This is a genomic window from Arthrobacter sp. 05T45, from assembly GCF_056395875.1.
The window spans coordinates 1-55,902 of the sequence record NZ_JBFTKI010000025.1 but is presented as its reverse complement, the minus strand read 5'-3'; the positions used below and the strand labels follow the sequence as shown (position 1 = coordinate 55,902).

General features: G+C 68.2%; 49 protein-coding genes, 2 tRNA genes and 1 riboswitch. Of the genes, 30 read left to right on the top strand and 21 right to left on the bottom strand.

The window, feature by feature from the left end; genetic code table 11:
* Positions 1 to 116: 116 nt before the first annotated feature.
* Together AC1DGD_RS18540 and AC1DGD_RS18535 are read right to left on the bottom strand one after the other, a co-directional pair.
* Complete coding sequence (locus tag AC1DGD_RS18540) at positions 117 to 704, bottom strand: SRPBCC family protein (protein ID WP_476857787.1); 588 nt, start codon at positions 702 to 704, stop codon at positions 117 to 119.
* A 12-nt stretch (positions 705 to 716) separates the two neighbouring features.
* Entirely contained in the window at positions 717 to 1,727 is a 1,011-nt protein-coding gene (locus AC1DGD_RS18535; protein WP_476850649.1) for a LacI family DNA-binding transcriptional regulator, read from the bottom strand.
* A gap of 246 nt (positions 1,728 to 1,973) precedes the next feature.
* On the opposite strand from AC1DGD_RS18535, the gene AC1DGD_RS18530 reads away from it, so the two are divergent.
* The 13 genes from AC1DGD_RS18530 (at position 1,974) to AC1DGD_RS18470 (ending at position 17,000) form a co-directional block, all read left to right on the top strand.
* Entirely contained in the window at positions 1,974 to 3,518 is a 1,545-nt protein-coding gene (locus AC1DGD_RS18530; protein ID WP_476850648.1) for a sugar ABC transporter ATP-binding protein, read from the top strand.
* Positions 3,515 to 4,561 (top strand): ABC transporter permease, encoded by a 1,047-nt coding sequence (locus AC1DGD_RS18525; RefSeq protein WP_476857786.1) that lies wholly within the window; start codon positions 3,515 to 3,517, stop codon positions 4,559 to 4,561. Before AC1DGD_RS18530 ends, AC1DGD_RS18525 begins: the two co-directional genes overlap by 4 nt.
* Positions 4,554 to 5,636 (top strand): ABC transporter permease, encoded by a 1,083-nt coding sequence (locus tag AC1DGD_RS18520; protein ID WP_476857785.1) that lies wholly within the window; start codon positions 4,554 to 4,556, stop codon positions 5,634 to 5,636. The genes AC1DGD_RS18525 and AC1DGD_RS18520 overlap by 8 nt, the downstream gene beginning before the upstream one ends.
* Positions 5,637 to 5,710: 74 nt before the next feature.
* Positions 5,711 to 6,778 (top strand): rhamnose ABC transporter substrate-binding protein, encoded by a 1,068-nt coding sequence (gene rhaS / locus AC1DGD_RS18515; RefSeq protein WP_084476154.1) that lies wholly within the window; start codon positions 5,711 to 5,713, stop codon positions 6,776 to 6,778.
* 185 nt (positions 6,779 to 6,963) lie between these two features.
* Positions 6,964 to 8,412 carry an arabinose isomerase gene (locus AC1DGD_RS18510; protein WP_476850646.1) on the top strand — a complete coding sequence of 483 codons (1,449 nt, stop codon included), beginning with the start codon at positions 6,964 to 6,966 and terminating at the stop codon, positions 8,410 to 8,412.
* Complete coding sequence (locus AC1DGD_RS18505; RefSeq protein WP_476857784.1) at positions 8,409 to 8,792, top strand: L-rhamnose mutarotase; 384 nt, start codon at positions 8,409 to 8,411, stop codon at positions 8,790 to 8,792. The genes AC1DGD_RS18510 and AC1DGD_RS18505 overlap by 4 nt, the downstream gene beginning before the upstream one ends.
* The gene (rhaI, locus tag AC1DGD_RS18500) at positions 8,789 to 9,967 is read left to right on the top strand and encodes an L-rhamnose isomerase (protein WP_476857783.1); all 1,179 of its coding nucleotides are present in this window, start codon (positions 8,789 to 8,791) and stop codon (positions 9,965 to 9,967) included. The genes AC1DGD_RS18505 and rhaI overlap by 4 nt, the downstream gene beginning before the upstream one ends.
* 3 nt (positions 9,968 to 9,970) lie before the next feature.
* On the top strand, positions 9,971 to 12,007 hold the full coding sequence (locus AC1DGD_RS18495; RefSeq protein ID WP_476857782.1) for a bifunctional aldolase/short-chain dehydrogenase: 2,037 nt from the start codon (positions 9,971 to 9,973) through the stop codon (positions 12,005 to 12,007).
* A gap of 11 nt (positions 12,008 to 12,018) precedes the next feature.
* Positions 12,019 to 13,554, top strand: a complete 1,536-nt coding sequence (locus AC1DGD_RS18490; protein ID WP_476857781.1) for a rhamnulokinase — start codon at positions 12,019 to 12,021, stop codon at positions 13,552 to 13,554.
* Positions 13,551 to 14,354: a (Fe-S)-binding protein gene (locus AC1DGD_RS18485; RefSeq protein ID WP_476857780.1), complete on the top strand. Its 804-nt coding sequence runs from the start codon at positions 13,551 to 13,553 to the stop codon at positions 14,352 to 14,354. The genes AC1DGD_RS18490 and AC1DGD_RS18485 overlap by 4 nt, the downstream gene beginning before the upstream one ends.
* On the top strand, positions 14,351 to 15,943 hold the full coding sequence (locus AC1DGD_RS18480; protein ID WP_476857779.1) for a LutB/LldF family L-lactate oxidation iron-sulfur protein: 1,593 nt from the start codon (positions 14,351 to 14,353) through the stop codon (positions 15,941 to 15,943). Before AC1DGD_RS18485 ends, AC1DGD_RS18480 begins: the two co-directional genes overlap by 4 nt.
* Positions 15,940 to 16,581: a LutC/YkgG family protein gene (locus AC1DGD_RS18475; RefSeq protein ID WP_476857778.1), complete on the top strand. Its 642-nt coding sequence runs from the start codon at positions 15,940 to 15,942 to the stop codon at positions 16,579 to 16,581. Before AC1DGD_RS18480 ends, AC1DGD_RS18475 begins: the two co-directional genes overlap by 4 nt.
* Before the next feature lie 179 nt (positions 16,582 to 16,760).
* The gene (locus AC1DGD_RS18470) at positions 16,761 to 17,000 is read left to right on the top strand and encodes a hypothetical protein (protein ID WP_476857777.1); all 240 of its coding nucleotides are present in this window, start codon (positions 16,761 to 16,763) and stop codon (positions 16,998 to 17,000) included.
* A 148-nt stretch (positions 17,001 to 17,148) separates the two neighbouring features.
* Here AC1DGD_RS18470 and AC1DGD_RS18465 read toward each other — a convergent pair whose 3' ends face one another.
* Positions 17,149 to 17,310 carry a hypothetical protein gene (locus AC1DGD_RS18465; protein ID WP_476857776.1) on the bottom strand — a complete coding sequence of 54 codons (162 nt, stop codon included), beginning with the start codon at positions 17,308 to 17,310 and terminating at the stop codon, positions 17,149 to 17,151.
* A gap of 239 nt (positions 17,311 to 17,549) precedes the next feature.
* On the opposite strand from AC1DGD_RS18465, the gene AC1DGD_RS18460 reads away from it, so the two are divergent.
* Positions 17,550 to 18,326: a type 1 glutamine amidotransferase domain-containing protein gene (locus AC1DGD_RS18460; protein ID WP_476850637.1), complete on the top strand. Its 777-nt coding sequence runs from the start codon at positions 17,550 to 17,552 to the stop codon at positions 18,324 to 18,326.
* A gap of 86 nt (positions 18,327 to 18,412) precedes the next feature.
* Here AC1DGD_RS18460 and AC1DGD_RS18455 read toward each other — a convergent pair whose 3' ends face one another.
* From AC1DGD_RS18455 to AC1DGD_RS18445, 3 genes are all read right to left on the bottom strand, one after another.
* Positions 18,413 to 18,850 (bottom strand): hypothetical protein, encoded by a 438-nt coding sequence (locus tag AC1DGD_RS18455; protein ID WP_476857775.1) that lies wholly within the window; start codon positions 18,848 to 18,850, stop codon positions 18,413 to 18,415.
* Between the two features lie 462 nt (positions 18,851 to 19,312).
* Positions 19,313 to 19,564, bottom strand: a complete 252-nt coding sequence (locus AC1DGD_RS18450; RefSeq protein WP_476857774.1) for a hypothetical protein — start codon at positions 19,562 to 19,564, stop codon at positions 19,313 to 19,315.
* A gap of 1,126 nt (positions 19,565 to 20,690) precedes the next feature.
* A tRNA-Ser gene (locus tag AC1DGD_RS18445) sits at positions 20,691 to 20,777 on the bottom strand.
* 127 nt (positions 20,778 to 20,904) lie between these two features.
* Between AC1DGD_RS18445 and AC1DGD_RS18440 the strand changes: the two genes are divergently transcribed.
* The 4 genes from AC1DGD_RS18440 to AC1DGD_RS18425 are packed head-to-tail and all read left to right on the top strand — an operon-like array spanning position 20,905 to position 24,995.
* Positions 20,905 to 21,966 carry a zinc-dependent alcohol dehydrogenase gene (locus AC1DGD_RS18440; protein WP_476857773.1) on the top strand — a complete coding sequence of 354 codons (1,062 nt, stop codon included), beginning with the start codon at positions 20,905 to 20,907 and terminating at the stop codon, positions 21,964 to 21,966.
* A 3-nt stretch (positions 21,967 to 21,969) separates the two neighbouring features.
* Positions 21,970 to 22,368, top strand: coding sequence for a 6-pyruvoyl trahydropterin synthase family protein (locus AC1DGD_RS18435; RefSeq protein WP_476857772.1), 399 nt, complete (start codon positions 21,970 to 21,972; stop codon positions 22,366 to 22,368).
* Positions 22,369 to 22,377: 9 nt separating this feature from the next.
* Positions 22,378 to 23,628: a glycosyltransferase gene (locus AC1DGD_RS18430; RefSeq protein ID WP_476857771.1), complete on the top strand. Its 1,251-nt coding sequence runs from the start codon at positions 22,378 to 22,380 to the stop codon at positions 23,626 to 23,628.
* Positions 23,629 to 23,663: 35 nt separating this feature from the next.
* Complete coding sequence (locus AC1DGD_RS18425; RefSeq protein ID WP_476857770.1) at positions 23,664 to 24,995, top strand: DNA glycosylase AlkZ-like family protein; 1,332 nt, start codon at positions 23,664 to 23,666, stop codon at positions 24,993 to 24,995.
* A gap of 10 nt (positions 24,996 to 25,005) precedes the next feature.
* Here AC1DGD_RS18425 and AC1DGD_RS18420 read toward each other — a convergent pair whose 3' ends face one another.
* On the bottom strand, positions 25,006 to 25,506 hold the full coding sequence (locus AC1DGD_RS18420; protein WP_230008679.1) for a nucleoside deaminase: 501 nt from the start codon (positions 25,504 to 25,506) through the stop codon (positions 25,006 to 25,008).
* 89 nt (positions 25,507 to 25,595) lie between these two features.
* Here AC1DGD_RS18420 and AC1DGD_RS18415 point away from each other — a divergent pair, with 89 nt between their 5' ends.
* The 4 genes from AC1DGD_RS18415 to AC1DGD_RS18400 all read left to right on the top strand — a co-directional run bounded on the left by AC1DGD_RS18415 (position 25,596) and on the right by AC1DGD_RS18400 (position 28,282).
* Complete coding sequence (locus tag AC1DGD_RS18415; protein ID WP_230008678.1) at positions 25,596 to 26,450, top strand: phosphatase PAP2 family protein; 855 nt, start codon at positions 25,596 to 25,598, stop codon at positions 26,448 to 26,450.
* Between the two features lie 12 nt (positions 26,451 to 26,462).
* Positions 26,463 to 27,098: a uracil phosphoribosyltransferase gene (gene upp / locus AC1DGD_RS18410; protein ID WP_018774274.1), complete on the top strand. Its 636-nt coding sequence runs from the start codon at positions 26,463 to 26,465 to the stop codon at positions 27,096 to 27,098.
* A gap of 71 nt (positions 27,099 to 27,169) precedes the next feature.
* Entirely contained in the window at positions 27,170 to 27,547 is a 378-nt protein-coding gene (locus tag AC1DGD_RS18405; protein ID WP_026266579.1) for a glyoxalase superfamily protein, read from the top strand.
* Positions 27,548 to 27,601: 54 nt separating this feature from the next.
* Complete coding sequence (locus AC1DGD_RS18400) at positions 27,602 to 28,282, top strand: HAD-IA family hydrolase (protein WP_476857769.1); 681 nt, start codon at positions 27,602 to 27,604, stop codon at positions 28,280 to 28,282.
* Between the two features lie 54 nt (positions 28,283 to 28,336).
* Here the strand turns inward: AC1DGD_RS18400 and AC1DGD_RS18395 are convergent, their stop codons facing one another.
* From AC1DGD_RS18395 to AC1DGD_RS18370, 6 genes are all read right to left on the bottom strand, one after another.
* Positions 28,337 to 30,418, bottom strand: coding sequence for an ArnT family glycosyltransferase (locus tag AC1DGD_RS18395; protein WP_476857768.1), 2,082 nt, complete (start codon positions 30,416 to 30,418; stop codon positions 28,337 to 28,339).
* A gap of 6 nt (positions 30,419 to 30,424) precedes the next feature.
* Entirely contained in the window at positions 30,425 to 32,512 is a 2,088-nt protein-coding gene (locus AC1DGD_RS18390) for a glycosyltransferase family 39 protein (protein ID WP_476857767.1), read from the bottom strand.
* On the bottom strand, positions 32,513 to 33,946 hold the full coding sequence (locus AC1DGD_RS18385) for a bifunctional glycosyltransferase family 2/GtrA family protein (protein ID WP_476857766.1): 1,434 nt from the start codon (positions 33,944 to 33,946) through the stop codon (positions 32,513 to 32,515). It abuts the gene before it with no gap.
* Between the two features lie 161 nt (positions 33,947 to 34,107).
* Entirely contained in the window at positions 34,108 to 34,947 is an 840-nt protein-coding gene (locus AC1DGD_RS18380; protein ID WP_476857765.1) for an aggregation-promoting factor C-terminal-like domain-containing protein, read from the bottom strand.
* A riboswitch (cyclic di-AMP (ydaO/yuaA leader) is annotated at positions 34,947 to 35,106 on the bottom strand. Its footprint overlaps the gene before it by 1 nt.
* Positions 35,107 to 35,289: 183 nt before the next feature.
* Positions 35,290 to 36,900 (bottom strand): sensor histidine kinase, encoded by a 1,611-nt coding sequence (locus AC1DGD_RS18375; protein WP_476857764.1) that lies wholly within the window; start codon positions 36,898 to 36,900, stop codon positions 35,290 to 35,292.
* Positions 36,901 to 36,921: 21 nt separating this feature from the next.
* A complete protein-coding gene (locus tag AC1DGD_RS18370; RefSeq protein ID WP_079551963.1) occupies positions 36,922 to 37,662 on the bottom strand; it encodes a response regulator transcription factor in 741 nt (246 codons plus the stop codon).
* Between the two features lie 242 nt (positions 37,663 to 37,904).
* Between AC1DGD_RS18370 and AC1DGD_RS18365 the strand changes: the two genes are divergently transcribed.
* The 5 genes from AC1DGD_RS18365 (at position 37,905) to AC1DGD_RS18345 (ending at position 42,278) form a co-directional block, all read left to right on the top strand.
* Positions 37,905 to 38,948, top strand: coding sequence for a hypothetical protein (locus tag AC1DGD_RS18365; RefSeq protein ID WP_476857763.1), 1,044 nt, complete (start codon positions 37,905 to 37,907; stop codon positions 38,946 to 38,948).
* Between the two features lie 569 nt (positions 38,949 to 39,517).
* A complete protein-coding gene (locus tag AC1DGD_RS18360; RefSeq protein ID WP_476857762.1) occupies positions 39,518 to 40,381 on the top strand; it encodes a winged helix-turn-helix domain-containing protein in 864 nt (287 codons plus the stop codon).
* A 388-nt stretch (positions 40,382 to 40,769) separates the two neighbouring features.
* Positions 40,770 to 40,973: a dodecin family protein gene (locus tag AC1DGD_RS18355; protein ID WP_230012628.1), complete on the top strand. Its 204-nt coding sequence runs from the start codon at positions 40,770 to 40,772 to the stop codon at positions 40,971 to 40,973.
* Between the two features lie 55 nt (positions 40,974 to 41,028).
* Entirely contained in the window at positions 41,029 to 41,556 is a 528-nt protein-coding gene (locus tag AC1DGD_RS18350; protein ID WP_018774262.1) for a SixA phosphatase family protein, read from the top strand.
* Positions 41,557 to 41,693: 137 nt separating this feature from the next.
* Positions 41,694 to 42,278, top strand: coding sequence for a hypothetical protein (locus AC1DGD_RS18345; protein WP_476857761.1), 585 nt, complete (start codon positions 41,694 to 41,696; stop codon positions 42,276 to 42,278).
* Positions 42,279 to 42,350: 72 nt separating this feature from the next.
* On the opposite strand, the gene AC1DGD_RS18340 is transcribed toward AC1DGD_RS18345, so the two are convergent.
* From AC1DGD_RS18340 to AC1DGD_RS18320, 5 genes are all read right to left on the bottom strand, one after another.
* Complete coding sequence (locus AC1DGD_RS18340) at positions 42,351 to 43,016, bottom strand: hypothetical protein (protein ID WP_476857760.1); 666 nt, start codon at positions 43,014 to 43,016, stop codon at positions 42,351 to 42,353.
* Between the two features lie 8 nt (positions 43,017 to 43,024).
* On the bottom strand, positions 43,025 to 43,660 hold the full coding sequence (locus AC1DGD_RS18335) for a TetR/AcrR family transcriptional regulator (RefSeq protein ID WP_230008014.1): 636 nt from the start codon (positions 43,658 to 43,660) through the stop codon (positions 43,025 to 43,027).
* Positions 43,657 to 45,693, bottom strand: a complete 2,037-nt coding sequence (locus AC1DGD_RS18330; protein WP_476857759.1) for a YhgE/Pip family protein — start codon at positions 45,691 to 45,693, stop codon at positions 43,657 to 43,659. Before AC1DGD_RS18330 ends, AC1DGD_RS18335 begins: the two co-directional genes overlap by 4 nt.
* Positions 45,690 to 46,448, bottom strand: coding sequence for an ABC transporter ATP-binding protein (locus AC1DGD_RS18325; protein WP_476857758.1), 759 nt, complete (start codon positions 46,446 to 46,448; stop codon positions 45,690 to 45,692). Before AC1DGD_RS18325 ends, AC1DGD_RS18330 begins: the two co-directional genes overlap by 4 nt.
* Positions 46,449 to 46,536: 88 nt before the next feature.
* On the bottom strand, positions 46,537 to 48,072 hold the full coding sequence (locus AC1DGD_RS18320; RefSeq protein WP_476857757.1) for a dihydrolipoyl dehydrogenase family protein: 1,536 nt from the start codon (positions 48,070 to 48,072) through the stop codon (positions 46,537 to 46,539).
* Between the two features lie 165 nt (positions 48,073 to 48,237).
* Here AC1DGD_RS18320 and AC1DGD_RS18315 point away from each other — a divergent pair, with 165 nt between their 5' ends.
* Entirely contained in the window at positions 48,238 to 48,966 is a 729-nt protein-coding gene (locus AC1DGD_RS18315; protein ID WP_476850662.1) for a FadR/GntR family transcriptional regulator, read from the top strand.
* 169 nt (positions 48,967 to 49,135) lie between these two features.
* Here the strand turns inward: AC1DGD_RS18315 and AC1DGD_RS18310 are convergent.
* Positions 49,136 to 49,209, bottom strand: a tRNA-Arg gene (locus tag AC1DGD_RS18310).
* A gap of 277 nt (positions 49,210 to 49,486) precedes the next feature.
* Here AC1DGD_RS18310 and AC1DGD_RS18305 point away from each other — a divergent pair.
* Together AC1DGD_RS18305 and AC1DGD_RS18300 are read left to right on the top strand one after the other, a co-directional pair.
* Positions 49,487 to 51,322, top strand: a complete 1,836-nt coding sequence (locus AC1DGD_RS18305) for a phosphoenolpyruvate carboxykinase (GTP) (protein WP_223914403.1) — start codon at positions 49,487 to 49,489, stop codon at positions 51,320 to 51,322.
* 319 nt (positions 51,323 to 51,641) lie between these two features.
* On the top strand, positions 51,642 to 53,054 hold the full coding sequence (locus tag AC1DGD_RS18300; RefSeq protein ID WP_476857756.1) for an FAD-binding oxidoreductase: 1,413 nt from the start codon (positions 51,642 to 51,644) through the stop codon (positions 53,052 to 53,054).
* Between the two features lie 85 nt (positions 53,055 to 53,139).
* On the opposite strand, the gene AC1DGD_RS18295 is transcribed toward AC1DGD_RS18300, so the two are convergent.
* Together AC1DGD_RS18295 and AC1DGD_RS18290 are read right to left on the bottom strand one after the other, a co-directional pair.
* A complete protein-coding gene (locus tag AC1DGD_RS18295) occupies positions 53,140 to 54,300 on the bottom strand; it encodes a globin domain-containing protein (RefSeq protein WP_476857755.1) in 1,161 nt (386 codons plus the stop codon).
* Between the two features lie 156 nt (positions 54,301 to 54,456).
* A partial coding sequence (locus AC1DGD_RS18290; RefSeq protein WP_476857754.1) for a metallophosphoesterase family protein occupies positions 54,457 to 55,902 on the bottom strand: 1,446 nt, incomplete at its 5' end.

Sequence of the window (55,902 nt, the reverse complement as noted above, 5' to 3'; positions counted from 1 at the left end):
GCTAACCGCGGAATGGCCCCCCGCCTCAATGGTCAAGTGAATGAGACACTGACCTACTGTTGTGCACAAGTCCAGGGCCGGAGCCCCGGGCAGAACTCCGGACGCGAGGCGGCCGTCTACGTGTCCGTGCGGGCGGCTCGGCGGGTCAGCCAGGCAAAGGTGGGCGGAGGGGGCGGCGGGACAGCCGCTGGCCCGGCCGCCGTGCGCCCCGAGGTGCCCCCCGCTGCCGCGCGGCGCCGGCGCAGTTCCAGGGCGAGGCTCTCCTGGCCGCGGGCCATCGCCCAGCGGTGGTTGGCGGCGAAGGCCGGCTTCAGCAGCCAGCTCAGCCGCCGCAGCAGGGGCTTGGCGGCGCTGACGCGCCAGTCGTAGGTGATGACCGTTTCCGGCCCGTCAGGCTCGAAGGTCCAGCGGCCGGTGCCGTTCAGATCGCCTGCCGCGGTGAGGGCGAAGCCGCAGGCCGTGACGGGCTCCGTAACCGTGAGGATCCAGCGGAGCGTATAGGGCAGCCAGCCCTTCGTGTAGAGGCGTACAGGTCTGTGCATTCCGGGCCCGGGCTCCGGGCCGCCGGCCACGGGCTCGACGCTGAGATAGACGGAAGGCCACCAGCGCGGCATGGCCGTGGCGTCGCCCAGGACGGCCGCGACCTCCTCCGGCGTGCCCGCCACGCGCCAGACGGTCCGGAACTCATAATCTGTGCTGCCCATCGGGGCCTCCTTTCAGCCCTGCGTGGATGCCCTCACTATCAATTCGGGCGGAAAGACCACCTGGGTGGGTGCGAAGCCGTCCTCCGATGCCGCCTCCCGGAGCAGCAGTTCCAGTGCGGTGGAGCCGATGAGGGCGCTGGGCTGCCGGATGGAGGACAGCGGGACGACGGCGGCGGCGGCGAACTCTATGTCGTCGTAGCCGATCAGGGCTATCTCCTGCGGCACCTTAACGCCGCCCATGAGCATCAGGCCCTGCAGGGCACCCACGGCAAGCAGGTCGTTGGCTGCAAAGATCGCATCCGGGCGTTCGGCTTCGGGCCGGGCCTGGATGGACTCGCCGGCCGCCCTGCCCGAAAGCACGGTCAGGGATTCCGTGGCGATGACCTCCAGCGTTGCACCCGCAACGGCGTCGATGGCCTTCCGCGCCCCTGCCAAACGGTCCGCTACCTGCCGGATGCTTGCCGGTCCGCCGATAAACGCGATCCGCCGCCTGCCCAGCGACAACAGGTGGGCCGCAGCCATCTCCCCGCCCGCCAGGTCGTCCACGGCCACGGAGGAGAAGCTCGTGTTCTCTGTCTGCCGGTCCACGAGCACTGTAGGGATGCCCCGGCGCCGGAGCTGCTCCAGCCGGGGAATCACATTTCCTACCGGGGACAGCAGCACGCCCCGCACGCGCTGCTGCTCAAAGAGGTCCAGATACGCGGATTCCCGGCCCTCGTCCTCGTTGCTGTTGCCGACGAGGACGGTGAAGTTCTCCGCGGCGGCGCGGTCCTCCGCGCCCCGGGCCAGATCCGAGAAGAAGGGGTTGGCAGCGTCCAGGACCACCAGGCCGATGCTGTGGCTCATGCCCGCGCGCAACTGGCGCGCGGCGTCGTTCCGGACGAAGCCGAGCTTGTCGATGGCGGACTGGACCCTCAGGGTAACTTCCGCGGAAACCTTCTGCGGCCGGTTCAGCACATTGGAGACCGTCCCCACCGAGACGCCGGCCAGTGCCGCGACGTCCTTGACGCTCGCTGAAACCATTTCCTGTGCTCCTGAAGGTGGACGCCGCAGCCCCTGGGGCCAGGCGGCGCGTACGCAAAATAGTCACTTCAGGATACCCGTCCGGGGTCCACTTTGAACCCTTTCATTGAAACGAATCAAAAGCAGCGTCACGAATGCCTGACGTCAGTTGACGTGTTGATTTGAAGACCTTATGATTCAAATCACAACTCGTTATGAAACGATTCATTGCAGTGTTCACTAAGCCCCAAAGGTGCGGTCAATTTTATGCAGCAGACACACAGTTCCCGGTCCGGCCCCGCTGAGGGGGAGCAGGTTCCGGTCCTCTCGCTCTCCCACGCAGCCAAGACCTTCGGCCCGGTGGTCGCCCTGGCCGACGGCACCATCCACATCGAGGCTGGCGAAATCCACGCACTCGTCGGCGAGAACGGCGCCGGCAAGTCCACGCTGGTGAAAATCCTCGCTGGCCTGCACCACCCCGATTCCGGCGACTTCCAGGTGGCCGGCCAGAGCGTCCAGTTCCGCAATGTTGCCGAGAGCAAGGACGCCGGAATCTCGGTCATCTACCAGGAACCCACGCTCTTCCCCGACCTGAGCGTCGCGGAGAACATTTTCATCGGCCGCCAGCCCAAGGGCCGCTTCGGGCTCATCAGCAAAGCGACCATGGTCAGGGAGGCGCGCAAGCTGTTCGAGCGGCTCGGCGTTCCGATCGACCCGACCCGCATCGCCGAAGGCCTGTCCATCGCGGACCAGCAGATCATTGAAATCGCCAAGGCCATTTCGCTGGACGCCAAAGTCCTGGTGATGGACGAGCCCACGGCAGCCCTCAGCGGCGTCGAGGTGGAACGGCTGTTCGCCGTGGCCCGGAGCCTCCGGGACCGCGGGACCGGCATCCTCTTCATTTCGCACCGTTTCGACGAAGTCTTTGACCTGTGCGACCGCATCACCGTGATGCGGGACGGCCGGTACATCTCCACCCACCGCACGGCCGACGTCACCGTCGAGCAGGTCGTTCGCGAGATGGTGGGCCGCGACATTGGCGCCCTGTTCCCCAAGACCCCCGCCGAGATCGGCGACGTGGTCCTGAAAGTGGACGGCCTCAGCCGCGCCGGGGTGTTCCGCGATATCAGCTTCGAGGTCCGCGCCGGGGAAATCGTTGCCTTGGCCGGCCTCGTCGGCGCCGGCCGCACCGAGGTGGCCCGTGCCGTATTCGGCATCGACCCCTACGACGCCGGCGATATCACCTTCGACGGACGCAAGCTCAGGCCGAGGAATCCCCAGGTGGCCATCACCGCCGGCATGGGCTTCGTGCCGGAGGACCGCCGCAAGCAGGGCCTCGTGATGGACCTGTCCGTGGCCCGGAACGTCACGCTCACGCTGCGCAACAAGTACACGACGGCGGGCCTGATCAACGGGGGCGCGGAGCGGCGCGCGGCCCAGGAATGGAGCAAGCGGCTCCAGGTCAAGACCGGCTCGCAGGAGTACGCCGTCTCCACGCTCTCCGGCGGCAACCAGCAAAAGGTGGTGCTCGCCAAGTGGCTGGCCACGGACCCGCGGCTGCTGATCATCGACGAGCCCACCCGCGGCATCGACGTCGGCACCAAGAGCGAGGTCCACCGGCTCATATCGGACCTCGCCGGGCGCGGGATCGCGATCCTGATGATCTCCTCGGAACTGCCCGAGGTCCTCGGCATGGCGGACCGCGTCCTGGTCATGCGCGAAGGCCGGATCACCGCCGAACTCGACCGTGCCGATGCGAACCCCGAATCGGTCATGCACGCCGCCACGTCTTCCGCTGGAGGAACCCTGTGAGCTCAGCTCTGGACCACAAGAACGCAACGACGCCGGCACCCGACGCCGGAGCCCGGGGCGCCGTCGCCTCGCTGCTGCGGATGCGCGAACTCCCCGTGCTGGTCGCGCTGGCACTGCTGGTACTGGTCACCTACCTGATCAACCCGCTGTTCCTCACCGCCCAAGGCGTGAAGGACCTGCTGCTCAACGCCACGATCATCATGATTCTGGCGGTGGGGCAGACCCTGCTGATCATCACCAGGAACATCGACCTTTCCGTCGGCTCCATGCTGGGGCTGGTCGCCTTCGGCACCGGCTCCCTTTTCTCGGCCATGCCCGACGTGCCGATCATCGCAGTGTTTGTGATCGGCATGGCCTTCGGGGCGCTGCTGGGCGCCGTCAACGGCGCCCTGGTCACCCTCGCCAAAGTACCCGCCCTGGTCATCACCCTCGGGACGCTCTACGTGTACCGCGGCCTGAACAACGCCTGGGCCGGCGGCAAGCAGTACTTCGCCGGCGACCGTCCGGAGGAGTTCGGCGCCCTCTCGGTGAACACCTTTCTGGGGTTCCCCGTCATCACGCTGCTGGCCATCGTCGTCGTGATCGCCGTCGCCATCTACATGTCCGGCACCCGCCCGGGCCGTGACCTGTACGCCATCGGCTCGGACCCGGACGCGGCCACCGCCTTCGGCATCAAGGTCTCCAAGCGCGTGTTCCTCGCGTTCCTGGCCAACGGCGCGCTCGCCGGCCTGGCCGGTGTGCTTTACGCCAGCCGCTTCAACTCCGTCGGCGCCACCACCGGCACCGGGATGGAACTGACCGTGGTGGCGGCCGCCGTCGTCGGTGGTGTGGCCATCTTCGGCGGCAGCGGATCGGTGACCGGGGCCGCGCTCGGCGCCGTGCTCCTGACCACCATCACCAGCTCCCTGACCGCCCTGCGGGTGGACAAGTTCTGGCAGCAGGCGATCGTCGGCGTGCTGATCCTCACCGCCATCATCATCGACCGCGTGGCCAGCCTGCGCACAGCCAAGAAACTGCGGATTAGCGAGGCTCGCAATGTCTGAAACCACGTCCACCACCAGCACGGCGCCGGCTCCCGTGGCTGACAACACCAAGCCGCTGGCCAGCGAACCGAAGGGCCGGACCGGCGCCGCGCGGATCCTAATGGGCCGTGACGCGGTCACCATCTACGCCCTGATTGCTTTCCTGATCTACGCCGCCATCGCCATCCCGCGCTTCGCCTCGCCGGTCACCACCGGCTTCCTGCTCCTGGACGTCATCCCGGTCCTGCTGATTGCCATGCCGATGACGCTGATCATCATCACGGGCGAAATCGACTTGTCCGTGGCCAGCACCGCCGGCCTGACCAGCGCCCTGATGGGCGTCCTCTGGGCCGGCGGGACGGACATCTGGCTGGCCCTGGCAATCAGCCTGCTGGCAGGAATTGCCGCCGGCATGTTCAACGGCTTCCTGATCGCGGTCCTCGGACTGCCCTCCCTGGCGGTCACCATCGGCACCCTGGCGTTGTTCCGAGGCCTGGCCCTGGTCATCATCGGCGACAACGCCGTGGCCAACTTCCCCAAGGCGCTGACCGCCTTCTTCACCTCCAAAATCGGCGGCACCGGCATCCCCACGGTGATGATCGGCGTCGTGGTGGTGATGGTCTTCTTCGGCGTGCTGCTGCACTTCACACCGTTCGGACGCGGCCTCTATGCGATGGGCTACAGCAAGGAAGCCGCCAGCTTCGTCGGGATCAACGTCGCCCGCAGCAAGTTCTGGCTGTACGTCGGGTCCGGCGCCGTTTCGGCTCTCGCCGGCATCTACTGGACGCTGCGCTACACAAGCGCCCGCAGCGACAACGCTTCCGGCCTGGAACTGGCCGTCATCGCCGCCGTCCTGCTCGGCGGCGTGTCGATCTTCGGCGGCAAGGGCTCCATCCCCGGCGTCATCGCCGGCGTCCTGCTGATCGGCACGCTCAACTACGCCCTCCGCCTGGCCCGGGTGTCCGACGTCGTCCTCATCACGGTGACCGGACTGCTGCTGATCCTCTCAGTGGTGGCGCCGAGCATCGGCTCCGCCATCAGGCAATGGCGGCACACCCGCCGCGTCCGCCGAAGTTTCACCCGCAAGTCCACCTGAAATCTGCACACCACAACAAACCGCGCCCGCCTGGGACCGGCTGTACCGACCGCACGAAGGAAAAGGGAAGAACAATGATGTTGAACCGCAAGAACAAGGGCCGGACCGGCCGACTGGGAAGCATGGTGGCCATCACCGCCGTGGCCGCACTGGCGCTGACAGCCTGCAACAGCGGCTCTGCATCCTCGACCGATACCAGCAGCCCCTCGGCAGGCGGCGGGGACCAGAAGATCACCTTCATCCCCAAGCAGCTGAACAACCCGTACACGGACGTCGTTCTGGGCGGCGGCAAGAAGGGCGCCACCGAGGCAGGATTCGCCTCCTCGCAGGTCGTCGGACCGCTGGAAGCCTCCGCCTCCAGCCAGGTTTCGTTCATCAACGCCGAGACTCAGGCCGGCACGAACGTCATCGCGATTGCCGCCAATGACCCCGACGCCGTCTGCACCGCCCTCGGCGAAGCCCGTTCCGCCGGCGCCAAGATCGTCGCGTTCGACTCGGATACCAATCCCGACTGCCGCGACATCTTCATCAGCCAGGTCGTCGCCAAGGACGTTGCCTTGATCCAGACCAAGCTGATTTCCGAGCAGATCGGCGGCAGCGGCGAGATCGCCATCCTGTCCGCCACCGCCAACGCCACCAACCAGAACGAGTGGATCAAGTACATGGAGGAGGAGCTCGCCTCCAACCCCGCGTACAAGGACATCAAGCTTGTGGCCAAGGTCTACGGCGATGACAACGACACCAAGTCCTTCCAGGAAGCCCAGGGCCTCATGCAGGCCCACCCGAACCTGAAGGGCATCATCTCGCCCACCACCGTGGGCATCGCCGCCACCGCCCGGTACCTCTCAACGTCCGCCTACAAGGGCAAGGTTGCCCTGACCGGGCTCGGACTGCCGAATGAAATGCGGCCCTTCGTGAAGGACGGAACCGTCAAGGAGTTCGCCCTCTGGGATCCGGCACAGCTCGGCTACGTGGCGGCGTTCGCCGGCAAGGCTCTCAAGGACGGCAAGATCACCGGCGCCGAAGGGGACACCTTCACCGCCGGCGAACTGGGCGAACGCAAGGTCGAAAAGGGCGGCCTGGTGATCGTCGGCCCGCCGACGGTCTTCAACGCCGAGAACATCGACAAGTACAACTTCTGATCCGTTCCTGACCCATCCCGAGGTGCCGGGCGGGCCGCCGACAGCCCGCCCGGCACCTCACCACTTCACTCCGTTCCACTTCACCGGTGCCGCAGCACCGGGCCCACGGCGCCTCCTCCACAGCCGTGCCCGGAAACCACGTTCCGGAGCCCCAGATCCCCCTTTTCATGCCGGAAGGCCCCCACATGAACCAGAAACAACCGGCAGACCGGCTGCTGCAACCGCACCGGCGCCGCCCCACCCGCATCGGGCTGGTCTCCGGCGGTCTCGGCGCCTACTGGCCCCAGTTCCCGGAGCTGCTGCCGCAGCTGCGGGAGTCCGTCCGGTACGTCACCGGCCGCTTCCAGGAGCTCGACGCCGACGTCGTCGACACCGGCTTCATCTCCGACGCGCAGGAGGCCGCCGCGGCCGGCGAAAAGCTCCGCGTCGCCGACTGCGACCTCATCGTCATCTTCCTCACCACGTACCTGACGTCTTCCATGGTCCTGCCCATCGCCCAGCGCGCGAAGACCCCCGTCCTGGTGATCGACCTGCAGCCAACCGAAGCGATGGACCACGCCAACTTTGACACCGGCAAATGGCTGGCCTACTGCGGCCAGTGCCCGGTGCCGGAGGTCGCCAACGTCTTCCGCCGGGCCGGGATCGACTTCCGCTCAGTCTCGGGGCACCTCAAGCAGGAGTCCGCCTGGGAGCGGATCACCGCGTGGGTCCACGCCGCCGGCGTCCGCGCCCGGCTCCGCAATGCCCGGCACGGGCTCATGGGCCACCTCTATCCGGGCATGCTGGATGTCGCCACCGACCTCACCACCGTGTCCACCACCTTCGGCTCCCACGTGGAGGTGCTGGAATTCGATGACCTCCGCGAACGGGTCAACGCCGTCACGGAGGCGGAGGTGACCGAACGGCTCGGGCTCGCCCGCGAACTTTTCGTTGTGGATGACTCCGTGAACGACGACGACTTCGCGTGGGGTGCGAAGGTGTCCGTCGGCCTGGACCGCCTTGTGGAGGACTTCGACCTGGACTCCGTGGCCTACTATCACCGCGGACTGGCCGGCGAACAGCACGAACGGCTCGGCGCCGGGATGATCCTGGGCTCCTCCATCCTGACGGCCCGGGGCATCCCGATGGCCGGCGAGTTCGAGCTGCGGACCTCCATCGCCATGCTGGCGGCCCAGGCGATCGGCGCCGGGGGATCATTTACCGAGATCCAGGCCCTGAACTTCCTCGACAACGTGGTCGAAATGGGACACGACGGCCCGGCCCACCTGGCCGTGTCCGCCCAGGACCCGCTCCTGCGCGGACTCGGCATCTACCACGGCAAACGCGGCTGGGGCGTCTCGGTCGAATTCGATGTTCGCCACGGCCCCGTCACCACCTTCGGCCTCGGCCAGGACCCGGACGGAAGCTACGTGTTCGTCACCTCCGAGGGCGAGGTGGTTCCCGGCCCGCTCCTGCAGATCGGCAACACGACCTCCCGGGTGGACTTCGGCGGGGACCCCGGGCTCTGGGTGGACGTCTGGAGCCAGACCGGAATCGGCCACCACTGGGCCCTATGCGTCGGCCACCGCGCCGCCGACATCAAGGCTGCCGCATCCCTGCTGGGCATCGAACACCGCCACGTGGTGCTCTCATGAGCACGCAACGCGTCTGCTTCCAGCTCCAGGTCAAGCCCGCGCTGATCGGGGAATACACCCGCCGGCACGCGGCCGTCTGGCCGGAGATGCTCCGGGCCCTGAAGGCCTCGGGCTGGAACAACTACTCACTCTTCCTCCGGCCCGACGGGCTCCTGGTCGGCTATTTCGAAACGGACAGCCTGACCGAAGCCCAGGCCCGGATGGCAGCCACTGACGTCAACGCCCGCTGGCAGGCCGAGATGGCCGGCTTCTTCGACGACCTTGCCGGAGCGCCGGACCAAGGCTTCCTCCAGCTCACCGAAATCTTCAATCTCGAGGACCAGTTGTCCGCGGCCAACGCCGCCGGGGACAACCACCAACCGCAGAAGGAACAACCATGAACACCACAGAAACGGCCCTGGGCCGCCTCGGGGAACTCGCCATCGAGGTCCCGTCCTGGGCCTACGGCAACTCCGGCACCCGCTTCAAGGTGTTCGGCACTCCCGGCACCCCGCGCACGGTCCACGAGAAGCTGGCCGACGCCGCGAAGGTCCACGAACTCACCGGACTCGCGCCCACCGTGGCGCTGCACATCCCCTGGGACAAGGTGGAAGATTACGCGGCCCTGAAGGAGTTCGCGGCGGGCCTCGGCGTGGGACTCGGCACTATTAACTCCAACACCTTCCAGGACGACGAGTACAAGTTTGGTTCCCTGACCTCCTCGAACCCTGCGGTCCGCCGCCGCGCGATCGACCACCACCTCGAGTGCCTGGAGATCATGAACGCCACGGGCTCGCGGGATCTGAAGATCTGGCTCGCGGACGGCACCAACTACCCGGGCCAGGACGACATGCGCGGCCGGCAGGACCGCCTGGCCGAGTCGCTGCAGGAAATTTACGCAGCCCTGGGCGCCGAGCAGCGCCTGGTTCTGGAGTACAAGTTCTTCGAGCCGGCTTTCTATCACACCGATGTTCCGGACTGGGGTACCTCCTACGCCCAGACCCTGGCCCTGGGGGAGAAAGCCTTTGTCTGCCTCGACACCGGCCACCACGCCCCCGGCACCAACATCGAGTTCATCGTCATGCAGCTGCTGCGCCTGGGCAAGCTCGGCTCCTTCGACTTCAACTCGCGCTTCTACGCGGACGATGACCTGATCGTCGGTGCGGCGGATCCCTTCCAGCTCTTCCGGATCATGCACGAGGTCATCCGCGGCGGCGGGTTCGGTAAGTCCGCAGGAGAGAATTCAGCCGTCGCCCTGATGCTGGACCAGTGCCACAACCTGGAGGAAAAGATCCCGGGCCAAATCCGGTCCGTGCTCAATGTCCAGGAAATGACCGCCCGCGCCCTGCTGATCGACACCGACGCGCTGGCCGAGGCCCAGCGCAGCGGCGACGTCCTGGCCGCCAACGGCATCTTCAACGATGCCTTTTACACCGATGTCCGCCCCGCGCTGGCGCATTGGCGTGAATCCCGCGGCCTGCCCGCGGACCCGATGGCCGCCTTCAAGGCCAGCGGTTACCAGAAGAAGATCAACGAGGACCGCGTCGGCGGCCACCAGGCCGGATGGGGCGCTTAAATAATGACCAATAAGACTGTTGAAGAACTGATCTCCCGTTCGAACCGCCTCGGCGCGGACAAGCGGAACACCAACTTCGCCGGCGGCAACACCTCCGCCAAGGGCACCGAAAAGGACCCCGTGACCGGCGACGACGTCGAGCTCCTGTGGGTCAAGGGCTCCGGCGGTGACCTGGGCACGCTGAAGGCCGAGGGCCTTGCCGTGCTGCGGCTGGACCGGCTGCAGGCGCTCAAGAACGTGTACCCCGGCGTCGAGCGTGAAGACGAAATGGTCGCCGCGTTCGATTACTGCCTGTTCGGCAAGGGCGGCGCCGCCCCCTCGATCGACACCGCCATGCATGGCCTGATCGATGCCGCGCACGTGGACCACCTGCACCCGGACTCCGGCATCGCCCTCGCCACGGCCGCCGACGGCGAGGCCCTGACCAAGGAGATCTTCGGCGAGAAAGTGGCCTGGGTGCCGTGGCGGCGCCCCGGCTTCCAGCTCGGCCTGGACATCGCCGCGATCAAGGACGCCAACCCTCAGGCCGTCGGAACCATTCTGGGCGGCCACGGCATCACCGCCTGGGGCGCCACCAGCGAGGAAGCCGAAGCCAACTCGCTGTGGATCATCGAGCAGGCCGAGGAGTACATCAAGGACCACGGAAAGAACGAACCGTTCGGTCCCAAGCTGCCCGGCTACGCCGCCCTCCCGGAAACCGAGCGCCGCGCGAAGGCCGCCGCCCTGGCCCCCGTGATCCGCGGACTCGCCTCCACCGACAAGCCGCAGCTCGGGCACTTCAGCGACGACCCCGCCGTCCTGGCGTTCCTGGAAAGCGCCGAGCATCCGCGGCTCGGGGCCCTGGGCACGTCCTGCCCGGACCACTTCCTGCGCACCAAGGTCAAGCCGCTGGTCCTGGACCTGCCCGCCGACGCCCCGGTCGAAGACTCTGTGGCCCGGCTGAAGGAACTCCATGCCGCCTACCGCGAGGACTACCAGGGGTATTATGACCGGCACGCGACCCCGGACAGCCCCGCCCTGCGCGGCGCGGACCCGGCGATTGTGCTGGTGCCCGGCGTGGGCATGTTCTCCTTCGGCGCGAACAAGCAGACCGCCCGGGTGGCGGGGGAGTTCTACCTCAACGCCATCAACGTCATGCGCGGCGCCGAAGCCGTCTCCACCTATGCCCCGATCGAGGAAGCCGAGAAGTTCCGGATCGAATACTGGGCCCTGGAGGAAGCCAAACTGGCCCGCATGCCCAAGCCGAAATCCCATGTTGGCCGGATCGCACTGGTGACCGGGGCAGCGTCGGGCATCGGCAAAGCGATCGCCACCCGCTTCGCCGCCGACGGCGCGTGCGTGGTCATCGCTGACCTGAACCTGGACAACGCCCGGGCCGTGGCCGCGGAACTCGGCGGCGCCGACGTCGCGATCGGGGTCCAGGCCGACGTCACCGACGAAGCCCAGATCGCCGCCGCCATCCAGGAAGCCGTCCTGGCCTTCGGCGGACTGGACCTGGTGGTCAACAACGCGGGGCTCTCCATCTCCAAGCCGCTGCTGGAAACCACGGAAAAGGACTGGGACCTCCAGCACAACGTCATGGCCAAGGGCTCGTTCCTGGTGGCCAAGGCGGCCGCGCAGGTGATGATCGGCCAGGAGATGGGCGGGGACATCGTCTACATCTCCTCCAAGAACTCCGTGTTCGCCGGCCCGAACAACATCGCCTACTCCGCCACCAAGGCAGACCAGGCCCACCAGGTCAGGCTCCTCGCCGCGGAACTGGGCGAGTACGGGATCCGGGTCAACGGCATCAACCCCGATGGCGTGGTCCGCGGCTCCGGGATCTTCGCCGGCGGCTGGGGCGCCAAGCGCGCCGCCGTCTACGGCGTGCAGGAAGAGGAACTGGGCAAGTACTACGCCCAGCGCACCCTGCTCAAGCGCGAAGTCCTGCCCGAAAACGTGGCCAACGCCGCCGCCGTGCTCACCGGCAGCGAGCTCTCCCACACCACGGGGCTCCACATCCCCGTGGACGCCGGCGTGGCCGCGGCCTTCCTGCGATGAGCCTTCCTGCGATGAACGCGGTGCCACCAGCGGATACCGCACCCAGCGGCGGCCGGTTTGCCGGCAGTTCCTTTGTCGCTATCGACATCGGTGCGTCCTCGGGCCGGGTCATCCTGGGCCGGGTCGCGGGCAGTCCCGGTGGGGCGAGGGCCGAGCTGGAGACCGTGCACCGGTTCCCCAACGGGGTCAAGGAGCTCGACGGCGGCCTCCGCTGGGACTTCGACGCGCTGTTCGCCGAGGTCCTCGCCGGGCTCGCGGCCGCCGCCACGGCGGCCGCGGCCCGCGGCGAGAGCATCGCCAGCATCGGGATCGACACCTGGGCAGTGGACTACGGGCTGGTCAACGACGCCGGTGAACTGGTCGCGGCGCCGTTCAGCTACCGCGACGACCGGTCCCGTGCCGCCATCTCCCGGGTCCACGAAAAACTCGATCCGGCCCGGCTCTACGCCACCACCGGGCTGCAGTTCCTGCCGTTCAACACGATCTACCAGCTCGCCACGGAGCCGGCGCTGGAGGGGCTGCAGGCGCTGCTCATCCCGGACCTCATCGGGTTCCTGCTCACCGGCCAGCGCCGCACCGAGGCCACCAACGCCTCCACCACCGGGCTCTTCGACGCCGTCGCGGGGGAGTGGGCCACGGAGTTCCTCACCGCGCTGGACCTCCCCACGAACCTGTTCCCGCCGCTGATCCAGCCCGGCGAGACCGTCGGCACCCTCACCAAGGACATCGCGGGACGCCTGGGACTTCCCGAAACCACGGCCGTGGTGGCCGTCGGCTCGCACGACACCGCCTCGGCCGTCGCCGCCGTACCGGCGGACGCCGGAGATGCTAACGACAATTTCGCCTACGTCTCCTCCGGCACGTGGTCTCTGGTCGGCGTCGAACTGTCCCACCCGGTCCTGACCGAGGCCAGCCGGACCGCGAACTTCACCAACGAACGCGGCGTGGACGGCACCATCCGCTACCTGCGCAACGTCGGCGGCCTCTGGCTGCTCAGCGAATGCCAGCGCACCTGGGCCGCCGAAGGCTACCGGCCCGGGCTCGAGGAACTGCTCGACGCGGCAGCGACTCTTCCGCCCGGCGGACCGGTCATCAACGCCGACGACCCCTGTTTCATCGCTCCGGACAACATGCCCGAACGGATCCGGGGCGCGGTCCGGAACACCGGCGCTGTCTTGCCGGAGCATCCCGCGCACATCGTGCGGTGCATCCTGGACAGCCTTGCCGCCGGCTACGCCCGGACCATCGCCGACGCCGAACGGCTCGCGGACGTCCGGGCCGGCGTCGTGCACATTGTGGGCGGCGGATCCCAGAACCGGCTCCTGTGCCAGCTCACCGCCGACGCCACCGGCAAACGCGTGATCGCCGGACCCGCGGAAGCCACGGCCCTGGGCAACGTCCTGGTCCAGGCCCGCGCCGCCGGCGTGCTCAGCGGCGGGCTGGGGGAGCTGCGCGCCGTGGTGCGTGCCTCCCAGCACCCGGCGGAGTACGTGCCCTCAGCCCGGGCCGCACACCAGAGTGTCGTCCCCAGCGGAGGTGCCCAGTGAGGATCGCGCTTTTCGCCACGTGCATCGTTGACGCCATGTACCCGGCCACGGCCCGCGCCACGGTGTCCATCCTGGAACGCCTCGGCCACGAGGTCATCTTTCCGGCCGGCCAGGCCTGCTGCGGGCAGATGCACGTCAACAGCGGCTACCTCAAGGAAGCGCTGCCCGTCGTCGCCAACCATGTGAAGGCCTTCGAAGAAGATGAGTACGACGTCGCCGTCGCACCTTCCGGTTCGTGTGTCGCCTCGGTGAAGCACCAGCACCCCATGGTCGCCCGCCGCTGCGGGGACGCCGGGCTGGAAGCCCGGGCCGCCGCCGTCGGAGTCAAAACCTACGAGCTCTCCCAGCTCCTGGTGGATGTCCTGGGCGTCACCGACGCAGCGGCGCAGCTGGGCTCGTACTTCCCGCACCGGATCACCTACCACCCCAGCTGCCACGGCATGCGCCTGCTCCGGCTCGGCGACCGCCAACTGGACCTGTTGCGCTCGGTCGGCGGCATCGAACTGGCCGAACTGCCCGAGGCCGACCAGTGCTGCGGCTTCGGCGGCACCTTCTCGATGAAGAACGCGGACGTCTCCTCGGCGATGCTGGCGGACAAGACCGCCAACATCTGCGGCACGGGCGCGGAACTTTGCGCCGGCGGCGACGCGTCCTGCCTGATGCACATCGGCGGCGGACTGTCCCGGCAGGGCACCGGCGTCACCACGATGCACTTCGCCGAGATCCTGGCCAGCACCCTCGAGAATCCCGCCGCCGTCTCCGGCGACGTCCGCCTCACCACCGGAAGGACCGCACGATGAGCGGCACATTCCTGGGGATGCCGTCCCTGCCGGTCTTCGGCATCGGCAACCTGCACGAACACGAGCCCTTCCCGAAAGCCGCCCGCCGCGAGCTCGGCAACCCCCAGCTGCGGGCCAACCTCGGCCACGCCACCCGGACCATCCGGGACAAGCGGCTGGCCGTCGTGTCCGAACTCCCCGACTGGGAGGAGCTGCGCGAGGCGGGCCGGGCGATCAAGGAATCCGTCATGGCCCGGCTGCCGGAACTGCTCGAAGAGTTCGAGGCGAACTTCACCGCCCGCGGCGGGACCATCCACTGGGCCCGCGACGCCGGCGAAGCCAACAGCATTGTCGCCGCCCTCATCCGGGACCAGGGCGCCGACGAGGTGGTCAAGGTCAAGTCCATGGCCACGCAGGAAATCGGCCTCAACGAATACCTCGAAGAACAGGGCATCGCGGCTTACGAGACCGACCTCGCCGAGCTCATCGTCCAGCTGGACCACGACAAGCCCAGCCACATCCTGGTCCCGGCCATCCACAAGAACCGCAGCCAGGTCCGGGACATCTTCCTGCGCGAAATGGAGGGGGTGGATCCGGAGCTCACCAACGAGCCGGCCCGCCTCGCCGCGGCCGCCCGCGCACACCTGCGCCGCAAGTTCCTCAGCGCCAAGGTGGCCGTGTCCGGCGCGAACTTCGCCCTCGCAGACTCCGGGACCCTCGCCGTCGTCGAATCCGAAGGCAACGGGCGCATGTGCTTGACGCTGCCAGAAACGCTCATCACCGTCATGGGCGTCGAAAAGCTGCTGCCGGGCTGGGAGGACCTCGAAGTGTTCATGCAGCTGCTCCCGCGGTCCTCAACGGGCGAGCGGATGAACCCCTACACCTCGCTGTGGACCGGCGTCACGCCCGATGACGGGCCGCAGAACGTCCATCTGGTCCTGCTGGATAACGGACGCAGCGCCGCCCTGGCCGACGAAATGGGCCGCTCCGCGCTGCACTGCATCCGCTGCAGCGCCTGCATGAACGTGTGCCCCGTCTACGAACGCACCGGCGGGCACGCCTACGGATCGACCTACCCTGGGCCGATCGGCGCGATCCTGTCGCCGCTGCTGACCGGGATCACGGCGGAGGAGAACAACTCCCTGCCCTACGCCTCGTCCCTGTGCGGCGCCTGCTACGACGCCTGCCCGGTGAAGATCAACATCCCGGACATCCTGGTGCACCTGCGCGGCGAGGACGTGGACAGCAAGCGCGGGAAGCGCGGGAAGCGTGGGAGGGAGCGGCTGCCGAGCCAGATGGACCTGGGCATGAAGGCGGCCTCCTGGGCACTGTCCTCCGGAAAGAATCTCGGCCTCGTGGAGAAGGCGCTGCCGCTGGGACGGATAGCCGCCGGCCCGGACCGGAAAATCACCAAACTGCCCGGCATCGCCGCCGGCTGGACCCAGAGCCGGGACATCCCCGCACCGCCCGCACAGTCCTTCCGGCAGTGGTGGGACAAGGAACACCGGGCCGCCGGACCCGGTGCAGGGGCCGCCCCGGCTGCCGGCACCGACGCCCCCGGCACGGAGACCGCCGGCCCAGGATCAGCCGGAACAGAGGAGAACCCGTGAGCGCGCGCGCAGAAATACTCGACCGGATCCGCTCGGCCCTCCGGGACGCCCCGGCAGTACCGGAGGTGCCCCGCGACTACCGGCGCTCCTCCGGGCTGAGCGGGGAAGCGCTGATCGAGCTGCTGACGGACCGGCTCCTCGACTACAAGGCGAACGTCTTCGTTGAGGAAGCCGCTGCGGTGCCGCTCCGGCTTGCCGCCCTCCTCGAGGGCACCGGCCGCTACGCCGTGCCCAACGGTCTGGACCGGACCCTGTTCGCGGAGGCGGACGCGCACGACGGCGGCTCCGGCCGCCGCGCCACCGACGCACCCGGGCAGCGGCTCAGCGTCGAGGAGCTCGACGGGATTGACGCCGTCGTCACCGGCAGCGCCGTCGCCGTCGCCGAAACCGGCACCATCATCCTCGATGCCGCACCGGACCAGGGCCGCCGGGTCATCAGCCTCGTCCCGGACCGCCACATCTGCATCGTCCGGGCCGGGGACATTACCGCCATCCTGCCGGAGGCCCTCCGCCGGCTCGACGGCACCCGCCCGCAGACCTGGATCAGCGGCCCCAGCGCCACCAGCGACATCGAACTCGAACGCGTCGAAGGCGTCCACGGCCCGCGGACCCTGGACGTGGTGATCGTCCGGGGATAGGCGGGAGACCGGGCCCGCTTCCCTGCCAGCGCGAGGGAAGCAGGCCTCCTGGTTGGCGGTGATGGCCCCGGAAAGTCGTTTGCCCCGATCACTCAGAGGAAACTCATGGTCTTCTCAGCAGGGAGTTGAACCATGGAAGCATGTACCTAGTCGACCCCAGAGCCTATGCGCATCGCCTAATGCACCCTGGCGCCTGGTTCCGCGCGACAATCCGCCGGCACGTCCCCGCAAGCGACCACGCCCGCGACCAGCAGCCCACGCACTCCAGGTTCGACTATCTGGAGGCTGGCCTCACGGGAACACTGAGCACCGCCCATTCACGGCGCAGGGCCAAGGAACTCGAGCAGGCATTCCGGAACGGCGATGTTTCCTACGAGGACGCGTGCCTGGAGATGGAGCACCTCGACGGGGAGCTGTGAACGGCTGGCAGCGCTCGACGGAACCGCGCGTTTCGGATGCCGCTGCCTGCGTTCTAGGAGCAGGTGTTGAGGAAACCTGTGGCGCCAGGGCGGGCATGGAAGGTCAACGTGTGGCCGGCGTCATCTCGGAAGATGGCCTTTGGGCCGGTCACGGTGATGGCGCCGGGCTGGTAGGGGTTTCCCAGCCTTCAGGCGGGTTGCCGTGGCCGTCGTCCAGCGCCTCGTCTGCGACGAAATAGGTGCCCTGTACGAGCGCTTCATGGATGCCGCAGTGTGTGTAGAGACTGTACGGCGAGCCTGAGGCGGCCATAGTTGTTGGGTTGGCCGGGGTCCCACTTGCCGGATCCCCCTGCATCGCGCACCCGCACAGCAGCGCCAACCCTGCAGCGGCTGCGAAGCCTAAGTGGTATCGAGCTGTCATGCCCCAAGGCTCTAGGGCGCTGCCTCAATGGTCAAGAGCCAAGCAAGCCTGCCGGCAGGCAAAAGACAGCTGGGAGGGGCCCGAATGGGGCTGGGCGTAGGGTGGAAGTTGGACGAAAGGAGCACTTCATGAAGAAAATCCTCATGGTACTGACCAGCGTTTCCGAGATCGGCGATACCGGAGAGAAGACCGGCTACAACGTGGCCGAGGCTGCACATCCCTGGAAGGTCTTCAAGGATTCCGGGCATTTCGTCGACTTCGCGTCCATCCAGGGCGGCCAGCCTCCGCGCGACGAGGTGGACTCAGAAGATCCCATCCAGGTCGCCTTCACGGAGGACGAGACCACGCGCGCCGGCCTCTACAACACTGCCCGCGTCGACGTCGTTGATCCCGACCAGTACGACGCCGTCTATCTCGTGGGCGGCCACGGCACGATGTGGGACTTCCCGGACAGCGAAGGCTTGCAGAATCTGGTGGCCAGCGTCTACAACGCCGGCGGCCTGGTGGGCGCGGTCTGCCACGGGCCGGCCGGCCTGCTGAACGTGGAATTGAAGAACGGGCTTCGCCTCGTCGAGGGCCGGAAGGTGGCCGCCTTCACCAACGACGAAGAGGTTGCCGCAGGGAAGGACAAGGTCATCCCCTTCTTCTTGGCCGACCGACTTGAGGAACAAGGCGCAACCCACGTCTCCGCTGACGTCTTCGAGGAGAAGGTCGTGGTTGACGACCGGCTGGTGACCGGCCAGAACCCGGCCTCAGCCGCCGGCGTGGCCAAGGAGATGGAGAAGCTCTTCGCAGCGGTCATCCACCAGGAAAAAGCCGAGGAACAGCACGACGCGGAGGCTCTGCGCGCCGAGAAGGACGCCGAGAAGGACGCCAAGAAGGCTGCCGCAGAAGCAGAGCACTAACACCAAGATCGCACTGAAACTGGCGGCCACCCCGGCAACGGGGTGGCCGCCTCCGCTCTGCGGCAATCGCGAACACAAAACAAGGATCAGTAGCCGTACTTGTTGACCACGACCTGCACAATGTTGGTGTCGTCGTCCCGACCGTAGTCAGTGATCGTAATGCGTACGTTCCATCCGTCGATGACGCCAATGCCCCGGCAGTCCAGTCCGCCTGCATTGATCCTCTGCTCCCGTACGCATGGCTTGTACTCCTGTGGCGTCAAACCCACCTGCTGAACGTACCGCTCCAGGTCACCCTCCCGGTACTTCCGGTGAGTGTCCCAACGGTATGCGTACTGGGAGCAAGGTCCATCGAGCGGGATGCACAGCGCACTGCCCACCGGCTCCTGCGTTCTCAAAGGCTCCCATCCCGGCTCTGGCTGGAGGCGGTCGGCAATCGACTTGAGCTCAGCGACAATCTGATCGCTCTTCCACGATGACCAGAGGAAGAAAGCAGTGACAGAGGCAACCGTTACTGCCAGCACACCGAGCCATATTTTGCGGCCCCTGCTCATTCTCGTCCCGCTCCCCACTGCGTACCTCTCTGGTTGTGAGGCCCGGAGTCCACCCCGCCACCGCGCTGGGCTGGTCCACCGACCGTCTCGCCTTCGCCACCTACCGCCCCGAGCCGGGTGAATGACCGTCCTGCCGAGCGGTGGCCGGCAGCGCCTGCGGAGTTGACTTACGCGGCGATAGCGGATGTGGGTGGCCAGCGGTGAGTGGAGCACCTCGGCCGGTTCGCCGCACCAATATTTCCATTTATACGGAGTTCTAGAACTGGGTATAACTGCGGGGTTGAACCCGGCGGAACGCCTATGGCCCAGGCGAGGTGGATATGGCACTTTGATTCAGGACCGGTGTGACCGCTAGAAAGAACGATGCCACCCCTTCGTCCGGGCCAAGACCCGGGAACGCGACACTTGATCCGAAGGACACCTACTGTCGGGCTACTGTAGATTATCCGGGACGCCGAATCGCCTTCCGACGAGTACGCGAATGGCCGCGAGTAGAGGCTGATCTTCCAGCGCAACGCCCTCGCCCCCGTAATGCACACCCGTTTCGTCACCCACTGCTTCTATGTCAAAAAGATTGAGGACCTCGGCCACGCGAACCTGATACTCGGTGGCGGTCATTTGGCGAGACACACGAACTGGAATTGTGCTGAGTTTGCGCGCGACCTTAGCAGCGGATTCATTCATGGGCGCACTCTTGCATGGCGTTCCGCCATTGCACAAGGGGCCCCTTCGAGTCGCATGCGTGAGTATGAGGCGACGTCAGGCATTTGCTGGATGATGATGACGCCGTAGCCGAGGCTCTGGAGCTGGCGGATGACGAGGTGGGTGGCCTTCAGTAGGTTCGCGAGCGGCTCTGGTGGTTTCTAAACTATCTTTAGGAACTCCTGTTTTCGCGCCAACCGGGGCGACAGTTGGAACGTTTGGTCGAGTCGCTCCCCGTGCGATGGCTTGGGGGTATTGCCGACGGTCGTTGTGTACGCCAGACCCTTCACCTCACGCACCGTACGTACGTGAAATCTGGCAAGTTGTACCAAGTTCTAGCGGGTTCTAGGAAAATCCGCATAACCCGCTAGAACTTCCTAGAAGTCGGTATAACTGAGGTCTTTACCCTGCGAAACCCTTTGCCGAGAATCTGGTTTGTAGCCCCATGCCGTCCCCTGCCAGCGATCGCTGGCTTCCGTCCCGACGACCTTCCCAGAGCTCGTGCATCTTCCGCCTCGGTGACGCAAAGCCTTGGCGGTTATGGACGTCTCGGAGATGATGAATGCAACGGACTGAGAGGGGCGATCCAATGTCTGCTGCGGATGGGGAAGCCCGAGCGTCGAGGGAAGAAACCATTCTGCGTATACGGAGGGGAATCCGGGCGGCCCAACTCCGGGTCGCGCTGGACGAGGCCCGGGGACGACGGACGCCGGAAGCGGGGGTGCGACTGGCACAGCGAACGGCCCCGAACCTGCCGTCCCCATTCGATACCTTGAGAACGCCGGATGGAGAGCTTCGGACGGATCCGGAGGCTCGGAAAGAATTGGCTCTCCATGTGCGACGTAATATTCTGGCCGCGCAGTTGAGGGCCGCCCTGGATGAGGCACGCGGCCGGCCGACGCCCGAGGCCGTAAAGCGACTGGCCCGGAGAAAGCTTCCGTCACTCGGGTAGAGACGCAGGATGCCGCCCCGGTACCCTCGGCCACGCCCCGTGGCGCGTGCGGCAGTACCTCGATGTGGGAGCGATTCTTCGAAATATGCACCAAAAGTGCACCACGAAGCGGCTGAGAATGCAGAAAACCCCCGGTTTCCCGGGGGTTTTCCTTCGCGGTGACGGTGGGATTTGAACCCACGTTGGCTTTTACACCAAACAACATTTCGAGTGTTGCACCTTCGGCCGCTCGGACACGTCACCAACCTGACTAGGGTACCGGAGCAAGGCGCCCATCCACAAAACGAGCCCCAACGGCACCCGCCCGCCGACTCGCCGGAACCCGGCACCCTTCCCCGCGAACAGCCCGGGCACTAGATTCGTAAGCACAATGACGACTTCTGAACAGCACGCCACGGCCACCGCCTATTGGACCGTCGGCCCCGAACAAGGCGAGCTCCGCAGGGAGGACCTGCCCGCCCCCGGCCCCGGGGAGGCGTTGGTCCGGACTCTGTATTCGGGCATCAGCAAGGGCACCGAACTGGTAGTCCACCACGCGAGCGTCCCGGAGTGCGTCGCCAACGCGATGGCCGCCCCCAACCAGGAGGGGTCCTTCCCGTACCCGGTGAAGTTCGGCTACCTCACCGTGGGGGTGGTCGAGGACGGACCGGAGGGCTGGGCCGGGAAGACCGTATTCTGCCTCTATCCGCACCAGGACCGCTTCATCGTCCCGGTCGAAGCCCTCACCATCATTCCCGACGGCGTCCCGGCCCGCCGCGCGGTGCTCACCGGCACCGTGGAAACCGCGATCAACGGCCTCTGGGAGGCCGGACCCCGCCTGGGCGACAGGGTTGCCGTGATTGGGGCCGGACTGGTCGGCGGCATGGTGGCCAAGCTCCTGGCCGGGTTTCCGCTCGCGCGACTGCAACTGATCGACGTCGACCCCGCCAAAAGAGCGTTCGCGGACGCACTCGGCGTCGACTTCAGCCACCCCGACGACGCCCTCCCGGACTGCGACATCGTGATCCACTGCTCGGCCTCGCAGGAAGGACTGCAACGAAGCCTGCAGCTGGTGGGCGACGACGGCGACATCATCGAAATGTCCTGGTACGCCGACCGGAAAATCTCCCTCCCACTGGGGGAGGACTTCCACGCCCGCCGTCTGTCCATCCGCGCCAGCCAGGTGGGGATGGTGGCCCGCGCCCGCCGGCACCGCCGCACCAACGCCGAGCGTCTCGCACTCGCCGTGTCCCTGCTGCAGGATCCGGTCTTCGATGTCTTCCTGACCGGCTCCTCGACCTTCGCAGAGCTCCCCGGCGTCGTCCAGCGCCTCGCCGACGGCAACCTGGACGCCCTGTGCCACGTCATCGAATACCCGTCCTGGGACGCTCCATCCGCCGACCAGCCCACCGAGTTCAAATCCGCCGACCAGCCCACCGAAGCCACGAGGTAGCCCGTGTTTAGTCTGACCGTCCGTCGCAACTTCATGATCGCCCACAGCCTTCCGCGCGAGGTCTTCGGCCCGGCCCAGGGCCTGCACGGGGCCACGTTCGTCACGGAGGTGACCTTCCGCCGTCGTGAGCTCAATGACGACGCGATTGTGCTGGACATCGGCGCGGCAGGGGACGCGGTGGACGAGATCCTGGACGAGCTGAACTACAAGAACCTCGACGAGCACCCGGACTTCTCCGGCAAGCTGAGTACCACCGAAGCCCTCGCCCGGTACATCGCCGACGCCGTCGCCGCCCAGATCCGCGTCGGCAACGACGGGCGCGACCTCGCCGGGCTGGACGTCACCCTGCGCGAGACCCCCGATGCCTGGGCCAGCTACTCGCTGGACTTCGACGTCCGCTAGGCGCCGCAGATGCCGCCGGCCAGCCCCCACATCCGTCTTGTGGTGCCCGGCAACGTCCGGCACAACTCCGGTGGCAACGTCTACAACGCGGCGCTCGCCGCCGAACTGGCGGCCCTCGGTGCCGCGGTGGAAACCTGCCCGCTCGACGGCGACTGGCCGGGAGGCAGCGCGGCGGACCGGCGGCGCCTGGCCACGCTGCTGCACGCCGGGCCCGACGGCGGCCCGGCCGGGGGCGGCGGCGCTGCAACTGCCGGCGCCGCAACCTGGGGCACGGTGACGGTGGTCGACAGCCTCCTCGCCTGCGGTGCGCCCGACGAGCTGGAAGCGGCTGCTGCGGCCGGGGTCCGGGTCTGGATCCTGCTGCACATGCCCCTGCCGGACCACGCGGAGCGCGAACGCAGGGCCCTGCGGGCCGCTGCCGGCGTCATCTGCACGAGCGGTTCGGCCGCGGCGGGCATCCGCGCCCGCCACGGCCTCGACGGCCTCCGGGTGGCCCTGCCCGGGACCGCCCCCGCGCCGCTCGCGTCCGGCAGCCTGTCAACCGGCGCTCGGCACCTCATCGCCGTGGCGGCCCTGCTGCCGAACAAGGACCAGTCGCTCCTGCTGGACGCGCTCGCCCGGCTCACGGATGTGCCCTGGACGGCGTCCCTCATCGGCTCGGACACCGCCGATCCGGCCTACGCCGCGCAGCTCCGGAACTCCGTGGAACGCCTGGGCCTGGCCGGGAGGGTCCGTATCCCGGGCGAGCTCCGGGGCCCGGCACTGGATGCTGAGTGGGATGCGGCCGATCTCAGCCTGCTGATCTCCCGGGCCGAAACCTACGGCCTGGTGGTCACCGAATCGCTGGCCCGCGGCATTCCCGTGGTGGTGCGCGAGGGCACCGGAGCCGTCGAGGCGCTCGCCGCCGGCACCCGGCCCGGGCCGCCGGCGGCCAGCAGTCCGACGCCGGACAGCCCGCCGGACTTTCCGGCGCCCGGGTTGCCGGGCGCCGCCGTCGGGCTCGGAACGGACCCCGCTCCGCTGGCGGACCTGCTCCGCCGCTGGCTGGACGACCCCGGCCTCAGGGACCGCTGGCGGGAGGCGGCAGCGGCCGCCCGGGGCCGGTTGCCCGGCTGGGACGCCACCGCCCGGACCGTTCTGGGCTTCCTGTCGACGGAACCGACGGAACCCACGGAACCTACCGAAACCGCGGAAACCGGGGAACTCGGTGAAACAGAGGCACCCAGAAACCAGACGGCGCGGGTTGATACGGCTTCTTGATACCGCTGACAGAGAAGCTGTTGGAGAATGAGCCCATGAGCACCCACCCTGTCGCCACGCAATCGCCGTCGGTAGAAAAGCCCGTCAACCTGCCGGAGCCGCAGAGCCTGACCCCGGAGCGGCTCCGGGCATGGTCCTGGCACCGGCAGGGCCTGGATGGCTCGCTGGCTGGCTGCACGGCGGAGCAGGTCCTTGCCCGGGCAGGCTGGGCCCGGTCCGTGGGCGGCGCCAACCCCTACCTCACGCTCTTTGCCCGCGCCGGGATCCGCCGCGACGAGGTGGACGCCGACGTCCTCGCCCACCGGATCCTGGAACTTCCGGCCGCCCGCGGCTGCACGTACGTCCTGGGCCGGGAAGACTTCGCCTGGGCGCTTCAGCTGGGCCGGGACGCGGCCGAGTCCGCGTTCAAGGTGGTCGGCCGGCTCGGCGTGGACCGCGGCGAGATCACGTTGCTGGAAGAGCAGGTGCTGCACACCCTCGCCGAGGCGGAGGGGCCCATGGACCCGCGGCAACTCAAGGACGAGCTCGGCGATTCAGTGCGCAACCTTGGCGAGGAAGGCAAGAAGAAGGGCGCCACCACCACGCTGCCCACCGCCCTGGGGATCCTGCAGTCGGACGGCCGGATCCGCCGGGTCCCGGCGAACGGGCGCCTGGACCAGCAGCGCTACGCCTACCAGCCGTGGGGCCTGCCGCCCAGCGATCTTGACGACGAGGATGCGCGCACTGAGCTGATCCGCCGCTACCTGGGCTGGACCGGCGGGGCCACCTTCAAACAGTCGCAATGGTTTACGGGGTTCACCGTGGCGCAAAGCAAGGCGGCCCTCGCCGCCGTCGGCGCCGTCGAGGTGCCCACCGCCTTGTCCACAGCAATGGCCGGGTCACATGCCGCCGGCGGCGGGGACCCGCTGTGGATGCTGCCCGAGGACCTCGGCAGCCTCGCCGCCTTCGAGGAGCCGGCGGGGGAACAGATCCAGCTGCTGGCAGGAACGGATTCCCTGTTCCTGCTGCGCCGCAACGCGGCGGACCTGCTGGCCGAGGAGGACCTGCACAAGCCGGCACTGGGGTCGCTCGCGCTGCAGGCGGATCTCCCGGACCACCCGATCCTGGACCGCGGCCTGATCATCGGACTCTGGCAGTACGATCCGGCCCAGGAACGGATCGTGCCCTGGCTGTTCCACGGCCCCACGCCCGCGGTGACGCAGCGGATCGCCGAGGTGGAAGCCTGGATCCGCGAGGACCTCGGTGATTTCCGGGCCTTCAGCCTGGACTCTCCGGCCTCCCGGCAGAAGCGGATCGATGGGCTCGCGGCTTCCGCGGCAGCCTCAGCGTCACCGGCTGGCGCGTCATCTGCCGGCGGCGCAGGCTAGCCGGAACGGATCAGGCGCGGTGCCCGGCGAAGAAGTCCCGCAGCAGCGCTGCGCACTCCTGCTCACGGACGCCTGCAACCACTTCCACCCAGTGGTTGAGCCGGCGCTCGCGGAGGATGTCGAACACGGAACCAGCGGCGCCGGCCTTCTCGTCCCAGGCACCGAACACCACCCGCGGAATCCTGGCGAGGACGATCGCTCCAGCGCACATCGCGCAGGGTTCCAGCGTCACCACCAGCGTGCAGTCCTCCAGCCGCCAGCCGTCGTCGCCCTTGCCCTCCAGGGCCCGGTGCGACCGCAACCGCGCGGCGGCCTCCCGGATGGCGACCATCTCGGCGTGGGCCGTCGGGTCTCCGAGGGCCTCGCGTTCGTTTCGCCCGGTGCCCAGCACCGAACCGTCCGGCCCGATCACGACGGCGCCGATCGGCACGTCTGCGGTGGCCAGGGCATTCCGGGCCTCAACCAGGGCAAGGCCCATCCACTGGGCATGGCGGGGCTCAGGGGCAGTCATGGGTCAATGATAGTTTCGATCCTAAGCATGCTGTGCAGCCCGGCTGCGCAGTCCACGGGTTCAAATAGTCAAATATTCGGGAGACGGCCGTGACCACCAGAACAGAGAACTGGCTGACGGAGCGCTGGGGCAAATGGGTGGTGCCCTACGCGGCGCTGTGGATCACCATGCTGATCGGCGGCGTGGTGGTGGTGATCCTGGCCCTGACGAGTGCCGAGGTCTACGACAACGTGGTGGACGACGCGGGCCTGGCGAACCTGGACAAGCCGGCGCTGGCGTTCATGGAGCAGCTTCGCAACCCCGGCCTCGACGCGTTCATCACGGGATTCACCAACATCGGCGGCGGCATCGGGATGCCCATCCTGGCAAGCATCCTCACGGCAGTGCTCATCTACACCTCCCGGTCGTGGCGGCCGCTGATCCTGATCGGCGGCGCAGCCGCGGTCTCCGTGACGGCCACGTCCCTGGGCAAGAAACTGATCGGCCGGACCCGCCCGGACCATGCCGACGCCGTGCCGCCCTACGAGAACTCGCCGTCGTTCCCGAGCGGCCACACGCTGAACACCACGGTGGTGATCGCGCTCGTGGTGTACCTGGCCTGCCTGCACATCAAGCGGACCGGCGCCCGGATCGCCCTGATCGCCGCTGGTGTGATCTTCATCGTCGCGATGGGCCTGAGCAGGGTCTACCTGGGCCATCACTGGATGACCGATGTGATCGTCGGGTGGGTCATTGGTCTGGCCTGGGTGGGGATCGTGATCCTGGCCCACCGGCTCTTCCACGTGCTCCGGCACCGCGAACACGCCGGCGACGCGCCGACTTTTGAGCATCCCGCCCACCTGCATGAAGGCGCCACCAAAGGCAGTGCCGTCGGCACTGCACAGGCAGGGACGAACGACGCCGATACCTCCGGCCCCGCGGGACGGTCTTCAGCATCCGGGTGATAGTTTTGACCCATGCGCACTCTCGTTGTGGACCACCCGCTGGTCGCCCATAAGCTCACCGTTCTGCGGGACAAGAACACCCCGTCCCCGGTCTTCCGCCAGCTCACCGAGGAGCTTGTCACGCTCCTCGCGTACGAAGCCACGCGTGACGTCCGCACCGAACCGGTGACCATCGAGACGCCCGTCAGCACCACCGTCGGCACCGCGTTCACCAAGCCCACCCCCCTGGTGGTCCCCATTCTCCGCGCCGGGCTCGGCATGCTCGAGGGCATGACCAAGCTGGTCCCCACCGCCGAGGTCGGCTTCCTGGGCATGGCCCGGGACGAAGAGACCTTGGACATCATCACCTACGCCGAGCGCCTCCCCGAGGACCTCACGGACCGGCAGATCTTCGTCCTCGATCCCATGCTGGCCACCGGCGGGACCCTGCGCGAGGCCATCAAGTTCCTCTTCAAGCGCGGTGCCTCCGACGTCACCTGCATCTGCCTGCTTGCCGCCCCGGAGGGCCTGGCCAAGCTGGAGGAAGAGCTGTCAGAGGCCAACGTGACGATCGTCCTGGCCTCAATCGACGAGAAGCTCAACGAGAAGTCCTACATCGTGCCCGGCCTGGGCGACGCCGGAGACCGCCTCTACGGCATCGCCGGCTAGGAGCGGCGCCGCCGAGGGGCAACACGGAGGATCCCTTCCGCGCCGCCGCGGACCGCGCTAGCCTGTGCGCCATGGATTGGAAACTTGAACTCGTGTTTGTGCCGGTGTCCGATGTGGACCGGGCCAAGGATTTCTACGTCAACAAGGTGGGCTTCAACGCCGACTACGACGAACGGCCCATGGAGGGCCTCCGGTTTGTCCAGCTGACACCGCCGGGCTCCGGCTGCTCGATTGCCATCGGCGAGGGCCTCAACGACGCCCCGCCCGGTACCGCACCGAGCCTGCAGCTTGTGGTCAGCGACATCCAGGCCGCGCACAAGCAGCTCAAGGACAACGGAGTGGACGTCAGCGACGTCGACGTCCAGGACTGGGGGCACTTTGTCCACTTCGCCGACCCCGACGGCAACAAGTGGGCAGTGCAGTACATCCCCCACCGGCCCAACGGCTGACCCGGCAGGCTCCGCGCGGCAGGCTGACCCGGGGCCATGCGGCAGGATGGAGGCATGAGCTCTGCATCCCGTTCCGGCACCACCACCCTGACCGCCCGCGCCGTCCTGTTCGATATGGACGGCACGCTGGTGGATTCCACCAGCATCGTGGAGCAGGTGTGGACCACGTTTGCGGCCCGCTACGGCCTGGACATCGGCGAGATCCTGCGCTCCTCCCATGGCGTCCAGGCCATGGACACCGTCCGCAGGTTTGCTCCGGCCGGTTCCGACATCCAGGCCCTCGCGGCCGAGCTCGGCCGGATGGAGCTGGCCGAGACCCGGGGCATTGTTCCGGTTCCAGGCGCGCCGGAGCTGCTGGCGAGCCTGCCGCCGGATGCCGTGGCGCTGGTGACGAGCGCGTCACGGGACCTGGCCGGGGTCCGGATGGCAGCCGCGGGGATCGGCGTCCCGGCCGTCTCGGTCACATCGGAGGACGTCATGCGGGGCAAGCCCCACCCTGAGGGATACCTCCGGGCGGCCTCCCTGCTGGGTGTCGCCCCGGCCGATGCGGTGGTGTTCGAGGACGCCCCGGCAGGCATTGCCGCGGGCATCGCCGCCGGCGTCCGGACCGTGGCGGTAGGGCCCAATGCCGGCGAACTGCCGGACGGTGTGCTGCACATTCCCGACTACTCCGGGGTGGCCGTGACCACACACATCACCGGCGCCGGCCTGCGCACCCTGTCCTTCACTTTCTAGCCCCCACCTTCCAGCCCCGCCGCCGCCCGGCCCGGACCTGACGGCGGCGCCCGCCTACCCGGCCAGCAGGTACACGCTGGTCCCGCCCACGGTCCGGGCGGTGAAGTTGTCCTGCACCCAGGCGGCAATCTGCGCGGCATCGTTGGCTCCGCTTTCGCCCTGCATCAGGCGCCCGGCAACGAAGTAGTGGATCCTGCCGTCGGCCACGTATTGCTGGAACTGCGCCAGGGTCGGTGCGGGATCCGTGCCGTTGAACCCGCCCACGGCCATCACCGGGAGCTGCGTCGCCAGTTGGTAGCCGGCAGCGTTGTTGGATCCGACGACGGCGGCGGCCCACGTGTAGGGCCCGGCATCTGTCTGCAGCGCGGCCACGAGCGCCGCCGACGGCGTGCTGGCCCCGAGCAGGCCGCCCATTCCGCCCGCCCCTGGTCCGCGGCCTGTGCCTGTGCCGTTGCCGTTCGCCGTCGTGGCACCGCCGAAGCCGCCTCCTGCCGCGCCGCCGAGGGCCGGCGGTATCCCGGCCCCGCCCCGTCCGGACACGGACGGCCCGGCGCTGACAATCGAGCCGCTGTGGGCCGTGGCCGCGGTGGACAGCGAGTAGGCCAGCGGACCGGCGAGGGCCGCGGCGACGGCGAGCGCCGCCGTCGTTCGCGCCACCGTCTTGGACGCCATCATCCCCGTCCCCTTCACCCCCGCGGCCCCCTTGGCGCCCGGGGCCGCGGCGGCCAGCACCAGGCCGGCGGCGGCGAGCGCGCCCAGCAGCGTCACCCAGCGCAGCCACGGCATGAACGCCGTGGTGCGGACCAGGAGTTCGGCGGCCATGGCTCCGGCCGCCACGATCGCCACCGCGAGGACGGCGGCGGCCGCGGGCTGGTTCCGCCGCTGCCAGAGCAGGACGCCGCCGAGCCCGGCGAGCCCTGCGATCCCGGGCGCCAGCGCCACCATGTAGTACGGGTGGATGATCCCGGCCATGAAGCTGAACGTCAGCCCGGTAACGGCAACCCAGGAGCCCCAGATGATCACCGAGGCCCGTACCGGGTCGGTGCGCGGTGCGCGGCGGCCCAGCCAGAGCAGCCCCGCTCCGAGCAGCAGCGCCGAGGGCAGCAGCCAGGCGATCTGGCCGCCGAACTCGCTGTTGAAGAGCCGGAACAGCCCGGGCGTGCCCCAGCCGTTGCTGCCGCCCACACTCCCGGTTTCATCCCCGTTCAGCCGGCCCAGGCCGTTGTAGCCCAGGGTCAGCTCCAGGATGGAGTTGTTCTGCGAGCCGCCAATGTACGGGCGGTCCGCCGCCGGAATGAGTTCGACCGCGGCCAGCCACCACCCGGCGGCGACGGCCATCGCCGCGCCCGCGCCGAGCAGGTGAAGAATGCGCCTGCCTGCCGCTGCCGGCGCCGCGAGCAGGTAGGCCACGGCGAAACCGGGGACAACCAGCAGGACCTGCAGCTGCTTGGTGAGGAACCCGAAGCCCAGCAGCACCCCGGCGAACAGCAGCCAGCGCACGCGCGCGTCCTGGATGGAGCGCAAGACGGCGTAGGCGGCCGCGGTCATCAATAACACCAGCAGGGCGTCGGGGTTGTTGAACCGGAACATCAGCACGGCCACCGGTGTCAGCGCCATGACCGCACCGGCGAGAAGCCCCGCTCGGTGGGCCAGACCGGCGTCGGCCGTGGCGGGGGCCGCGGCCCGGCGGACGGCCAGATAGACCAGCCAGACCGTGCCGACCCCCATGAGCGCCTGCGGCACCAGGACGCTCCAGGAGCTCAGCCCGAAGATCCGCACCGACAGGCCCATCACCCACAGCGACGCCGGCGGCTTGTCCACGGTGATGGCGTTGGCGGCGTCGGAGGAGCCAAAGAACCAGGCCGCCCAATCCTGCGACCCGGCCTGGGCCGCCGCGGAGTAGAACGCGTTTGCCCAGCCGGAGGCGCCCAGGTTCCACAGGTACAGCACGGCCGTGGCCAGCAGCAGCCCCGCCAGTTCCAGCCGCATCCGCAGGGCCGGGGCGCCAGGGACGGCTCGCGTGCCGCCGGCAGCCGGGGGCTCCAGTCGCCGACGGCGGTCCCGGGCTTGCGGCCGCGGCCGCCCCGGCGTGCGGGCCGGGGCCGTGTCGGGGCGGGGGCTCAGGGTGTCAGTCATGGCGGTCTACGCTCCCAGTTTGTAGACGGTGGCGTTGCCCACGGTCTGGGCCTGGTAGTTGGCCGCGACCCAGGTGGCGACCTCGGAGTTGCCTCCGCGGCCTCCGCCCATGCCGCCCATGCCGCCGGAAATGAAGTAGCCGATCTCGCCGCGGTCCACCATCGCCTGGAACTGTGCGAGCGTCGGGTAGGGGTCGCCGCCGTTCCAGCCGCCGAGCGCGATCACGCTGGTGCCGGTGGCGAGTTCCAGGCTCGCGGCCTGGGTGGCGCCGGAGACAATCGCGGACCACTTGGCGCCGGAGGACTTCAGCAGCGCGGTCAACTCCGCCGAGGATGTTTCCCCGCCGGGGCCGCCGCCCATTCCGGCACTGCCCGCGCCGTCAGTGCCCGCGCCGTCAGTGCCGGCGCCGTCAGTGCCGGCCCTGCCTGCCGCCCCGAAGCCGCCGCCCATCGCGGACGCGGTGGGGCCCGACGTGGGGATCGAACCGGAATGCGGCTGGGCGACGGTCGCCAGTGTCCACGCGGTGCTTCCGAGGCCGCCGGCAAGCAGGCAGAGGATCACGACGCCGGCCGTGGCGGCCTTGCGGAACCGCGCCGGGAGAGCCGCCATGCCGTCCACCCGCAGGAGCAGGGCCGCGGCGGCGAGCACGCCCGGGACCACGATGATCACCCTGAGCCCGGGAAGCCAGGACGGGTCGCGGCCCAGGAGCACGGCGGACCAGACCGAGGTGGCCAGCACCGTCACGGCCAGGACAACCCGGGCGGGCCAGTAGGCCCGGCCCCGCCACAGTTCCAGGGAACCGATGCCGGCCAGCGCCGCGATGGCGGGGGCCAGCGCCACGGCGTAGTACGGATGCACGGTGCCGCTCATGAAGCTGAAGATCCCCGCAGTGATGACCAGCCAGCCGCCCCACAGCAGGAGCGCCGCACGGGCTTTTGAGGTCCTGGCTTCGCGCCGGGTGAACCACAGCCCGGCGGCCAGCAGGATCAGGGCCGCCGGCAGCAGCCAGGACACCTCGCCGCCGAAGCTGGTCCCGAACATCCGGGTGATCCCGGCCGCGCCGCCGAAGCCGACGTTTCCGTTGCCGCCCGGGCCGCCGGCGTTGCCTCCCAGGTTTCCTCCGCCGGGCATGCCCCCGCCTGACCCGGTGATCCGGCCCAGGCCGTTGTAGCCGAACGTCAGTTCCAGGAAGCTGTTGGTCTCCGACCCTGCCATGTACGGCCGGACCGAGGCCGGGGTCAGCTGGAACAGCACAACGTAGCTGCCGGCCACGACGGCGATCCCGGCGGCGGCGGCCAGCAGGTGCAGGAGCCGGCGGCCGAGGGTGGTGGGCGCCGCCCACAGGTAGGCCAGGGCCAGCCCGGGAACGATCAGGAAGCCCTGCAGCATCTTGCTCAGGAACGCCAGGCCGATGACCGCGCCGGCCGCGGCGAGCCACTTCCAGCCGGCCTTCTCGATGGCGCGGGTGGTGAGGTAGGCCGCCAGCACCAGGCACAGGGTGAGCATCGCGTCCGGGTTGTTGAACCGGAACATGAGGGCGGCCACCGGGGTCAGCGCCAGGGCGCCGCCGGCGAGCAGGCCCGCGGCCGGCCCGGACACCCGCTTGATGGTCAGGTAGAGAAGCCCGACGGCGGCCACTCCCATGAGCGCCTGGGGAATGAGCATGCTCAGGGCCGAGAAACCAAAGATCCGTCCCGCGAGGGCGGGAATCCAGAGTGCGGCCGGGGGCTTGTCCACCGTGATGGCATTGCCGGCGTCGAGGGAGCCGAAGAGCAGCGCGGTCCAGTCCTTGGTCCCGGCCTGGATCGCCGCGGCATAGAAGGAGTTGGCGTAGCCGGTGGCCTCCAGATTCCACAGGTACAACGCCGCGGAGACCACCAGGAGCAGCGCTGCCGCGGGCCGCACCCAGCGGGGCTGCGGTCCGAACAGCAGCCGGTCCCGGCGGCCTTGGGCGGCCGGCGCCGGGGACGCGGGCAGATGGGGCGCCGTCCCGCCGTCTCCGGGAACCTGGTGTGGCTGTTCCTCGGCGGCCGGCAGCCTGCCGGCCGGGGAACCGCCCTGGGCTCCGGCGGTGGGACTGATGGTTGCCGTCATTTACTTGGCCTTTTCTGTGCGGGGGAGGGAAGGATCGGGGGCGCCGGGCGCCGGAACGGCAGCGGCGGGCCTGTGGCGGAAAACCACCAACCGGAAGAGCAGGAACTTCACGGCCGTGGCGGCCAGGTTGGCGGCGGTAACCGTGAGCAGTTCAAGCCAGCGTTCCGGGGCCGCTCCCGACGCGGCGTGAACGAGGGCGAGTGCGCCCGAGGTCAGGGCCAGCCCGATGCCGAAGACCAGCAGCCCCTCAAAATGGTGGCGAGCCGCCTGGCTGCCGCCCTGGATGCCGAACGTGAAGCGCCGGTTGGCCGCAGTGTTGGCCACGGCAGTGGTGAGTAAGGCGAGGAAGTTTGCCAGCTGCGGGTCCATGAACCCGCGGCAGAGCAGGAAAATCGCCAGGTAGGCCAGGGTGGAGGCCACCCCGATGCTGCCGAAGCGGACGAGCTGTCCGAAGAGGCTTCCGCCGGGGCTTTGTTCCTGTGCCCGCGAGGCGGCCGGCAGCGGTCCGCGGGCCAGGGCCGCGCGCAGGTCGGGAACCGGGATCCGGCCCGAGACCAGGTCCCGGCTCAACCGTGCCATGCCGCGCAAGTCCGCGAGGGCCGTCTGGACGATGTCCACGCTGGAATCCGGGTCGTCGGTCCAGTCCACCGGGACTTCGTGGACGCGCAGGCCGCACTTTTCTGCCAGGACCAGCAGCTCGGTGTCGAAGAACCAGGCGTTGTCCAGCGTGTGGGGAAGCAGTTGCCGGGCCACGTCCGCCCGGATCGCCTTGAAGCCGCACTGCGCGTCACTGAAGTGGGCGCCCATGAGGGCCTGGAGCAGGAAGTTGTAGCTGCGCGAGATGAATTCCCGTTTGGGTCCGCGGACCACGCGGGAGTTGCGGGTCAGCCGTGTCCCGATCGCCAGGTCGGAGTGCCCGGAAATGAGCGGGGCAAGGAGCGGGCCGAGGGCCGCCAGATCAGTGGAAAGATCCACATCCATGTACGCCAGGACCGGCGACGGCGAGGCCAGCCACACCTTGCGGAGTGCGTTTCCGCGGCCCTTTTCTGCCATATGGACCACCGTCACTTCGCGCAGCTCGCGGGCTACCCGTTCCGCGGCCTTGAGCGTTCCGTCGGTGCTGGCGTTGTCCGCCACGGTGATCCGGAAGGAATGCGGGAAGGCGCCGAGCAGGTACGCGTGGAGCCGGCGCAGGCAGGCCTCGAGGTCCCGTTCCTCGTTGAAGACCGGGATGGTGACGTCCAGCAGGGGCGTGCTGGCGCGCGTATCAATGGCCGTGCGCCGGCCGCCGGGGACGGTCAGGGCCCCGGCGATCGGGCCCGGGACGGGTGCGTCGGCCAGGGCAAGCCCCGAGGGTGCCCCTGGGGCCGCCGGGCCGGCCGGCGTCGCCGTGGAGCGGGGCAGGGTTCCTGTGGCCTGGTCTGTGAATGTCATGGCTCAACTTTCCCGGCGGCCCATATGAGGGCTTTAGGGTCAAGCTGTGCGGGGGCTGTGGAAGTCCGGGCCGCCGGGGCCGGTCCGGCCGTGGAGACGCAAAGAGGCCCCGGATCCATGCGGATCCGGGGCCTCCAGGGCGGGGGGCGGCTAGTGCCGGTTTAGTACCAGTTGTGTGCGTAGTGGAAGTTCAGGGCACCGCAGGGGGAACCGTAGCGCGACTTGACGTAGTTCAGGCCCCAGTTGATCTGGGTCCGGTAGTTGGTCATGTAATCGGCGCCGGCGCTCGCCATCTTCGAGGCGGGCAGGGACTGGACCACGCCGTAGGCGCCGCTGCTGGCGTTCGTGGCGGTGGTCTTCCAGTCGGATTCCTTGGTCCACAGCTTGTGCAGGCACTGCATCTGGCCGGATGCCCAGCCATAGCTTCCCAGCTGGGACGCGGCGTAGGCCTGCGCGCCGGCGGGGTCGTCGACTGCGACCGGCGCGGCTGCCGGTGCCGGTGCCGGAGCGGCTGCCGGTGCCGGAGCGGGGGCCGCCGCGGGAGCCGGAGCAGGTGCGGGGGCTGCCGCGGGGGCCGGAGCAGGTGCTGCCGCGGCTGCCGGTGCGGCAGCAGCGGGCGCGTGGATCAGCGCTTCGGCTGCCCTAACCTCCGAGATCTGGGGAGCCACGTTCTTTTCCGTGGCAGCGGTCGGCCCAGCCACCTGGACCCGCTCGAAGTTGAGCTTGGCCAGCGGGTCAGCCATCGTGGCCGTCTGGCTCGCAACGTTCGCCGTGTGGGCGCCCGGCTCTGCCGCCTGGCTCGCGGCGCCGCCACCCAGCAGCAGCGCGCACGCGGCGGTGACGACGGCGGCACGGCGGCCGGTTACACCGAGCCCGGCGGCGAACCGCGACAGGGCGGATGCCTGCTTGACCGGTTCGGCGCGGTGGCGCGACTTGGCGGCGCCAACTGAGCGGGAATGCGAACCGCCGTCAGGGCGTGTTTGTACCTGGAATTCAGTCATGGTGGCCTCTCAACGCCGGCGGAGTTAGCTGTCGGGTTCGGATGAGGTCATCCGGCCGCACGGAACATCACGTGTCGGCTTCACCCCGAGGGCGCATGAAAGCAGATTGCCCGGGAACTCTGGGTCCCCCGCCTCTGCCTGGTCCAGCGGAATCCGGGAAGCGGCAGAGTTTGGCGTCCGTCCGGATATGCGGCACCGATGGCGGCGCACGCTAACGACGCTACAGGACCCGGCTGCTTAAGTCACATTTTGGTAACAGGAGTCACAGTGCCGGGGTGTCGGGTTGCGCCGGGCTCGCCGGTCGACCTTCCGGGCCGTTTGCGCCGACGGCGGCCGTTCCGGTTACGCCGGCGGCGGCGAGGCGGGCAGCCGCACGGCGAACTCCGTGCGGCCCGGCCGGGACGTGACCTCGACTGTTCCTCCGTGGGCCTCCACGATCGACTGGACAATGGACAGGCCCAACCCGCTGGTGCCCTCGGACGTCGGCGCGGCGGTCGCCGTGCCGTGACCTCCGCGGCTGCCGGAAACGGCGCCGGAGGACGAGCGTGCGGGAGCCCCGGACCCGACCCTCGCCGTCGCGACGGCAGAATCGGCGGGGACAGCTGCGGGGTTCGACGCCGGATTGGTGCGCGAGGCGTCGGCCCGGGTGAAGCGGGCGAAGACCCGGCCGATAAATTCCGGGGCGATGCCGCTGCCATTGTCTGTCACGGTGACCACGGCACTGCCGTCAGCCGAGCGCATAACGCCCGTGACCACCTTGGTCCCGGGTTCCGTGTGCTTGCGCGCATTGGACAGCAGGTTGGCGAGGACCTGGTGAAGCTGGGTCGCATCACCGCGCACCACCACGGGCTCGTCCGGAAGTTCCAGCTGCCAGATGCGGTCCGGGGCCATGACTTTCTCATCGCTGACCGTCTCGATGGCCAGCTGGGTGAGGTCGACGTCGGAGATTTTGAGCGGCTGTCCCTCGTCCAGGCGCGCCAGCAGCAGCAGGTCCTCCACGAGCGTGGTCATCCGCTCGGACTGGCTTTGCACACGGGCGAGGGACCTCTCGCCGTCGGGGGTGAAATGCTCGGTCATCCGCATCAGCTCCGTGTAGCCGCGAATGGCCGTCAGCGGGGTGCGGAGTTCGTGCGAGGCGTCGGCGACGAACTGCCGGACCTTCATCTCGCTCTCCTGCCGCGCCTCGAGAGCGTTGGAGACGTTGTCCAGCATCTTGTTCAGCGCGTAGCCCACGCTGCCCACTTCCGTTCCGGGATGGGCCGCCGACGTCGGGACGCGGACCCCGAGCGCCACCTCGCCGGCGTCCAGCGGGAGACGGGAGACCTTGGTGGCAACCTCGGAGAGCTGTTCCAGCGGCTTCATGGTCCGCCGGATCAGGGCCGTGCCGGCGAGCCCGATCAGCACGAGCCCGCCTGCGGACACCACCACCATGGTCCAGACCAGGGAGGCCAGGGTGCTTTGTTTTTCTGCCAGCGGGAGTCCGGTCACAATCACGTCGCCGTACGGTGTTCGCGCCGCCGTGAGCCGGTAGGCGCCGGCCGAAAGGCTGCGGTCCACGGACACGCCGCTCGGGGTGAGGGCCAGGAGAACCTTGTTGTCGGCGGGGGAGAGGCTCTTGACCGCGCCGTCCCCGGCCAGGAACCCGGCCCTGCTGACTTCGCCGTCCACTATCCGTGCGTTAAGCGTCCCGACGCCCTGTCCCCGGGCTTCGAGGGGGTCGGGGCGCCTGCCCGAATCGTCCGAGGAGGGCCGGCCGAACTCGCTCGAACGGTGGGAGGCCTGGTCCAGCTGGGTGTCGAGCTGCCGGGTGAGGAAGAGGTCCATGGAGGCGTAGCTGAACAAGCCCACAGCGCCGCAGATGGCCACGAGCAGCGCCATGGCGACCAAGACCAGCCGGGTGCGCAAATGCCACGTCGACGGGTTGCGCCAGTCGCGTCCGGGGACGCGGGTCATGCCGGAAAGTGAGGGCACGGATCAGTCCGCCGGTTTCAGGACGTACCCGGCTCCGCGCACCGTGTGGATCATCGGAGCGTGGTTGGCGTCGACCTTCTTGCGGAGGTAGGAAATGTACAGTTCCACGATGTTCGCCTGGCCGCCGAAATCGTAGTCCCAGACACGGTCCAGGATCTGGGCCTTGCTGATGACCCGTTTCGGGTTTTCCATGAGGTAGCGCAGCAGCTCGAACTGCGTGGCGGTCAGGTGCATTTCCTCACCGGCCCGGGTGACTTCGCGGGTGTCGACGTTGAGCACGAGGTCTCCCACCACGAGTTCGGCGGTGTCCATGGCGGCCACTCCGGAGCGCTGGACCAGCCGGTGCAGGCGCAGCAGCACCTCTTCCATGCTGAACGGCTTGGTGACATAGTCATCGCCGCCGGCCGCCAGTCCGGTGATGCGGTCCTGGACGGCATCCTTGGCGGTGAGGAACAGCGCCGGCACCTCCGGCGCGAACGCGCGGATCCTGTTCAGCAGTTCGACGCCGTCGAACCCGGGCAACATCACGTCCAGCACCAGCACGTCGGGGCGGAACTCCTTGGCTAGCCGGACGGCTCCGGGCCCGTCCTCGGCCACGGCCACGGACCAGCCGGCCATCCGCAGCCCCATGCTCATGAGCTCGGAGAGGCTGGGCTCGTCATCCACCACGAGGGCGCGGATGGGGGAGCCGTCCGGATGCGTGAGCTGGGGAAGGTTGTTGGTCATGGAGTGCGAAGTGGCCATGGGGACAACTCTCCGATCTGCCGGTTAGGCGGGGCTTTGGGGACCCTGTGCGGCACCTGTGAATCCCAGCCTAGCGAGCTGGATGCCGTTGCGGGACCGTACGGGCCGCACCGGCCACGTTCAAACCCCTTTACCGTCCGGCGCCAACGTCACGGGCCGGGCTGTCGGCCCGCACAGCCCAGGCACAGGATCGCTCACCACTCTGGGGTGAACACCGATCCGCACCCTAAAGGAGAAATACCATGAGCGGTCAGCATCCCGGAGCCGGTTCCGGACCAGCCCCCGAGCCAGCCCCCGAGCCAGCCCCCGTACCCGCCCCCACGCCCACCACCGGCGCGCCAGCGGCGCCCGCGCCGGTAACCACACCCCGTACTGCCTGGAAGTACGGCGCCGGACCCACCGACGCCGGACACTCCGACGGCGGACACGACGGCGGCGGACACGACGGCGGCGGGCACGCTGACGCCGGACACACCGACGCCGGAACAGTCCAAACCGGACACGCTGACGGCGGGCGGCCGGAAGCAGGCGCTGCCGGCGGCTGGGGCGCGCCGCCGGTTTGGACGGTTCCGGCCTCGGAACCTGCCTGGGGCATGCCCCGGCAGGAACCTGTGCCCGCCGCAGCCACAGGCTGGGGCGCGCCGGGAACTTCCGCCAAGACGGCCTCGGCGGCAAAGCCCTGGACCCTCACGCGAGGGCTCGCCGTCGCCGGGGCCGCCGCAGTCCTGGCCGCCGGCGCCGGGGCGGGCGTCTATGCCCTCACCTCAAGCGCAACGGCAGCCACCGGTGCGGCCGGCGGGGCGGGCGCCGGCGGACCCGGCGGCCAGGGTTTCGCCCCGGGCGCGCCCGGTTCAGCGCAAGACGGTTCCGCGCAAGGTGGTTTCGCGGGCGGCGGCATGCCGGGGCAGGGCGGTCCCGGCGACTTCGCTGCCGGTGGGATGGGCAGCGGGCTTACCGCGGCAGTGCACGCCGAATACGTGGTGCTGCAAGGAAGCGCGTACACCACGATGGCCGAGCAGCTGGGCACAGTGAGCGAGGTCAGCTCGTCCTCCGTGACCGTCAAGAGCAGCGACGGTTTCACGCGCAGCTATGCGCTGGGCAGCGACGTCGTGGTGAGTAATCTGCAACAGCGGCGCCAGCAGGCCGGCGGCGCGGGCACGCAGCTGAGCCTCGCGGACATCGTGGCGGGCGGGACGGTGCGGATCGTGGCGGCGAAGGACGGCTCCGGCTACACGGCGGCCTCCGTCATGGTGGTCGCGGCGACGACCACCGGCCAGTCGAACTGAACCGCCGCAGCCGGCATCGCCACCGTGCCTGGCAGGCATCGCCGCCGTGCCTGGCCGGCGGCGATGCCGGCTGCCCACTCCGTGGACCGCCTCGCAGGCGGCGGTGGGCAGGCGCGGTTTGGCCCAACTCGCCGTGCTGTGAATGATTTGCCTGATGTCGTCCGCGTTGACCGAATAATATTCGAGAAAACGCACTTGCTGACCTTCCGGTCAGTAAAACACTTGTTATTTTATTGCCGCTGCAGAATTGTGACTTGCGCTACAAATCCTCGATCTGTCTCACTATGTGGAACCTGGGGTCCATTGTTACTTGCACGTTTACATTGTTACGTTGCACACTTCAATTGTGAACAAGAACTCAACAGCACCTGCAGCCGCAGCTTCCTGGATCAGCACACCCGCTGGTACCGAGATGCGCTGTTGTCGAATGCACGCCTAACTTTTACACCCCTAAAGGTTTCCAGGTATTCGCCCCCCAGCCCAGAGTCGGGCGCCCCTCCCCAATTTCATTGCGGGGAAAGAAGCATTCGAGCCGCGATGACGGCCATTCACATTGAGGTAAGCATTCCATGTCAGTTGCATCCGGATACGTCCACATCTCCGTCCGTAACGCCAGCAAGGCCGGGCAGGCCTCAGGGATCCGTCAGGGCTTTGGCGGGCGCTCCGCGTTCGCCCCCGCCGGATCCACGGGCAGCTTCCCCGCCCCCGGATATGCAGCGCAGGGCTACAACCCTGACTCCTACGGCCAGCTCCGTGCCGTCCCCCCCSCCCCCGCCACGGCGCCCACCCCGGTGATCGCCCCGGGTGCCGGCAGCCCGGTCCGTCCGGCCCCCAGCGACAACGTCGCCCGCGGTTTCGTGCTGTACATGGGCATCGACGAGGAAACCGCGGCTGCAGCCGGCACATCCATCGCCAAGCTTGCCCAGGAAATCCGGGCCTACGCACAGTCGCTCGTGGCCGGTGCCGAAAGCTATGCCGCCGTCGCCGTCGCGCCGGCCAGTGCCCCGGGTTCCGCCCTCGACGTCGTCCGCTCGACCTTCGGTGATCCCACCGCGGGGGCCCGCCAGCGCACCGAGACCGCCCGCCTGCAGCAGCCGCAGGATCCGCGGCCGTCCGGGGTGCTGATCGACCTCGCCCGCCGTGAGGTGCACCTCGACGGCGAATCCCTGAATCTCACGTTCAAGGAATTCGAGCTCCTGAACTACCTCGTGGAGAACGGCACCCGCACCGTGGGCCGCGACGAGCTCCTCGAAGGCCTGTGGCGGAACGCCGAAGAGGTCCCGAATGAGCGGACCATCGACGTCCACATCCGCCGCCTGCGTTCCAAGCTGGGCCGCCTCGCCAACACCGTGCGCACCGTGCGCGGCCAGGGCTACCGGTTCTACGAGCACCCCGAAGTGGTTGTCTGGGCCGCTCCGGAATACTCGATCTAGCTTCTAGCCCACGCAAAGCGCCCGTCCCCTGCATGGGGAGCGGGCGCTTTCGCTTTCGCGGCACGATCCCTCGGCGCCTGCGCTCGCCCCTTCCCGCCGTCCCCCTAACCTCGCACGTCCCCACCGGCTCCCAGCCTTCGCAAGCTCAGGCCGGGTCCCCCGCCGGCGTGGGCCCACGGTCAGGGAACCCCGACGGCGGAGCTCACGCGACAACGGCGCTTTCGGGACGTGCCGCTGCGCTACAGCGCCCTCACTACCCGGAACGTGGCTTTGCGCGGTCTGGCTGACGGGCCTTTGCCGCCGCTGCTGGTGGTTTTGGTTGGACTCTGTTGCCTTTCGGGGGTCCGGCGTAGTCTCGGACCGTTGAGCCGACTATTGGGAGGAAGACATGTCTGTTGCACGGATTACTACCCTGAGCGCGAACTCCAAGACCTCGTTCGATGCCGCCATCAAGGAGGGCGTCGACCGGGCCAATAAGACCCTTCGCAATGTCACGGGGGCATGGGTGAAGGAACAAAAGGTCGAGATCAGCGACGGCGCCGTCGTTGCCTGGCACGTCGTGCTGGAAGTGACCTTCGTCCTTGAAGACTGAACGGACGCTGGTGGGATGCGCGCCCGTGGGCCAGCCGCCGCACTAGGATTGGGGCATGAGCGCGCATCACATCAAACGGCTGGTGATCATGCGGCACGCCAAGTCCGATTGGCCCGGCGGGGTTGCCGACCACGAAAGGCCGCTCGAAGAACGCGGCCACAAGGACGCCCCAGTCGCCGGAAAGTGGCTGCTCAAGCACGGCGTGGTTCCTGATTTCATCCTCTGCTCCAGCGCTTTGCGGACCCGCCAGACCTGCACGTGGGTGTGCCACGCCCTCGGAGACAAGGCGCCGACGCCCAAGCTCGAGGATGGGCTGTACGCCGCCTCCGCCTTGCGCATGCTGGCCGTCATCAACCACGTCCCTGACACCGTCACCACCCTCATGGTGATTTCCCACATGCCCGGGGTGCAGGACCTTGCGATGCATCTGGCGTCGCGCGACTCCGACCACGATGCCTACATGGACGCCGCCACGCGCTATCCGACCAGCGGGCTGACCATCCTGGAAACGGAAAAGTCCTGGGCCGAACTGGACGGGCAGGACGCCAAGCTGACCCACTTCAAGGTCCCCCGCGCCAAATAGCCGCAGGTCCGCCCGGTGAGGGCTGCGGAATCCATAGCAACCTGCGCCGATCTGCGGTTTACTGATGCTGTTTAGTCATGTGGTTTTTTCCAGTGGTTTTGGGGCATCTGTTGCAACCCGGAGAAAAGGTGATCAACGTGGATTCAGGGCAGCTCATAGGAATTATTGTCGGCATCGTCGTGGTGCTCGCGATCGTAGCGGTGGCGGTCATGGTCAGCCGCAAACGCAAGGTGGCCGCAGACCGGAACCGTGCGGCCGAGATGCGTGAACAGGCCAAGGCCGACGAATTCGCTGCGCGGGAACGCGACGCCAAGGCGGCCCGTGCCGAGGCCGACGCGCAGGAGGCCGACCTCGAGGCCGAGCGGCTGCGGCAGGAAGCCCGCAAGCGCCAGGAAGAAGCCGAAAGCGTCCGCTCCGGCGCGCAGGAGCAACTGCGCAAAGCCGACGAAGTGGACCCGGACGTAGTCACATCTGAACGCGGCGGCGAAAGCGGGCAGATGCCGACCCGCGGGGATTTGCGCGCCGAGAGGGCCGCCGCCGAAACCACAACGGGCAGCCACGTCCCCGGCCAGCAAACGTCCGGCCAGCAAGCGTCTTCCGGCGAGCCAGCGTCCGGCCAGCAAGTGTCCGCCGACCAGCGCAGCCGCGAGGACGTAACCCGGACCGACACGGCCCCGGGCCCGGATGCCACCCCACGCGAAGACAAGCCTCGAAACCTCTGAGCTGAACTCCCGAACTGGCCCCGGGCGGAAAATCCTGTGCTGAACGTTTCGCCGGGAAGTGATGCGCGGGACTCAGCGGCGGGCCGAGGCCCGGGCTGGTGATTTGGGGGCAGGCGACTTGGCCGGTGTCTTCGCAGCTGGCTTGACCGGTGTCTTCGCCGGTGACTTGGCCGCGGGCCGGGCAGTGGCCCGCGGAGCAGCCGCACGCGGAGCCGCCTGGCGCGGAGCGGTTCCTCTCGGCGTCGGCCGCGGTGCGGAGGGCCGCGGATTCGCAGACCCGGCCCCCGCTCCCCGCGCGCCGGGCGCCGGGCGGCGTCGCGGAGCACGGCCCGGGGAACGCCGGCCGCGGCTCCGGCCGGGCAGTACAGTGCCGGCGAACAGCAACAGTAAGGTGACGGCTCCGGCGGCCGCGGCCAGATAGAAGTACAAATCCGGATGCTCGGAATCGACGCGCGTGGACAGGGCGTCGGGATCGGGGTTGAAGGCCAGCCCCCACTGGCGCAGGAAAGCGACCCCGAACGCGATGAAGAGGATGCTGCCTACCCCGCTCGCGGCCAAAGTCTTGTGCCGGCGCCGGACCACCACCTCCGCCACGCAGGCCACATAGGCCGTCGCGGCCGCACCGACGAACCACACCAGCACCCACTCTTGCAGGGTGATTCCGGTCAGGACCAGAAGTGCCAGGGCAGTGAGAAACGCTCCGATGGCGACTTTCCCGTTGGTACCCATGTGACGCATGTGAATAATCATGCCTGAGCAGGCGGCTGCTTCACGACGTAGCCGCGCATGGAGGCCATGATTGCGGCCACACTCTGCTCCCTGGTCCGCTCCGGGTTGTACGTCTGGCGGTCCAGTCCCACCACGAAGCAGGCCCCAAAGATTGCCGTTTCCAGGCTGCCCCGGGAAACGGCGGAATCCACGGGATAAACGGCGGCGACGCCGTCGATGGCAGAGCCGATCACCGCGAGCAGGCGCCCGCGGAGCTCGGCGAAGGTGTCCTGCCATTCGCTCGGGGTCCGCCAGCTTTCGCTGACCCAAAGCCGGGCGAAGGAGGGGTACTCGGCCATGAAGTCCATGGCCTGGCCGATCATTTCCTCCATGGCGGCGAGGGGGTCGGCGGAGCCGTCGCGGACACTCAGCAGCCGCGCCAGGAGGATGTCCACGCCGTGGCGCAGCAGCTGGGCGATCAGGTCCGACTTGCTGCCAAAGTTGTAATACACCGTGCCCTTGGACACCCCGGCTGCCGTGGCGATCTCGTCCACCGTCACGCCCGCCGCGCCGCGCTCCCCGATCAGATCCATGGACGCCTCGAACAGTTTCTGCTTCGTGGCGTTCGTGCGGGCGGGACGGAGTTTCTTCTCCCCGGCCCCCACTGTGCTCATACGGCGATCTCCGGTTTTAGGGACTTCAGGGTCCAGAACTTGTGCTTGTGAACGGCCAGCGTGGAAAGCGCCGCCCCGAGCACAGTGTACCCAAGGAGGCCAACCACCGTGGGCACGATCAAGGAAAGGTCCGCGCCGTAGATCAGGTGCCGCATGCCGGCCACCACATAACCCATAGGCAGCGCCTCGTGGACAAAGTGCAGCGGCTGCGGGGTGGTTTGCCACGGGAAGGTTCCGCCGGAGGAAACCAGCTGCAGGACCAGCAGGATAAGCACCACGAATTTTCCGGGAGTTCCCAGCAGGGCCACGACGCCCTGGATGATGGCACTGAAGGCCATGGCGGCCGCCAACATGAACAACCACATCAGCACCGGGTGGGCGGGCTTGAGGCCCAGGCCCAGGTCCACCACGAGGGTGAGCAGCGTGGCCTGGATGACTGAAACGGCAAAGAATGGCAGCCAGCCGCCGACGGCGATCTTCCATGACGGGGCGTTGGACGCCAGTGCGCGTTGCGTGATGGGCCGCATGGCCTGGACCAGCATGAATACGCCGATCCACAGGGCCAGGGTCAGGAAGAATGGCGCCAGGCCGGCACCGTACGACGCAGCCTTGGCCTGGGAGACGTCGCTGACGGCAACAGGGTCCGCGATCACCTTTGACAGGCTGTTCTTCTGGGCATCATCGGGATTGGGGATCTTCCCGGCACCCTTGTCCAGCTCTGAGGCCAGGGTGGCGGCGCCATCCGAGGCCGTGCGGGCGCCGTCCTCCAGCTGGCCCGCCCCGTCGTCGAGCTGCCGGGCGCCATCTGCGAGCCTGGCAGTGCCGTCGACAGCGCTCTGCTCGCCCGCGGCCAGCGCGGCCGAGCCGGCTGAGAGCTGGTTGGCGCCGGCTGAAGCCTTTGAGATGGCATCGGTCAGGGCCGGCGTCGCTCCCGCAAGTTTGGCCGCCCCGGAACTTACGGCGGCGGATCCGTCGGCAAGCTGCTGGATCTGGGCTGCATCTGTTTGGATTCTGGACTTCGCATCGGCCACCGGGCTTGAGGCTGCGGCGGTATCGAAATCGGCCAGGATTTTGCCGGCCTGGTCGGGGGTGATGATCCCGGCGGCAACCAGACGGCTGTTGGATTGCACCACACGGTCCCGGAGGCCCTTGTCGGCAGCGCTGAGTTGCCCGACGACGTCCTGGACTTTCGTGTTCAATGCCGCGTTTCCCGCCGCGACTTGCGCGGCGCCGTCCGCGAGTTTCTGTGAGTCGGCAGGGAGTGTGGCCGTCCTGTCCTTCAGCTGCGTCAGGCCGGCGCTGAGCTGGCCGGCGCCGGAATTGAGCTGGTTGGCGCCATCGCGTAGCTTCATTTGGCCGGCGGCGAGTTCTGCGACTCCGCCGTTCAGCTGGCTCGTTCCGGAATGCAAACTGGCTGCCCCGTCCCGGAGTCTGGCAATGCCGTCGGAGAGTTTTCCGGCCCCGTCGGCGGCCTGGACTATTTGAGTATGGATTGTGCCGAAGCCCGTCAGGAGCTGGTTCGCAGTCTCCTCGCCCACCTCCTTGGCAACCGTCGAATGCACGGCGGTGGTCAGCTTGTCCACGATGTTGCTGAGGACGTAGTTGTTGGCATCGTTGGTGGTGACATTCAGCATGGCTTGGTTCGCGGCGTCAAAGCTGCCCGGGGAAACCAGGTTGGCCGAGAAGTCCTTGGGAATCTTGAGCGCGAACGCATACTTGCCGCTGCTCACGCCCTGGTCCGCTTCCGCGGCGGTGGTGACTTTCTGCCAGTTGAAGACGTGGCCGTCCACGAGGCTGTCGGCGACCTTTTTCCCCGCCTCGAGCCGGGTCCCGTTGCTGGCGGACGCGCCGGTGTCCTCGACTACCAAGGCGGCGTCGATCTGGTCCAGGTTCCCGTACGGATCCCAGTTGGCGTAGAGATACACCGCGCCGTACAACAAAGGCACCATGGTCAGCGCCAGGATGGTCAGTTTGGGCAGGAGCCCGCCAGTCATGCGCTTGAGCTCGGAGCGGGCCAGCCGCAGAACAGTCACTTTAGGGCCTCGGTTTCGAACGGGATGTGTTCAGGGTTCCGGTGTTTCGCGGATTGGCCTTCTGTCTTCTCCGCATCAGGCTGGGAGGGGTCCGCGGATGCGTCAACGATGGAAACCGTTGCGGCGGCAGCCTCAACGGCGTTCCCGATTGCGGCGGAGGGCCCGGTCCAGCCGTCCGGCAGTGCCGCGACGGTGACGACGACGGCGAGCGGCCGGCCGCCGTCGTGCGCCAGATCTTCCAGCCTGGGAAGCCAGTCCGCGGGATCTGCGCTGTGCCTGTCCGGAGAATCGACCACCAGCAGATCTGTTCCGGGGTTGGCCAGGGCAAGGGCGGTGAGCAGTTCGACGCGTCGCCGGGCCGGAATCTGTTCGGTCCAGAGGCCGGCAATGTCCTCGAAGCGGTTGACCTTGAGCCAGGGTTTGCTCAGCAGAGCACCCCGATAGCGCCGGGGGATGAGCGCGAGGTCCTCGGTGACGAGGTCGCCCACGCTGAGATGCTGTTCGGGCTCGTTGACACCGGGGGAGTCCACGAGTGCACTGGCCAACCGGAGGCGCTTAATCTTGAAATTTCCGTCCCAGCTGAGCACTCCCCCGGAGGGCTTCATCCGGCCGCTGAGTGTGAGGGCGAGGGCTGTTCGCTGGTCCTGGCCGTCGCCTTCAACCAAGAGCAGCTCCCCGGCACGTACCTCAAGGGACGTGGGTGGGAGCAGGTCATTCCGGCGCCCGTTCACACGGAGCTGTTGCACGGAGAGCATGTAAGCCTTTCGCAGGGTCTGGTCTGCATCAAGGCTAACCGAACTGACTGGTCAGTTCAAATAGGGTTGGTTGCTTGTGATCAACGGATCAGAGGCCGTACTCCTCCAGCAGGCGGAGCCAGACTTCGCTGATGGTCGGATAGGAGGGCACGGCGTGCCACAGCCGGTCCAGCGGGACTTCCCCCACCACCGCAATGGTGGCTGCGTGCAGGAGTTCGGCGACATCCGGGCCGGCGAACGTGGCGCCCAGCAGCACCTTGCGGTCCTCGTCGATGACCAGCTGCGCCCACCCTTCATAGTGTTCGGCGTGCAGCGAGGAGCCGGCCACCTGGATGGGGAGTTCCACGGCGGAGGCCCGGAAGCCGTCCTTCTCCGCCTGCGCCATGGTCCGGCCGACGTTCGCCAGTTCCGGATCGGTAAACACCACGTTCGGCACCGCGTGCTCATTGGCCGTCTGGGCAAAGCGGCTCCACGGTGCCGGCTCGCCGGTGAGTTCGCCCTTGGCCCGGGCGGCAATGGCGTCTCCGGTGGCCCGCGCACCGTACTTGCCCTGGTGCGTCAGCATGGCCCGTCCGGCGGCGTCGCCGGCCGCGTAAAGCCACGGGTTGCCGGACACATCGTTCTCGGTGGCGTGGTGGACTAGTCCGGTGGAATCGGTGGTGAGCCGCAGGGTCCCGCCCTCGGGTGCCGGGAGGCCGACGCTGTCCAGGCCGAGTCCCTCTAGGGCGGGGTGCCGGCCGGTGGAGACGAGCAGCTTGTCCGCCGTGATCGTGGCGGCATGGGCCGTGCCGTCAGCGGTCCCGGCGCCCGGGCCGTCCTTGGGGCCGTCCTTGGGGCCGCCCGTGGGGCCGCCGTCGAGCACGACAGTAAGGGAGCCGTCGCCGTTCTCATGCACGCTTCGCGTGCCAGTGTGCAGGCGGAGATCGACGCCATCGGCGCGCAGGCCGGCAGCGACCAGGTCCGCGGCCTGCTCCGGGAAAACACCCAAGAGCCCGCCGCGGGCCACGAGCGTAACGGACGAACCAAGCCGGGCATAGGCCTGGGCGAGTTCGACGCCGGCAACGCCGCCGCCGAGGACCGCAAGCCGCGGGGGAACCGCGCGGGCTGAGGTCGCCTCCCTCGTGGTCCAGTACTCGACGTCGTGAAGCCCCTCGACCGGCGGCTGGTTCGGGGCGGAGCCCGTGGCGACCACCACGGCGTGCCGGGCCGTGAGTGCGTAGCTGTTGCCGTCCAGCCCGGCCACCTCGACGTGCCGCGGGGCGGTGATCCAGCCGTGGCCGCGGATCAGTTCGATGCCTGTGTCCTCCACCCACTTGACCTGGCTGTCGTCCTGCCAGTTCGAGGTGAAGTAATCCCGGCGCTTCAGCACGGCTGCCGGATCCAGGGTGCGGGTGACCGCTTCCTGGGCGCCGGGGACCGTCTGCGCGCCATGCAGCGCAGTGCCCGGCCGCAGGAGCGCCTTCGAAGGCATGCAGGCCCAGTACGAGCACTCGCCGCCGACCAGCTCCGCCTCGATGAGCACTGCTGTCAGGCCGCCGCGGACCACACGGTCCGCCACATTCTCGCCCACGGCTCCGGCGCCGATCACAATGACATCGAATTCCCGCTCAATCTGTGCCGTCATGGCACCAGCCTACGCCGGGGCCACGGACGGATCCGGGGGAGCTCCGGGCTCCGGAGATGCGGGCTTCCGGCGTAATGTGCCGGGCCGAACCCTTTGCAGGACGGGGGACGGTCGATACTGTTGGGACCATACTTGGGGGAGGAGGCGGCCATGGCCGCACGCAACATGACAACAGGCCCGGCCATACCGCTGGCAAGGTTCAGCGCCCAGGCCCGGCTCCGGGCGCTCCAGTCGGACATCCTGGAGCTGATCCTGGAACGCGACCTGGTTCCCGGCGACCCTCTGCCGACCGAAAACGAGCTGACGGCGGCACTCGGCGTCGGCCGCAACACCCTGCGGGAGTCCTTGAAGGCGCTCCAGGCGCTGGGCGTCATCGAGATCCGCCACGGATTCGGCATGTTCGTGGCGCCGAGCAATTTCGAGGCCCTGACCGACGGGCTCACCTTCCGCGCCCGGCTGTCGCTGCGCCACCAGGGCGAGGAAGCCCTGCAGCTCGTGGAGGTCCGGCAGGCACTCGAATCCGGCCTGGTCGGCGCCGCCATGGACCGGATCAGCGCCGAACAGCTGGCCGCCGTGGAGGAGTCCGTGAACCGCATGGAAGCGCTGGCCGACGCGGGGGAGCCCTTCATCGAGGCCGACGCGGAGTTCCACCGCAGGCTTTTCGAGCCGCTGAACAACGACCTGCTGATCAGCCTGATGGACGTCTTCTGGAAGGTCTACCGCCGGATCCACCTCGAACTCGGCGGACCGTACGCCGTCGACCTGCAGGCAACGGCCGCAGTGCACCGGGGGATCTATGAGGCTGTCGCAACGGCGGACAAGGCACTCGCCTCCGAGCGGCTCAGCACGCATTTCGACGACATCCGCAACATCATCGTCCGGTCCACGGCCTGACCCCTGCTGCCGGGCCGCTCCGGCCCAACAGCTGCCGCCGGCACCTAAGGCGGCCGGGCCGGCGCCCAGCCTGGCGCCTAAAGCAGCCGGGCCGGCGCCCTGGCGCCTAGGGCATCCGGCGGTTAAAGCAAAAGATCCGCCCTGGTGAACCGGGGCGGATCTTCATCTGTGCGCCCAAAGGGATTCGAACCCCTGACCTTCTGTTCCGTAGACAGACGCTCTATCCAGCTGAGCTATGGGCGCATTCTCGGCTCTTGGAGAACTTCTCTCTCCCCGAACCTCGAATTACTTTACGCGAGCCCGGGCCCAGTTACAAATCGAAGCGGGTGTAATCTAGCTGACTAGACCGGTCTACGTGACCTTAGTCACAAAATGGGGGGATGATGGCCGGCCAGTTCCTTGAATTTCCGCGGTTTTTGATTTGCTCCGCCCCGGTCATCCCACGTCCGGGCCCGAAATGGGCCCCCTGCCGAGCCCTAGCATTTAGGACACACCACTGAACCCGAGGAAGGGAACCGTAATGGGAGATCTGGCGCGACTGCCGTTGCTTGAAAAAGCACCCACCACACATGCCGGTCTACTGGCATGGGTAGAAGAGGTAGCTCAACTGACCCAGCCGGACCGGATCTACTGGGTTGACGGGTCCGAAGCGGAAAACACCCGGCTGACGGACGAGCTCGTTGCCGCCGGCACCCTGACCCGCCTCAACGAGGACCTCTTCCCCAAGTCGTTCGCGGCCTTCTCCGACCCCGCCGACGTGGCCCGCGTCGAAGAGCAGACCTTCATCTGCTCCGAGAACGAGCACGACGCAGGCTTCACCAATAACTGGATGGCCCCGGCGCAGATGAAGGAAAAGCTGCACGGCCTGTTCGCCGGCTCCATGCGCGGCCGCACCATGTACGTGATCCCCTTCGTGATGGGCCACCTCGACGCCGAGGACCCCAAGTTCGGCGTCGAGATCACCGACAGCGCCTACGTTGTCGCCTCCATGCGGATCATGGCCACCATCGGCACCGAGGTCCTGGACAAGATCACCGCGACCAACGCGTTCTTTGTCCCCGCCCTGCACTCCCTGGGCGCCCCGCTGGCCCCCGGCCAGGCCGATGTCCCGTGGCCCTGCAACCCGGACAAGTGGATTGTCCACTTCCCGGAGGAGCGCTCCATCTGGTCCTTCGGCTCCGGCTACGGCGGCAACGCCCTGCTCGGCAAGAAGTGCTACGCCCTGCGCATCGCCTCGGTGATGGCACGCGATGAAGGCTGGCTGGCCGAGCACATGCTCATCCTCAAGCTGACCTCGCCGGAGCAGAAGAACTACTACATCTCCGCCGCCTTCCCGTCGGCCTGCGGCAAGACCAACCTCGCCCTGCTGGATCCGACCATCGAGGGCTGGAAAGTCGAAACCCTCGGTGACGACATCACCTGGATGCGGTTCGGCAAGGAAGGCGAGCTCCGCGCCGTCAACCCCGAGGCCGGCCTGTTCGGCGTGGCTCCGGGCACCGGCTGGGGCACCAACCCCAACGCGATGCGCGCCATCGCCAAGGGCCACAGCATCTTCACCAACGTCGCCCTGACGGACGACGGCGGTGTGTGGTGGGAGGGCATGACCGACGAGGTGCCCGCGCACCTGACCGACTGGCAGGGCAACTCCTGGACCCCGGATTCGGACAAGCCCGCCGCCCACCCGAACTCCCGCTTCTGCACGCCGATCGACCAGATCGACATGCTGGCCGAGGAGTACTACAACCCGGACGGCGTGGAGCTTTCCGCGATCCTGTTCGGCGGCCGCCGCAAGACCACCATCCCGCTGGTCACCGAGGCGCGCAGCTGGTCCAACGGCATCTTCATGGGCTCCACCCTGTCCTCGGAGACCACCGCCGCGGCAGCCGGTGCCGTCGGCGTTGTCCGCCGGGATCCGATGGCCATGCTGCCCTTCATCGGCTACGACGCAGGCGATTACCTGAACCACTGGGTCAACCTGTCCGCGAAGGCCAACCCGGAGCGGCTGCCCAAGATCTTCCTGGTCAACTGGTTCCGCCGCAATTCCGAGGGCGGATTCGCCTGGCCCGGATTCGGTGACAACGCCCGGGTCCTGAAATGGGCCATCGAACGCCTCGAGGGCAAGGCCGACGCCGTGGAGACCCCCATCGGGTTCGTCCCCACCGCTGACGCGATCGACCTCAAGGGCCTGGACATGACCCCGGCCCAGGTTGAAGAGGCCGTCCGTGTCGACCCCGCAGAGTGGACCACCGAGCTGGCCTCGATCGAGGAGTGGTTCGCCAACTTCGGCAGCTCGCTGCCCGAGGCGCTGCGCGCCGAACTCGCAGGTCTGAAGGAGCGCATGGCTGCCGAGCAGTAGCAGCCCGCACAACACAAAGCAACGCGGGGTCACTTACGGCCCATCCCACCACTGTGGATGGACCGTAAGTGACCCCGCGTTGCGGTTTAACCAGCGACCGTTAGAACCCAGGACCTCTCGCAAGATGCGGGGACGCCGTTTTCGTTGGGTGCGTGACGCCGGGACTTAGGTCCCTAGGCCGCGTCCGGCCGGATCCCTAGGCTTGTCCGCATTCCATCAGCCGGGCCGGCCGACGATTGGAGCGTGCGCTGGGGGCATTCCGGGCGGGGGCGGCCGTGCCCCCGACCTGCTCGCGGTAAGCGAGACTCAGGAGTTCCTCATGCTTGTCAACGACGACATCGATGCTTTGTCCAGCGCTGTCAGCGGCCCGGTCGCGTTGCCGGACAGCCCCGAATTCGCGGCGGAGACGTTCGCCTTCAACGTCGCAACAGTGCACCGGCCCGAGGTCGTTCTGGGGGCCGCAGATGCCCGGGACGTCGTGGCCGCGGTTAAGTGGGCGGCCGAGCGCAGGCTTCCCGTGTCCGTCCAGTCCACCGGGCACGGCGCCGAATCTGCGATCGATGGCGGCCTGCTCATCAACACGCGCCGGCTGCAGGACCTGCAGATCGATCCGGATGAACGCACCGCACGAGTCGGCGCCGGGGTGAAGTGGCGCACCCTCCTGGAGGCCAGCGTGCCGCACGGGCTCCTCGGACTGCACGGCTCCAGCACCGACGTCGGAGTCGTCGGCTACACGCTCGGCGGCGGGCTGCCCGTGCTCGGCCGCGCCCACGGCTTCGCGGCGGACCATGTCCGCAGCATGGAGATTGTCACGGCCGACGGCGAGCTGCGGCGGATCGACGCCGACGCCGAGGCCGAGCTGTTTGCACTGATGCGCGGCGGTAAGGGCAACCTCGGGATCGTGACCGCCCTCGAGTTCAGTCTCTTTCCGTTCAGTGATTTCTACGGCGGCGGCATCATCTATCCCGGGGCGGATGCGGCCACCGTCCTGGCTGCTTTCCGTCACTGGCTGCCCACGCTGCCTGAAGATGCCTCACCCTCGATCTCGCTGCTGCGGCTTCCGGACATGGACTTCGTTCCTGAGCCGCTGCGGAACCAGTTCGTCGTGCACCTGCGCTTTGCCTTCCTGGGCAAGCGCGAGGCCGGCGACGCGCTGCTTGCCCCGATGCGGGCGGTCTCGACCCCATTGATGGACACGGCCGGGCCCATGAGTTACCTCGACGTTGACCAGATCCACATGGACCCGGCGGACCCGCTGCCCTTCATGGACGGCGGCGCGCTCCTGAAGGATTTCGGCGAAGAGGCGGTGGCTGACCTGCTCGAGCTCACCGGGGACGGTTCGGACTGCCCGCTGCTGCTCGTGGAGGTCCGGCCGCTCGGCGGCGCGCTGGCCCGGACTGCACTGTCCCGGCCGGGGGCTATGCCGGATGCGGTGCCGGACGCCGTGTCGGGGCGGGACGCGGCCTTCCTGCTGTTCCTCGTCGGGTTCAACATACCGCCCCTTGCCGAGGCCGTATCGGCCTACATCAGCGGGATCCTGGCCGCGATGGCTCCCCACTCCACCGGGTACACGCTGGTCAATTTCCATGGCGCACCGGGCGACGAGGAGGACCGGGCCCGGGCCTGGACTCCCGCGGTCTACGAGCGGATGCGGTCCGCGAAGTCCACGTACGACCCCGGCAACCTCCTGCGCTTCGGCCACGCGATCACCGGGGTGCCGTCGGCGGGTTGACGCTCTGCGCGGGCTCCGTTGCACCGCTTCACGACGGCGGCCCCCACCTTCACGAAGAGGTGCGGGGCCGCCGTCGGTGAGTGTTTTAGCTGGCGAGCCAGATATCCGGGCCGAAGACCTCGTAGTGGATCTTCGTGGCCGGGATGCCGGCGTTGATGGCCTCGTTGCGGATGTTCTTCATGAACGGCAGCGGGCCACACAGGTAGAGCGAGGCGTTGGCCGGGAGGTCCACCTCGCGCAGGGACATGAAGCCCGCGTTGGAACCGGCTTCGGGCTGCTCGAGCCAGAGCTGCAGGTCGGCGCCGTCCAGGCGTTCGACGTCGTCTGTCATCTGGGAGCGCAGCGCCCAGCTGTCCAGGTTGCTTTCGGCGTGCAGCACCAGGACCTGGCGGTCCGAGCCGGACTCGGCCAGGGAGCGCAGGATGGACGCCGTGGGCGTGCAGCCGATGCCGGCCGAGGCCAGGACCACGGGGCCGTCGCCTTCCTTGAGCGTGATTTCGCCGTAGGGGTTGGAGATTTCGATGACGTCGCCCACGGCCACATTGTTGTGCAGCACGGGGGAGACCTCGCCGCCGTCGTCGAGCTTGGTGGTGAAGCTGCGGCTGGTGCCGGCGTCGCCGGAGAGGGAGTACTGGCGGACCTGGCGGAGCCCGTCCGGAAGCGTGACCTTGACGCTGACGTACTGGCCCGGCAGCGCCGCGGTGATGGGGGTGTCGTCTGCCGGTTCCAGCGTGAAGGTCATGGAGCCGGTGCCGGCCGGAGTCTTGGCGGCAACCTTCCAGGGGGTCCACATCTTGGCGTTGGCCTGTGCGGCGTAGAGGCCCTTCTCGAGCTTGATGAGGGCGTCCGCCATGAGCCAGTAGACCTCGGTCCAGGCTTCGGCGATTTCCGGGGTGATGACCTCGGCCAGGTCATCGGCGATGGCGGCGAAGAGGTGCTCGTAGACCACCTGGTACTGCGGTTCGGTGATGCCGAGGGAAGCGTGGCGGTGCGCGATCCGGGACAGCACGGTCTCCGGCAGGGTGTCCGGGTTGTTCACCAGGTGGCTGGCGAAGGCGGCGATGCTTCCGGCCAGGGCCTGCTGCTGATTGCCCGAGCGCTGGTTGGAGCGGCTGAACAGGCCGTCCAGCAGTTCGGGGTGGGCGGCGAAGAGGCGGGCGTAGAACTTGGGGGTGATCTCCCCGATCCGGGAACCGACCAGCGGCAGGGTGGCCTCGATGACGGGGAAGGACTTGTCCGAGAGCATGCTGACTCCTGAGATAGTGGCCCGGCGTCTTCAGCCGGGTCCGCGGCGATACTTGCATTTCAAATACAAATATCTATGCCTCATTTCTACACCGCGTAGAAATCTATTCCAAATCGACCGGATTCCGGGCGTGGCGGCGGCGGGAGAAGGCGGGTGTCAGTGACAAGTGTCGCTGCCGGAGAAGGAACCGGTGGTGCCCACGTTCGTAAACGTCATGCCGGGAAGGGGGAGGAACTGCCAGGAGTAGGACGACGCGTTCAGGGTCAATTTGAGCGGCCCGAAGGCGCTTCGGCCACGGGCCACCATTGCGGTCAGAAGGGGGTCGGTGTTGGCCGACAACGCCTGGAGATCCGCCCCGCCGGCGCCCGCGGTAAAGGACCGGATCCCGGTCGGGGAGAGCGCCGGCACCGTGCCTGAGCCGGAGGCGCCGATCGGTTTGAAGATCTCGCTGACGTGGTTGTGCCCGGAAATCATGACGTCGACACCGTGGCCGGCCATGAGGTCCCACATAGGTCCCAGTTCCGGGTAGGAGCCGTGGTTCACGCCCGTTGACCAGCGTGGATGGTGCGCCGCCACGAGGGTGCACGCCGTCGGGGAATTGGTGAGACGGTCCTGCAGCCACAAATATTGCGGGCTGCCGACACCGCATCCACCGCTCACCCCGCCGGGCCCGCATTCACTGTTCAGGGCGATGAAGGTCCAGGCCCCGATCGTCGTCGAGTAGTAGCCGTCCGTACGGGGCCCGAAGTCGCCCGTGGTGACGCCGGGGCCATAGAAATAGTCGAAATAGCCGCGGGTGTTGTCAAGGTATTCATGGTTGCCGAGCACCGGCGAGGTGATGGCCTTCAGGGCGCCGAATGTGTCGTTGTAGGCGCCGGCCCCCATGAACTCGGCAAGGGTGGCGTTCTGGTATTGAAGGTCCCCAAGGGCGATGAACCTGTCGGGCGACTGGGCCGCGACCACCGCGGCCACGTCGCCCTGGCGGCACGCCGACGAGGTGACAACTGAGCCGGGGGCACAGGCGATGTCGCCGACAGCCAGCACGGTCGCAGTCCCGCCGGCACCGGGTTGGGTGGTGGCGGTGGCTTCGTTGGAGCCGGGGCCGGTGTTGCCGGCGGCGTCGGTGGCGGTGACGCGGTAGTACCAGGTTCCGGCGGGGCGGTTGGTGTCGGTGTAGCTGAGCCCGGTGGTGTCGGCGATTCTGCTGGTGGTGGCGGGGGTGAAGCCTGCCGTGGTGGAGCGGTGGACGGTGTAGCCGGTGACGCCGGTGTTGTCGGTCGCGGCGGTCCAGGACAGGGCGACGGCGGTTCCGGTGGCTGTGGCGGCCAGAGCCCCGGGCGCGCCCGGCGCGGTGGTGTCGGAAGGGGTTCCGTCCGTGTAGGTGAGGGTGAGGGTGGGGCGCAGCGTGGCGGAGGCCTGGCGTGACCAGAACCAGGAGCTGTCGGTGCCGGTTCCGGTCAGGGCCAGGGTCCGGGACCCGGTCCAGCCGGTCATCAGGCTGGTGTCCAGGGGGATGTCGTAGGCCGTGTTGGCGGCCGTGCCGCCGGGCAGGGACCCGAGGGTGGGCCCGGAAACCGCGGGGCGGTTGGCGTAGAGGGTGCC

Excerpts from the sequence above, each read along its gene's own strand:
- AC1DGD_RS18540 (WP_476857787.1), bottom strand. The coding sequence starts at position 704 with ATGGGCAGCACAGATTATGAGTTCCGGACCGTCTGGCGCGTGGCGGGC.
- AC1DGD_RS18535 (WP_476850649.1), bottom strand. The coding sequence starts at position 1,727 with ATGGTTTCAGCGAGCGTCAAGGACGTCGCGGCACTGGCCGGCGTCTCG.
- AC1DGD_RS18530 (WP_476850648.1), top strand. The coding sequence starts at position 1,974 with ATGCAGCAGACACACAGTTCCCGGTCCGGCCCCGCTGAGGGGGAGCAG.
- AC1DGD_RS18520 (WP_476857785.1), top strand. The coding sequence starts at position 4,554 with ATGTCTGAAACCACGTCCACCACCAGCACGGCGCCGGCTCCCGTGGCT.
- rhaS (WP_084476154.1), top strand. The coding sequence starts at position 5,711 with ATGATGTTGAACCGCAAGAACAAGGGCCGGACCGGCCGACTGGGAAGC.
- AC1DGD_RS18510 (WP_476850646.1), top strand. The coding sequence starts at position 6,964 with ATGAACCAGAAACAACCGGCAGACCGGCTGCTGCAACCGCACCGGCGC.
- AC1DGD_RS18505 (WP_476857784.1), top strand. The coding sequence starts at position 8,409 with ATGAGCACGCAACGCGTCTGCTTCCAGCTCCAGGTCAAGCCCGCGCTG.
- rhaI (WP_476857783.1), top strand. The coding sequence starts at position 8,789 with ATGAACACCACAGAAACGGCCCTGGGCCGCCTCGGGGAACTCGCCATC.
- AC1DGD_RS18495 (WP_476857782.1), top strand. The coding sequence starts at position 9,971 with ATGACCAATAAGACTGTTGAAGAACTGATCTCCCGTTCGAACCGCCTC.
- AC1DGD_RS18490 (WP_476857781.1), top strand. The coding sequence starts at position 12,019 with ATGAACGCGGTGCCACCAGCGGATACCGCACCCAGCGGCGGCCGGTTT.
- AC1DGD_RS18480 (WP_476857779.1), top strand. The coding sequence starts at position 14,351 with ATGAGCGGCACATTCCTGGGGATGCCGTCCCTGCCGGTCTTCGGCATC.
- AC1DGD_RS18470 (WP_476857777.1), top strand. The coding sequence starts at position 16,761 with ATGCACCCTGGCGCCTGGTTCCGCGCGACAATCCGCCGGCACGTCCCC.
- AC1DGD_RS18465 (WP_476857776.1), bottom strand. The coding sequence starts at position 17,310 with ATGGCCGCCTCAGGCTCGCCGTACAGTCTCTACACACACTGCGGCATC.
- AC1DGD_RS18460 (WP_476850637.1), top strand. The coding sequence starts at position 17,550 with ATGAAGAAAATCCTCATGGTACTGACCAGCGTTTCCGAGATCGGCGAT.
- AC1DGD_RS18450 (WP_476857774.1), bottom strand. The coding sequence starts at position 19,564 with ATGAATGAATCCGCTGCTAAGGTCGCGCGCAAACTCAGCACAATTCCA.
- AC1DGD_RS18440 (WP_476857773.1), top strand. The coding sequence starts at position 20,905 with ATGACGACTTCTGAACAGCACGCCACGGCCACCGCCTATTGGACCGTC.
- AC1DGD_RS18430 (WP_476857771.1), top strand. The coding sequence starts at position 22,378 with ATGCCGCCGGCCAGCCCCCACATCCGTCTTGTGGTGCCCGGCAACGTC.
- AC1DGD_RS18425 (WP_476857770.1), top strand. The coding sequence starts at position 23,664 with ATGAGCACCCACCCTGTCGCCACGCAATCGCCGTCGGTAGAAAAGCCC.
- AC1DGD_RS18420 (WP_230008679.1), bottom strand. The coding sequence starts at position 25,506 with ATGACTGCCCCTGAGCCCCGCCATGCCCAGTGGATGGGCCTTGCCCTG.
- upp (WP_018774274.1), top strand. The coding sequence starts at position 26,463 with ATGCGCACTCTCGTTGTGGACCACCCGCTGGTCGCCCATAAGCTCACC.
- AC1DGD_RS18405 (WP_026266579.1), top strand. The coding sequence starts at position 27,170 with ATGGATTGGAAACTTGAACTCGTGTTTGTGCCGGTGTCCGATGTGGAC.
- AC1DGD_RS18400 (WP_476857769.1), top strand. The coding sequence starts at position 27,602 with ATGAGCTCTGCATCCCGTTCCGGCACCACCACCCTGACCGCCCGCGCC.
- AC1DGD_RS18395 (WP_476857768.1), bottom strand. The coding sequence starts at position 30,418 with ATGACTGACACCCTGAGCCCCCGCCCCGACACGGCCCCGGCCCGCACG.
- AC1DGD_RS18390 (WP_476857767.1), bottom strand. The coding sequence starts at position 32,512 with ATGACGGCAACCATCAGTCCCACCGCCGGAGCCCAGGGCGGTTCCCCG.
- AC1DGD_RS18385 (WP_476857766.1), bottom strand. The coding sequence starts at position 33,946 with ATGACATTCACAGACCAGGCCACAGGAACCCTGCCCCGCTCCACGGCG.
- AC1DGD_RS18380 (WP_476857765.1), bottom strand. The coding sequence starts at position 34,947 with ATGACTGAATTCCAGGTACAAACACGCCCTGACGGCGGTTCGCATTCC.
- AC1DGD_RS18375 (WP_476857764.1), bottom strand. The coding sequence starts at position 36,900 with ATGACCCGCGTCCCCGGACGCGACTGGCGCAACCCGTCGACGTGGCAT.
- AC1DGD_RS18370 (WP_079551963.1), bottom strand. The coding sequence starts at position 37,662 with ATGGCCACTTCGCACTCCATGACCAACAACCTTCCCCAGCTCACGCAT.
- AC1DGD_RS18365 (WP_476857763.1), top strand. The coding sequence starts at position 37,905 with ATGAGCGGTCAGCATCCCGGAGCCGGTTCCGGACCAGCCCCCGAGCCA.
- AC1DGD_RS18355 (WP_230012628.1), top strand. The coding sequence starts at position 40,770 with ATGTCTGTTGCACGGATTACTACCCTGAGCGCGAACTCCAAGACCTCG.
- AC1DGD_RS18350 (WP_018774262.1), top strand. The coding sequence starts at position 41,029 with ATGAGCGCGCATCACATCAAACGGCTGGTGATCATGCGGCACGCCAAG.
- AC1DGD_RS18340 (WP_476857760.1), bottom strand. The coding sequence starts at position 43,016 with ATGCGTCACATGGGTACCAACGGGAAAGTCGCCATCGGAGCGTTTCTC.
- AC1DGD_RS18335 (WP_230008014.1), bottom strand. The coding sequence starts at position 43,660 with ATGAGCACAGTGGGGGCCGGGGAGAAGAAACTCCGTCCCGCCCGCACG.
- AC1DGD_RS18325 (WP_476857758.1), bottom strand. The coding sequence starts at position 46,448 with ATGCTCTCCGTGCAACAGCTCCGTGTGAACGGGCGCCGGAATGACCTG.
- AC1DGD_RS18320 (WP_476857757.1), bottom strand. The coding sequence starts at position 48,072 with ATGACGGCACAGATTGAGCGGGAATTCGATGTCATTGTGATCGGCGCC.
- AC1DGD_RS18315 (WP_476850662.1), top strand. The coding sequence starts at position 48,238 with ATGACAACAGGCCCGGCCATACCGCTGGCAAGGTTCAGCGCCCAGGCC.
- AC1DGD_RS18305 (WP_223914403.1), top strand. The coding sequence starts at position 49,487 with ATGGGAGATCTGGCGCGACTGCCGTTGCTTGAAAAAGCACCCACCACA.
- AC1DGD_RS18300 (WP_476857756.1), top strand. The coding sequence starts at position 51,642 with ATGCTTGTCAACGACGACATCGATGCTTTGTCCAGCGCTGTCAGCGGC.
- AC1DGD_RS18295 (WP_476857755.1), bottom strand. The coding sequence starts at position 54,300 with ATGCTCTCGGACAAGTCCTTCCCCGTCATCGAGGCCACCCTGCCGCTG.